The organism is Paenibacillus sp. J45TS6 (genome assembly GCF_018403285.1).
Classification (GTDB): domain Bacteria; phylum Bacillota; class Bacilli; order Paenibacillales; family Paenibacillaceae; genus Paenibacillus.
The window spans coordinates 1-57671 of record NZ_BOSJ01000020.1 but is presented as its reverse complement, the minus strand read 5'-3'; the positions used below and the strand labels follow the sequence as shown (position 1 = coordinate 57671).

At 41.0% G+C, this 57671-nt stretch carries 47 protein-coding genes, 1 pseudogene and 1 riboswitch (1 of these 49 running past the window's edge); of the genes and pseudogenes, 34 read left to right on the top strand and 14 right to left on the bottom strand.

Going from position 1 to position 57671, the window contains the following annotated elements; genetic code table 11:
• The 16 genes from KJS58_RS21320 to KJS58_RS21245 form a co-directional block, all read left to right on the top strand.
• Nucleotides 1–164, top strand: partial view of a bifunctional aldolase/short-chain dehydrogenase gene (locus tag KJS58_RS21320; protein ID WP_213535503.1) — the 3' portion only. The gene continues 1906 nt to the left of window position 1, outside the view; the window shows 164 of its 2070 coding nt (coding positions 1907–2070); its start codon lies beyond the left edge, outside the window; it ends in the stop codon at nt 162–164.
• Nucleotides 165–216: 52 nt separating this feature from the next.
• Nucleotides 217–1437, top strand: a complete 1221-nt coding sequence (rhaI, locus tag KJS58_RS21315) for an L-rhamnose isomerase (protein WP_213535501.1) — start codon at nt 217–219, stop codon at nt 1435–1437.
• Complete coding sequence (locus KJS58_RS21310; protein ID WP_213535500.1) at nt 1434–2912, top strand: rhamnulokinase; 1479 nt, start codon at nt 1434–1436, stop codon at nt 2910–2912. The genes rhaI and KJS58_RS21310 overlap by 4 nt, the downstream gene beginning before the upstream one ends.
• A gap of 45 nt (nt 2913–2957) precedes the next feature.
• Nucleotides 2958–3686, top strand: coding sequence for a (Fe-S)-binding protein (locus tag KJS58_RS21305; protein WP_191804146.1), 729 nt, complete (start codon nt 2958–2960; stop codon nt 3684–3686).
• A complete protein-coding gene (locus KJS58_RS21300; protein WP_213535499.1) occupies nt 3683–5194 on the top strand; it encodes a LutB/LldF family L-lactate oxidation iron-sulfur protein in 1512 nt (503 codons plus the stop codon). The genes KJS58_RS21305 and KJS58_RS21300 overlap by 4 nt, the downstream gene beginning before the upstream one ends.
• Complete coding sequence (locus KJS58_RS21295; protein ID WP_213535498.1) at nt 5187–5912, top strand: LutC/YkgG family protein; 726 nt, start codon at nt 5187–5189, stop codon at nt 5910–5912. The genes KJS58_RS21300 and KJS58_RS21295 overlap by 8 nt, the downstream gene beginning before the upstream one ends.
• Before the next feature lie 408 nt (nt 5913–6320).
• On the top strand, nt 6321–9512 hold the full coding sequence (locus KJS58_RS21290) for a bifunctional cytochrome P450/NADPH--P450 reductase (RefSeq protein WP_213535496.1): 3192 nt from the start codon (nt 6321–6323) through the stop codon (nt 9510–9512).
• A 161-nt stretch (nt 9513–9673) separates the two neighbouring features.
• Entirely contained in the window at nt 9674–10162 is a 489-nt protein-coding gene (locus tag KJS58_RS21285; RefSeq protein WP_213535494.1) for a hypothetical protein, read from the top strand.
• A 321-nt stretch (nt 10163–10483) separates the two neighbouring features.
• A complete protein-coding gene (gene ppdK / locus KJS58_RS21280) occupies nt 10484–13180 on the top strand; it encodes a pyruvate, phosphate dikinase (protein ID WP_213535493.1) in 2697 nt (898 codons plus the stop codon).
• A gap of 27 nt (nt 13181–13207) precedes the next feature.
• Entirely contained in the window at nt 13208–13846 is a 639-nt protein-coding gene (locus KJS58_RS21275; protein WP_249717763.1) for a CBS domain-containing protein, read from the top strand.
• 18 nt (nt 13847–13864) lie between these two features.
• A complete protein-coding gene (locus KJS58_RS21270; protein WP_191804157.1) occupies nt 13865–14653 on the top strand; it encodes a pyruvate, water dikinase regulatory protein in 789 nt (262 codons plus the stop codon).
• A gap of 74 nt (nt 14654–14727) precedes the next feature.
• Nucleotides 14728–15648: a GNAT family N-acetyltransferase gene (locus KJS58_RS21265; protein ID WP_213535492.1), complete on the top strand. Its 921-nt coding sequence runs from the start codon at nt 14728–14730 to the stop codon at nt 15646–15648.
• A 20-nt stretch (nt 15649–15668) separates the two neighbouring features.
• A complete protein-coding gene (locus KJS58_RS21260) occupies nt 15669–16439 on the top strand; it encodes a DUF3891 family protein (protein WP_213535491.1) in 771 nt (256 codons plus the stop codon).
• 176 nt (nt 16440–16615) lie between these two features.
• Entirely contained in the window at nt 16616–18487 is a 1872-nt protein-coding gene (locus KJS58_RS21255) for an LTA synthase family protein (protein WP_213535522.1), read from the top strand.
• A 77-nt stretch (nt 18488–18564) separates the two neighbouring features.
• On the top strand, nt 18565–19035 hold the full coding sequence (gene infC, locus KJS58_RS21250; protein ID WP_213535490.1) for a translation initiation factor IF-3: 471 nt from the start codon (nt 18565–18567) through the stop codon (nt 19033–19035).
• 134 nt (nt 19036–19169) lie between these two features.
• On the top strand, nt 19170–20096 hold the full coding sequence (locus KJS58_RS21245; RefSeq protein ID WP_213535489.1) for a manganese-dependent inorganic pyrophosphatase: 927 nt from the start codon (nt 19170–19172) through the stop codon (nt 20094–20096).
• A gap of 62 nt (nt 20097–20158) precedes the next feature.
• On the opposite strand, the gene KJS58_RS21240 is transcribed toward KJS58_RS21245, so the two are convergent.
• The gene (locus tag KJS58_RS21240; protein ID WP_213535488.1) at nt 20159–21496 is read right to left on the bottom strand and encodes a hemolysin family protein; all 1338 of its coding nucleotides are present in this window, start codon (nt 21494–21496) and stop codon (nt 20159–20161) included.
• Nucleotides 21497–21743: 247 nt separating this feature from the next.
• Between KJS58_RS21240 and KJS58_RS21235 the strand changes: the two genes are divergently transcribed.
• Together KJS58_RS21235 and KJS58_RS21230 are read left to right on the top strand one after the other, a co-directional pair.
• Entirely contained in the window at nt 21744–22478 is a 735-nt protein-coding gene (locus KJS58_RS21235) for a DUF1836 domain-containing protein (RefSeq protein ID WP_213535486.1), read from the top strand.
• A gap of 221 nt (nt 22479–22699) precedes the next feature.
• Complete coding sequence (locus KJS58_RS21230) at nt 22700–24574, top strand: PAS domain-containing protein (RefSeq protein ID WP_213535485.1); 1875 nt, start codon at nt 22700–22702, stop codon at nt 24572–24574.
• A 72-nt stretch (nt 24575–24646) separates the two neighbouring features.
• On the opposite strand, the gene KJS58_RS21225 is transcribed toward KJS58_RS21230, so the two are convergent.
• On the bottom strand, nt 24647–24862 hold the full coding sequence (locus tag KJS58_RS21225; RefSeq protein ID WP_213535484.1) for a cation:proton antiporter regulatory subunit: 216 nt from the start codon (nt 24860–24862) through the stop codon (nt 24647–24649).
• Nucleotides 24863–25298: 436 nt separating this feature from the next.
• Between KJS58_RS21225 and KJS58_RS21220 the strand changes: the two genes are divergently transcribed.
• Nucleotides 25299–26453, top strand: a complete 1155-nt coding sequence (locus KJS58_RS21220) for a glucose-1-phosphate adenylyltransferase (RefSeq protein ID WP_213535483.1) — start codon at nt 25299–25301, stop codon at nt 26451–26453.
• A 25-nt stretch (nt 26454–26478) separates the two neighbouring features.
• On the top strand, nt 26479–27579 hold the full coding sequence (gene glgD / locus KJS58_RS21215; RefSeq protein WP_213535481.1) for a glucose-1-phosphate adenylyltransferase subunit GlgD: 1101 nt from the start codon (nt 26479–26481) through the stop codon (nt 27577–27579).
• 94 nt (nt 27580–27673) lie between these two features.
• Here the strand turns inward: glgD and KJS58_RS21210 are convergent, their stop codons facing one another.
• The 3 genes from KJS58_RS21210 to KJS58_RS21200 all read right to left on the bottom strand — a co-directional run bounded on the left by KJS58_RS21210 (nt 27674) and on the right by KJS58_RS21200 (nt 36993).
• Nucleotides 27674–28135 (bottom strand): C40 family peptidase, encoded by a 462-nt coding sequence (locus KJS58_RS21210; RefSeq protein WP_213535480.1) that lies wholly within the window; start codon nt 28133–28135, stop codon nt 27674–27676.
• Nucleotides 28136–28139: 4 nt separating this feature from the next.
• A riboswitch (cyclic di-AMP (ydaO/yuaA leader) is annotated at nt 28140–28280 on the bottom strand.
• Nucleotides 28281–28567: 287 nt separating this feature from the next.
• Nucleotides 28568–30286: a DUF11 domain-containing protein gene (locus KJS58_RS21205; RefSeq protein WP_213535479.1), complete on the bottom strand. Its 1719-nt coding sequence runs from the start codon at nt 30284–30286 to the stop codon at nt 28568–28570.
• A complete protein-coding gene (locus tag KJS58_RS21200; RefSeq protein WP_213535478.1) occupies nt 30283–36993 on the bottom strand; it encodes a DUF7507 domain-containing protein in 6711 nt (2236 codons plus the stop codon). Before KJS58_RS21200 ends, KJS58_RS21205 begins: the two co-directional genes overlap by 4 nt.
• A 258-nt stretch (nt 36994–37251) precedes the next feature.
• On the opposite strand from KJS58_RS21200, the gene KJS58_RS21195 reads away from it, so the two are divergent.
• Nucleotides 37252–38031, top strand: a complete 780-nt coding sequence (locus tag KJS58_RS21195) for a GTP pyrophosphokinase (protein ID WP_283771319.1) — start codon at nt 37252–37254, stop codon at nt 38029–38031.
• A 99-nt stretch (nt 38032–38130) separates the two neighbouring features.
• Here KJS58_RS21195 and KJS58_RS21190 read toward each other — a convergent pair whose 3' ends face one another.
• Nucleotides 38131–38802 carry a DUF3153 domain-containing protein gene (locus KJS58_RS21190; protein ID WP_213535477.1) on the bottom strand — a complete coding sequence of 224 codons (672 nt, stop codon included), beginning with the start codon at nt 38800–38802 and terminating at the stop codon, nt 38131–38133.
• 193 nt (nt 38803–38995) lie between these two features.
• Here KJS58_RS21190 and KJS58_RS25690 point away from each other — a divergent pair, with 193 nt between their 5' ends.
• Nucleotides 38996–39124 (top strand): hypothetical protein, encoded by a 129-nt coding sequence (locus KJS58_RS25690; RefSeq protein ID WP_283771318.1) that lies wholly within the window; start codon nt 38996–38998, stop codon nt 39122–39124.
• Between the two features lie 95 nt (nt 39125–39219).
• Here the strand turns inward: KJS58_RS25690 and KJS58_RS21185 are convergent, their stop codons facing one another.
• From KJS58_RS21185 to KJS58_RS21160, 6 genes are all read right to left on the bottom strand, one after another.
• Nucleotides 39220–40071 (bottom strand): undecaprenyl-diphosphate phosphatase, encoded by an 852-nt coding sequence (locus tag KJS58_RS21185; RefSeq protein WP_213535476.1) that lies wholly within the window; start codon nt 40069–40071, stop codon nt 39220–39222.
• Nucleotides 40072–40107: 36 nt separating this feature from the next.
• Nucleotides 40108–40719 carry a DedA family protein gene (locus KJS58_RS21180; protein WP_213535475.1) on the bottom strand — a complete coding sequence of 204 codons (612 nt, stop codon included), beginning with the start codon at nt 40717–40719 and terminating at the stop codon, nt 40108–40110.
• 21 nt (nt 40720–40740) lie between these two features.
• Nucleotides 40741–42678 carry an ABC transporter permease gene (locus KJS58_RS21175; protein WP_213535474.1) on the bottom strand — a complete coding sequence of 646 codons (1938 nt, stop codon included), beginning with the start codon at nt 42676–42678 and terminating at the stop codon, nt 40741–40743.
• Complete coding sequence (locus KJS58_RS21170) at nt 42653–43423, bottom strand: ABC transporter ATP-binding protein (protein WP_213535473.1); 771 nt, start codon at nt 43421–43423, stop codon at nt 42653–42655. The genes KJS58_RS21175 and KJS58_RS21170 overlap by 26 nt, the downstream gene beginning before the upstream one ends.
• 100 nt (nt 43424–43523) lie before the next feature.
• On the bottom strand, nt 43524–44507 hold the full coding sequence (locus KJS58_RS21165; protein WP_249717747.1) for a sensor histidine kinase: 984 nt from the start codon (nt 44505–44507) through the stop codon (nt 43524–43526).
• Nucleotides 44504–45205, bottom strand: coding sequence for a response regulator transcription factor (locus KJS58_RS21160; protein ID WP_160036979.1), 702 nt, complete (start codon nt 45203–45205; stop codon nt 44504–44506). Before KJS58_RS21160 ends, KJS58_RS21165 begins: the two co-directional genes overlap by 4 nt.
• A gap of 192 nt (nt 45206–45397) precedes the next feature.
• On the opposite strand from KJS58_RS21160, the gene KJS58_RS21155 reads away from it, so the two are divergent.
• From KJS58_RS21155 to KJS58_RS21125, 7 genes are all read left to right on the top strand, one after another.
• A complete protein-coding gene (locus KJS58_RS21155; RefSeq protein ID WP_213535471.1) occupies nt 45398–47032 on the top strand; it encodes a sensor domain-containing diguanylate cyclase in 1635 nt (544 codons plus the stop codon).
• Between the two features lie 464 nt (nt 47033–47496).
• Nucleotides 47497–47958 carry a hypothetical protein gene (locus KJS58_RS21150; RefSeq protein WP_213535470.1) on the top strand — a complete coding sequence of 154 codons (462 nt, stop codon included), beginning with the start codon at nt 47497–47499 and terminating at the stop codon, nt 47956–47958.
• A gap of 119 nt (nt 47959–48077) precedes the next feature.
• Nucleotides 48078–48713: a hypothetical protein gene (locus tag KJS58_RS21145; RefSeq protein ID WP_213535469.1), complete on the top strand. Its 636-nt coding sequence runs from the start codon at nt 48078–48080 to the stop codon at nt 48711–48713.
• 44 nt (nt 48714–48757) lie between these two features.
• Entirely contained in the window at nt 48758–49456 is a 699-nt protein-coding gene (locus tag KJS58_RS21140; protein WP_213535468.1) for an SAM-dependent methyltransferase, read from the top strand.
• Between the two features lie 44 nt (nt 49457–49500).
• Nucleotides 49501–50475, top strand: coding sequence for a phosphotransferase enzyme family protein (locus tag KJS58_RS21135; RefSeq protein ID WP_213535467.1), 975 nt, complete (start codon nt 49501–49503; stop codon nt 50473–50475).
• A gap of 242 nt (nt 50476–50717) precedes the next feature.
• On the top strand, nt 50718–50987 hold the full coding sequence (locus KJS58_RS21130; protein ID WP_213535466.1) for a GNAT family N-acetyltransferase: 270 nt from the start codon (nt 50718–50720) through the stop codon (nt 50985–50987).
• Nucleotides 50988–51069: 82 nt separating this feature from the next.
• The gene (locus KJS58_RS21125; protein WP_213535465.1) at nt 51070–51951 is read left to right on the top strand and encodes a GNAT family N-acetyltransferase; all 882 of its coding nucleotides are present in this window, start codon (nt 51070–51072) and stop codon (nt 51949–51951) included.
• Between the two features lie 283 nt (nt 51952–52234).
• On the opposite strand, the gene KJS58_RS21120 is transcribed toward KJS58_RS21125, so the two are convergent.
• Nucleotides 52235–52669, bottom strand: a complete 435-nt coding sequence (locus tag KJS58_RS21120; RefSeq protein WP_213535518.1) for a MerR family transcriptional regulator — start codon at nt 52667–52669, stop codon at nt 52235–52237.
• 177 nt (nt 52670–52846) lie between these two features.
• Between KJS58_RS21120 and KJS58_RS21115 the strand changes: the two genes are divergently transcribed.
• The 5 genes from KJS58_RS21115 to KJS58_RS21095 all read left to right on the top strand — a co-directional run bounded on the left by KJS58_RS21115 (nt 52847) and on the right by KJS58_RS21095 (nt 57286).
• Entirely contained in the window at nt 52847–53698 is an 852-nt protein-coding gene (locus KJS58_RS21115; RefSeq protein ID WP_213535464.1) for an aldo/keto reductase, read from the top strand.
• A 331-nt stretch (nt 53699–54029) separates the two neighbouring features.
• Nucleotides 54030–54587 carry a class I SAM-dependent methyltransferase gene (locus tag KJS58_RS21110; RefSeq protein WP_213535463.1) on the top strand — a complete coding sequence of 186 codons (558 nt, stop codon included), beginning with the start codon at nt 54030–54032 and terminating at the stop codon, nt 54585–54587.
• A 49-nt stretch (nt 54588–54636) separates the two neighbouring features.
• On the top strand, nt 54637–55320 hold the full coding sequence (locus KJS58_RS21105) for a response regulator transcription factor (RefSeq protein ID WP_374705843.1): 684 nt from the start codon (nt 54637–54639) through the stop codon (nt 55318–55320).
• A complete protein-coding gene (locus tag KJS58_RS21100; protein ID WP_213535461.1) occupies nt 55313–56398 on the top strand; it encodes a sensor histidine kinase in 1086 nt (361 codons plus the stop codon). Before KJS58_RS21105 ends, KJS58_RS21100 begins: the two co-directional genes overlap by 8 nt.
• Nucleotides 56399–56713: 315 nt before the next feature.
• Nucleotides 56714–57286: a hypothetical protein gene (locus KJS58_RS21095; RefSeq protein ID WP_213535460.1), complete on the top strand. Its 573-nt coding sequence runs from the start codon at nt 56714–56716 to the stop codon at nt 57284–57286.
• Nucleotides 57287–57513: 227 nt separating this feature from the next.
• Here KJS58_RS21095 and KJS58_RS21090 read toward each other — a convergent pair.
• Nucleotides 57514–57671 (bottom strand): annotated as a pseudogene (locus KJS58_RS21090) (IS30 family transposase); the annotation flags it as partial.

Here is a 57671-nt window from a genome sequence, read left to right as displayed (position 1 = left end):
ATCAGCTGGAAGAGCATTACCGGAAGCGGACAACACTGCTCGTTAATATTTATCCAAGAGATATTGCCGAAGGCGTTGCTTTCTTTGCTTCATCCAAAGCTGAAAAAACAACAGGGTGTATGTTGACGATTGATGGCGGAGTACCTGCAGCCTTTACACGTTAAATCCGCAAGTACTCATTTGTTTTGTGCTTCACATTCGAAGGAGGGAACAGATTTGAAGGATAAAGCCTATGTACTATTCGAAGAGCAGCAGTTAGCAAGAGGAATCGATGTTAATCATGTTAAGCAAAAGCTTGCCGAGCTGAAGATTGAAACTCCTTCTTGGGGTTATGGAGATTCCGGTACACGTTTTAAAGTATTTCAGAAAGAAGGAGTTCCGCGCAATCCTTTTGAGAAAATGGAAGATGCTGCTGTCGTCCACCGGCTGACAGGGCTCGCTCCGACTGTGGCAATTCATATCCCTTGGGATCAAGTGGATGACTATAGTAAACTGCGTTCCCATGCGGAAAATCTCGGGCTGCGCATTGGAGCCGTAAATCCGAACTTATTCCAGGCAGACGAGTACATGCTTGGAAGTGTAACGAACAGTGACAGCAGAATTCGGCGCATGGCAACCGATCATCTGCTTGCCTGTGTAGATATCGCGAAAGAGACCGGTTCGAAAGATGTATCTTTATGGTTTGCCGATGGAACCAATTACCCGGGACAAGGCGACATCCGTAAACGCAAAGGCTGGATGCAGGAAGCTTTGCAGGAAATGTACCGTGCTCTGGATCCTGACATGCGGATACTTATTGAGTATAAATGTTTTGAACCTGCTTTTTATCATACCGATTTGGCGGATTGGGGAATGGCGTACAATATGGCGCTGAAGCTTGGAGAACAGGCGCAAGTGCTAGTTGATACGGGACATCATCTCCCTGGAGCGAATATCGAACATATTGTAGCCTACCTGCTGGATGAGAAAAGACTAGGTGGTTTTCATTTTAACAGCCGTAAATACGCCGATGATGATCTTATCGTTGGTACCGTCAACCCTTATGAATTATTCCTTATTTTCTATCAAATTCTGCAAGGAAGTATGGATGAAGATGAAGGAATACGAAGCGGTGTAGATAAAATCGCTTATATGCTTGATCAATCTCATAACATTGAACAGAAGATTCCAGCAATGATTCGTTCCGTACTCAATGTTCAGACGCAATATGCCAAAGCACTGCTTGTAGATCATGAGGAAGTAGCGGCTGCTCAAAAAAATAATGATGTACTTGCTGCAGAACATGCAGTAAGAAGAGCATTTGAGTTCGATGTTACTCCACTACTTCATGCCGTACGTGAGGAGCAAGGCCTTCCAGTGGATCCTATGGAAGCCTATCTAAACAGCCGTTATACTGCTGAAATTGCAGGGCGCGGCAAAGGAGGGGCTAGCTGGTGAGTGTCCTAGCCTTTGATTTGGGAGCCAGCAGCGGGAGAGCAGTCCTTGGACTGCTCCACGACTCCCGCATGGAGATAAGGGAAGTGCATCGATTTAGTAATAATCCGGTTTTTGCTGGGGAACACATGCACTGGGATATATTACGAATTTTGCATGAAATGAAACAAGGTTTGCTGAGAACAAAACAAGCAGGAGAGCGAGTAAGCAGTGTCGGCATTGACTCGTGGGCTGTTGATTTTGGAATCCTTGGCAAAGATGGCGAGCTGCTCGGAAATCCATATCATTACCGTGATACGCAGACAAACGGTGTAATGGAAGAGGTGCTGAATAAGATTCCGGCGGAACGCATTTTTCAAAAAACAGGAATTCAGTTTCTTCCGTTCAACACCATTTATCAACTTGCTGCCTTGAAAAAACGGGACTCTTATCTGCTGAGAGAAGGGGCGCATCTGCTGATGATTCCGGATTTACTCCGTTATTTTCTGACAGGAGAAAAACAGCATGAATTCACAAATGCGACGACGACCCAGTTGTTTAATCCCGTTATGAATGATTGGGACCGAGAATTAATTAAGCAGATCGGCATACCGGAAGAATGGTTTGGCCCCATTGTTTCTCCAGGCACGGAAGTCGGGATGCTTCGTTCCGAAGTGACCAAAGAACTCGGCATACGGCCAGTTCCCTTCATTGCGGTGGCTGAACATGATACGGGCTCAGCAATTGCTGCCGTCCCGGCAACGGATGGCCCTTTTGCTTACTTAAGCTGCGGCACATGGTCTCTCATGGGTACCGAGGTAAAAGCGCCGATTATTAATGAAGCGACGCTTGCGAGTAATTTTACGAATGAAGGCGGTGTAGGTCATACTTATCGTCTCTTGAAAAATATTATGGGATTGTGGATTTTTCAAGAGACGATAAGAGAGTGGGAGCGAGAGGGCCATGATGTGAATTATGATAAACTTCTTCATTTAGCTGAGCAGGCAGTTCCTTTTCAGCATTTTATAGACCCGGATCATTCCATGTTTCTTCCAGCAGGGAACATGACGACTCGAATCCAAGAATATTGTGTAAAGACCAATCAACGTCCGCCGCAAACGCAAGGAGAGATCATTCGGTGCATACTGGAAAGTCTCGCCATGAAATATCGGTATGTATATGAGCTGACAGAGCAGGTGTCTGAACAATCTTTCAGCGGGCTTCATATGGTCGGCGGAGGCATTCATAATCATCTTTTATGTAAGTGGACTGCGAGTGCCCTTGGCAAACCTGTATATGCCGGTCCTGTTGAAGCAAGCGCGATTGGCAATATTATTGTACAATGGATAAATGAAGGTGTTTTCAGTTCTTTGACTGAAGCGAGAAAAGCAGTAAAAGAATCATTTCCAGTACTTACGTATGAACCGGAAAACGCAGAGGCCTGGAAAGAAGCTTATTTCGAGTATGTAAAGTATACAAATTTAGCTGCATATGTATAGACCTAAACAATAAGATGAGTTTCTCTAGATAAGAGGTGTACGCTGATGAAAGTCTCCCTATTTATTACTTGTTTGAGTGATGCCATCTATCCAGCGGTGGGAGAAGCCATGGTTCGTATATTGGCAAAATACGGTGTTACTCTTCAATTTCCAAACGTGCAGACTTGCTGTGGTCAACCGGCTTATAACAGCGGATATTTTGATGAAGCGAGAACAGCTGCCAGAACGATTCTAGAAGCATTTGAAGACAGTGATTTTGTAGTCTCGCCTTCAGGTTCTTGCACTTACATGATCCATCACTATGAGGACTTATTTAAAGATGATCCTGTTCTGGCAGAACAAGCAAGGCGTCTTGAAGCAAAAACCTATGAATTTACACAGTTTTTAGTTCAGGTGATGGGGATCACCGATATAGGTGCTAGATTCCCTCATAAAGTTACGTATCATCCGTCCTGTCATGGCAGTCGTTTATTAGGAGTGAAGGAAGAACCGATGGCTCTTTTAGCAGGAGTCAGGGATATCGAGTTTATTCCACTCCCTTTTGCGGAAGATTGCTGTGGGTTTGGCGGAACCTTTGCTGTGAAGATGGCAGATATTTCAGGTGCGATGGTAACGGAAAAGGCAGAACATATCGTCGAAACAGAAGCTGAAGTTCTGGTTGGTCTAGATATGGCATGTCTGATGAATATTGCCGGCCAGCTTCGCTTCCAAAATAAGCCGGTTCGGGTTATGCATCTTGCTGAGCTGCTATACGAAGGGGTGAAGTCTTCATGAGCATTGGAGCAGGGAAACATGCTGTTAGAGAACGCGCTGAAATTGCGCTGCATGATGAATTCTTACGCAGAGCGGTACGATTTACGACAGAAAGGCTTCGTGGTGGCAAAAAGCTGGCATCGGAAGAGCACGGAAGATGGGAGGAATGGAGAGAGCGCGGAAGACAGATCAGGCTTCATACCATCGCTCATTTGGATTATTATCTAAATCTTTTTACTGAGAATGCGAGAGCGAACGGAGTTCACGTCCATTTTGCCGAAACCGGTGAGGAAGCCGTTAAGATTGCCTTACAGATCGCCAAACACCGGGAAGCTCATTCTGTCGTAAAGTCTAAATCCATGGTAACAGAAGAACTGCATCTGAATCATGCATTGGAAGAAGCGGGAATCGAAGCGATTGAAACTGATCTCGGTGAATATATTATCCAGCTTGCCGGTGAGATGCCTTCTCATATTGTTATCCCGGCTATCCATAAGAATAGATATCAGATTGCAGAGCTATTATCAAAAGTAGCAGGAGAAACGCTGGCTCCTGATACAACCATACTCGCAGGATTTGTGCGTAAAAAATTACGTGAACGGTTTCTCGATGCCGATATCGGTATGACAGGATGTAATTTTGCAATTGCGGAGACAGGTTCCATGGTTCTCTTCGAAAATGAAGGGAATGCACGGATGGTGAGCACACTGCCGCGAACTCAAATTACGCTGATGGGCATGGAGCGTATCATCCCGTCATGGGCTGATCTAGAAGTTATGGCAACCCTGCTGCCAAGATCGGCTACAGGTCAGCGTATGACGATGTATATGTCAGGTATAACGGGTCCTAAAAGGACCGAAGATGCCGATGGACCAGAACAAATGCATATCATTATCGTGGATAACGGACGTTCTTTGCAGCTCGGAGATCCAGAGTTTCAGGAACTGCTCAACTGTATCCGCTGCGGTGCTTGTCTAAACGCTTGCCCCGTCTATCGCCATATTGGAGGTCATGCTTACGGAAGCACGTATAGCGGACCGATTGGGGCGGTCCTAACACCGGCTCTAAATAAGAATGTTGCCGAATGGGACGATATTGCTAGCGCCTCAAGCCTCTGTGGAGCCTGTTATGAAGCTTGTCCTGTGAAAATCCCTTTACATGACATGCTTGTTTCTCTTCGTAGACGTAAAGTGGAGCAAGGGTATGGAAATAAGGTAGAAACCGCAGGGATGAAGGCTTTTGGAACGGTCGTGAAGAAGGCTAGCCGCTTTAGTACAGCGATAAAAATGGGACAAATCGGTCAAAAACTAGTTGTGAAAAATGGCGAAATCACTTTGAAGGCTGGTCCGCTGAAGGGCTGGAACAGTTACAGAGTAACTCCATCACTTGCAAAACAGTCCTTCAGACAGTCATGGAAGACGCTGGAATCTGAGATTCGGGCAGAGCATGTGGAGATGAATACGGATGTTCGCGAACGAATGCAAAATGTACTAGACCGTAGACAACAGGAGGACTCGCGAGATGAGTAAATACGGCGAAACTTGGCTTGCGGAACTTGAACAAGAATCCCGGCGTAAACAGGATGCATTTATGCAGCATATTGCTTCTAAACTGCAACGACCTCGTATAACGGAACGACCCGCGAGACCCTTTCAAGGGTCACCTAGTTTTTGGAATGAAACCGAGTGGGATGACGAAAAGCGGGTTGAACAATTTTCTCATCACTTCGAGAGCGTAGGGGGACATGTCGCCCTAGTTTCTAACGAGCAGGAACTCCGTGCATGGATTGAGGAAAAAGCAGAAGAGCTGGAACCAAAACGAATAATTTGTCAGGATCAAGAAGAGCTAAGGGCGCTCCACTTAGAAGATTCCATCCCCTACGCCAAGATTACTTTTTGGAATACGGAGGAAGGAATTGACAAGAAAGTTTTGGCTGCAGAAGCGGATATTGGGATTGTGGTTGCAGATGGAGCAGCTGCATATACCGGTTCAGTGATGGTGAAGTCTTCCAAGGAAAAGGGAAGATCGGTAAGTTTACTGCCCACGGTATTGTTTCTTATTATTCCTAGAGAACAGATCCGAACGAGAATGGGCGAACTGCTTGTAGAACTCGACGAACAAGGCCGAGAGAAATTACCGGCAGGGGTGCATTTTATATCCGGACCAAGCAGGTCTTCTGATATAGAGAATGATCTGACCATTGGGGTTCACGGTCCTGGAATCGTATATGCGATTATATTAGGTTAAAGTGAAAACAAGTGAAGGCCTCCGAAGCTAAAGGAATGGAGGTTTCTTCACTTTTTTATGTTCAGCAAGCAATGATTTGGGTAATTAATAAAATAGGTGATTACTATTTCATGTGATGAATGATGTAGGTGATTAACGATACAAGTGAAGGATGCTGTGACAAAAGTATCAAGAAAAAGCAGTAAAATTGATATTTTGCGAAATAAATATGAAACTTTTGACGTAATGAATCATGACTTTATACCTGTTGTGCCACAAATTAACAACGTGATAGTGTAGATATGTAGGAGAGATTGAATAATCAAATCCACTTTTTTTTACATCAAAATGACCGGTTTACTGTTATGGTCAGTTGGTTCTAGAGAGCGCGAAATGAATCATAAATGAAGGATAACGGAGGGAAACAAAATGACAGAATCTGTTCACATACCACAACCTAAAACCTATGGTCCACTTGGAAATTTACCAATGATTGAGGGAACGGCTCCGATACAGTCACTATCTAAAGTTGCGAAAGAATATGGTCCGATCTTCCAAATGCAGTATCCTGCTGGACGTAAGGAAGTATATATATCAGGTCATGAATTTGTTAAAGATGCGACAGATGAGAAGCGCTTTGATAAAAGAATATGGGCTCCACTGCAAAATGTTCGGCCGTTTGCGGGTGATGGACTCTTTACGAGTGCAACGAACGAACCTAACTGGAAAAAAGCGCATAACATCCTGTTATCTAGTTTTAGTCAGCGTGCGATGCAAGGGTATCACACCAAAATGCTTGATATTGCTTTTCAGCTCGTTCAGAAATGGGCGAGATTAAACCCTGATGAAACGGTTGATGTCCCGGCTGATATGACCAGACTTACGCTTGATACGATTGGGCTATGTGGATTTGATTACCGTTTCAACAGTTTTTACAGAGAAGATAATCATCCATTTATCGATGCCATGGTTCGTTCATTGGACGAAGGGATGAGTCAGCTTCATAGATTAGGTATTCAAGATATGTTTATGGTGAAAAGAAAGAAACAGTTTCAAGATGATAAGCAGTTTATGTTCAATCTTGTAGATGATCTGATCAAGGAACGAAAAGAGCGGGGCGGCGGAAACAGCGGGGATTTACTTTCCCACATGCTCGAAGGTGTTGATCCGGCAACGGGTGAGAAACTTGACTCTGAAAATATACGTTTCCAGATCATTACTTTCTTGATCGCAGGACATGAGACAACAAGCGGCCTTCTGTCATTTGCCATCTATTACTTAATGAAGAATCCAGACAAAATGAAAAAGATTGTAGAGGAAGTTGATCGAGTCCTCAAAGATCCGGTGCCTACGTACAATCAAGTTAGAGAGCTCAAGTATACTCGCATGGTGTTAAATGAAGCACTGCGTCTATGGCCAACTGCACCGGCATTTTCTCTTTATGCGAAAGAGGATACACAAATCGCTGGTAAATATCCGATCAAGAAAAACGACAGCGTAACAGTACTCATTCCGGCGCTGCATCGAGATACTCGGGTATGGGGAGATGATGTGGAAGAGTTCAAACCGGAACGATTCGCAGATCCAAGCGCAGTACCGCATGACGCTTATAAACCATTTGGTAATGGACAAAGAGCTTGTATTGGACAGCAGTTTGCCCTTCAAGAAGCTACTCTTGTTCTTGGTCTTGTTGTAAAACACTTTGAATTTATAGATGTTAATAATTATGAACTTAAAGTAAAAGAGGCTCTAACTTTGAAACCGGATGATTTTCATGTAAAAGTACGCAGCAGAGGAAACTTATCTGCAGCACTTATGATTCCAGGTGCTTCAGCAGTTACCGCACAAGAACAAACGTCAGAAGCGGCCACAGCTGAATCATTGCCGGAGAATGCGCATCATACTCCAATGCTTGTACTTTATGGTTCGAACCTCGGTACTGCAGAAGGGATTGCTCGTGAGGTAGCCGACCGGGCTAAATATCAGGGGTTTGATAGTAATGTAGCACCAATGGATGATTATGCAGGCGATTTGCCAAAAGAAGGCGTCGTACTTATTATCACCGCTTCTTATAATGGCCAGCCGCCATCCAATGCAAAATCGTTTACGCAGTGGATTGAATCAGCTGGACCAGCCGAGTTCGAAGGTGTTCGTTATGTTGTATTTGGTTGTGGTGACCATAACTGGGCCAGCACGTATCAGCGGATTCCAAGATTGATTGATGAAACCTTAGAAGCAAAAGGAGCGACTCGTCTTCTAGGCAGGGGAGAAAGTGATGCAAGTGGGGATTTTGAAACCGATGTGGATGATTGGTCGGAAGGACTATGGCCTGATCTGATGCAAGCACTGGATCTGAAGCTTGTGGAAAATGGCAAGAAGAAGGGTACTGGCCTGAAAGTGAAATATGTCAGCGGAGTAGCTGCCGTACCACTGGTAGAGACGTACCATGCTGAACTTGGTCACGTAGTGAAAAGTGAGAATTTACAAAATGCAGAAAGCGGCAGAATTACTCAGCATATTGAGATTGCTCTTCCAGAAGGGGTGTCTTATCAAGAAGGAGACCACTTAGGAATACTGCCTGTTAATCCTGAATCGCTCGTACAGCGAGTGTTGAAGCGGTTTGCTCTCCAAGGAAGCAGCCACCTGGTTCTATCCGCGAGCGGAAGAAGCAGTGCGCATTTACCGGTGGGAACTCCCGTACGTCTTGATGATCTGCTTGCACGCAGTGTAGAACTACAGGAGCCGGCAACTCGTGCACAGCTGCGTGAGCTTGCAGCTTATACCGTGTGTCCTCCTCATGCGAAAGAACTGACAGCTATGCTGGATGATGAGATATACCAATCCGAAATTAGAGCGAAACGAATCACCATGCTCGATTTGATTGAGAGATATGAAGCTTGTGAAATTCCATTTGAACGGTTTATGGAACTACTGCCTGCACTGAAACCGAGATACTACTCGATTTCAAGTTCACCTAAGGTGAGCGAAAATATCGTGAGTATTACGGTAAGTGTAGTAAGAGACGCAGCATGGAGTGGTCAAGGGGAGTATAAAGGAATTGCATCCAACTATCTGGAAGGTCTTGATACGGGCACAGAGGTATTCCTATTTGTGCGTACGCCGGAATCAGGATTCCATCTCCCTGAAGACGCGGAATCACCAATTATTATGATTGGTCCAGGTACAGGAGTAGCACCATTCCGTGGTTTTATTCAAGCGAGAAAAGTAATGAAGGAGCAAAATATCAAACTGGGCGAAGCCCATCTATACTTTGGATGTCGGAATCCTGAACATGACTATCTATATAAAGAAGAGTTAGTCGCTGCTCAAGAGGAAGGCCTTGTTACACTTCATACCGCTTTCTCGAGAGTGAACGGACAAGAAAAATGTTATGTACAGCATCTAATGAAACAAGATGCCGAACATCTGCTTAGCCTGCTGGAACAAGGAGCTAAGATGTACATTTGCGGTGATGGTACAAAAATGGCACCGGATGTGGAACAGACCTTGATTGCAGCTTATCAGTCTAAACATGGGGTTAGTGAAGATGAAGCATTAGCTTGGTTGACCGGTCTTGAATCCTCTGGTAAATATGCGAAGGATGTATGGGCGGGAGCTTGATCTAACCTTGAATATAAGGCTAATCTCAGTGGTGTATTCACTGGGGTTAGCCCTTTTTTTATTTATGGCTCATTTGGAAAAACCTGTACATCCTTTACTATAGGCAAGTACAATGTGGATAGAGATTCGAAGACTATTAGCAGCTGCAGGGAGTGGAGTACATGTTATCGTTTCAAATCATCAGTTTGATCGTATATTTAGGTTTGTCTGCTGTCATTCTTTGTCATAGTATATGGCTACGTGGGCGGGTGGGACAAATCAGGTTTGATGGGCAGGGGAAACAGCAATCCTTTCTTACCATAGTCGTGTTTATTTTAGGTGGTGTTTATCTCATTTCAAGTACAGGAATCTTGAGATACGGACTCTTTATTATCGCTTTTATCGTACATTACTTTGTAACCCGGTTCTATGTAGGAACAAAGGGAATAAAGTATGGTACACGTTTTTACTCTTTCGATCAGATCCGTTCCTATCGTGGGTATAACGATACAAATGAGATATCCCTCTACTTACATGGAAAGACGAATGATATTTATTTACGGCCGCGGATGTCTTATCATAGCAGTACCATTCGTCAGATGTTAGACCAAGCAGGAATAGAGAGTGCTAACGATTCGGAAGATACAACCGAACATGGAGCCATGAATTAAGACGTATTATTGCGTACGCTGTTTTGGATGTAAGACGTAATCATGGGCGACAATCGGGCCTTTGCCCGATACTTCATAAATAATAAACACTATAGCGCCTTTTGGCGGCTTCAGACTGTAAGTAAACTAGCTTAAACTAGTTTGCCTGCAGTCTTTTCTGTTTTTTTATATGACGAATTTGTGTGATTTAGGATGAGAGCAAAGGGACCTAAGATTCTTCTCATCGTGACGTATTATATATTGACCAATTGTCCTTCATGACGTATTATATTGGCTGAGTACAACTTGAAAATATTGGAAATTATGACAAGGAGAGATAAAATGAAGAACAAGCGGGTGTTTTTGTTTCATGAAGGAAACGCGTCTATGCGCGAGTTGCTCGGAGGTAAAGGTGCGGACCTCGCCGAAATGACGAAAGCTGGATTACCAGTTCCCTATGGATTCACCATAACTACAGCTTCCTGCAGAGATTATTATACTCACCTTGGTCATATCCCGCTTACCCTCATTGATGAGATTCGAACAGCACTTCGGTCTCTTGAACAAACTTCAAACAAGCGCTTCGGTGATCCGGAGAATCCTCTTTTACTTGCGGTACGTTCAGGAGCGGTTACTTCTATGCCCGGCATGATGGATACCATTCTTAATTTAGGCCTCACGGATGAAACGGTAGAGGGTCTTGCGTTAACTACAGGTGATCGAAGATTTGCACTGGAATGTTATGCAAGATTTATACAGATGTATGGCCATGTCGCCATGGATATCGAAAATAATGCTTTCTCTAAAGTTCTTCAGCAAATAAACCGTGAATCGGAAGCGGAACATATCGGACAGTTACCTATAGAAAAACTGGAAGAGTTGATTAGCAAATTTAAACAAATTATTCTTCATCGTGCCAAAAAGTCGATCCCGCAAAACGTAGAAGACCAGTTAATTGATGCGGTACGGGCTATTTTCCGTTCTTGGTCAAATCCAAGGGCTAAGGTCTATCGCAAGGTTCATAAAATACCAGAAGATCAAGGCACGGCTGTAAGTGTGCAGGAAATGATTTTTGGGAATCGGGATGAAACGAGCGGTACAGGTGTTCTGTTTACGAGGAATCCTTCTACAGGTGGAAATGAGATGCTGGGTGAATACTTGCCTGCTGCCCAAGGAGAAGAAGTTGTATCGGGCACAAGAACACCTTTGGGTATTACCTATCTTAAACAAACCATGCCGTCCGTATATGAACAGCTCCATGAAGCAGCTTCTTTATTAGAAGAGTTATATGGAGATATTCAGGATATTGAATTTACGATTGAGAAAGGTCAGCTATACATATTACAAACAAGAAATGCACGAAGAACAGCGCAAGCTGCCATGAAAGCTGCGGTTGATTATGCGGAAGAAGGGATTATTACCAAAGAAGAGGCACTGATTCGTATAGAGCCTGAACACTTGAATCAACTGCTCCATCAATCGATTAAAGTTAGAGAAGAAGATGAGATTATAGCTAACGGACTACCTGCTTCTCCTGGCGCGGTAAGCGGACAGCTCGTATTTGATGCAGAAACAGCTGAATCCTGGGCATCTCTAGGAAAACGAGTAATTCTGGTGCGCAGAGAAACGACTCCGCAGGATATTCACGGTGTTATTGCAGCAGAAGGGCTTCTTACGCTCCGCGGCGGAATGACAAGTCATGCTGCTGTAGTGGCGAGAGGGATGGGAACACCTTGCGTATGTGGTTGTGAAGAGCTTGAACTGCGAGAAGATACGAAAGAGCTGATCTGTAGGAATCAAATCTTCCGCGAAGGTGATGTAATATCGATTGATGGCGGAACAGGAAAAGTATATGCCGGAGAAATCGAACTGAGAGAGCCTGAAATCTCCGAAGAATTAACACGGATGCTGGATTGGGCAGATGAAGTGAAGCGGATGAAAGTATTTGCAAATAGTGATCATCCTCATGATGTGAGACTCGCTCGTAAATGGGGAGCAGAGGGGATTGGACTATGCCGAACAGAGCATATGTTTTTATCACCATCAAGACTCCCGCTAGTACAGAGAGTCATTGTCGCAGGGAGCAATCAAGAGCGTCAGGAAGCGCTCCAAAGACTATTACCTGTACAGCAATCAGATTTCGCAGAAATTTTCATGGAAATGGATGGACTGCCCGTGACAATCAGGCTGCTTGATCCGCCGCTTCACGAATTTTTGCCTAAGCTTGAAGTGCTCGAAGGAAGAAGAGAACATCTGAAGATGATTACACTCGATGGGGATACAGATGAACTCGAGAAGGTAGATCGTGTAATGGAGAAGGTTAAAGAATTGAAAGAGTCGAATCCCATGTTAAGTCAAAGAGGAGCAAGACTTGGGATCGTCTTCCCGGAAATTTACGATATGCAGATCGAAGCGATATTTAGAGCCGCGCTGCAATGTATTCATCAAGGGATCAAAGTACTGCCCGAGATCATGATTCCACTGATTGGTCACGCAAGTGAGATATCCTTCCTGCGTAAATTAGTAGATGAAGTAGCAGAGCAGGTACTTAGGGAAGAGCGAATCCATTGTCCTTACCGTGTAGGTACGATGATTGAGGTTCCTCGTGCTGCACTTACCGCTTCACAAATAGCGGAGCATGCCGACTTTTTCTCGTTTGGCACGAATGACCTGACTCAGATGACACTGGGATATAGCCGAGATGATGCAGAGCGGAAGTTTTTAAACCATTATGTAGAACAAAAGATTCTTCCTGCTAATCCATTTGAAGTGTTAGATCAAGATGGAGTGGGTGAGCTGATTCGCATTGCGCTTGAACAAGGAAGATCCCTTAAACCGGAACTTGCTGCAGGAATATGCGGAGAACATGCAGGGGAGCGAGATTCGATTTTCTTTTTCCATAACGTAGGACTTGATTATATTAGCTGCTCTCCTTATAGAGTACCGTTTGCACGGATCGCTGCTGCCCAAGCACAGATTCAAGCTTCAAATATGACGAAGTCTTCACAGGGTGAGAATCCTATTTCTACTACAGCATAAGAGATAGTTAACAAATCACGCTGGAGGGTGAATAAAATAGAACTTACCGCACGCCAGCAGCAAATTATTGACATTGTGCAGAAGAAGACGCCGATTATTGGAGATCAGATCGCTGAACAGCTGGGCTTGCCTAAACCGACGATACGCAGCGATCTTTCTCTTCTTGTAATGACACAGTACTTGTCCGCAAAGCCGAAGGTTGGATATTTTCCAGGTGAGCGTCTGACGGCGAAGGAACCGCTTCGAACTGCGCTAGTAAATATGAAAGTAAAAGATATTCAAAGTGTCCCGGTCGTAATCAATGAAAATGCAACGCTTCACGAAGCCGTGGTTGCTCTCTTTTTAGAGGACGTTGGCACCCTGTTTGTTATTAACAAAGAAGGTAGGCTTTCTGGCATCTTATCTCGAAAAGACCTCCTGAAGATGACGCTTGGGAACCAAGATCTATCCGAAGTGCCTGTATGTATGCTGATGACGAGAGCCGTGCAGATCATTGCCGTTACACCAGAAGATCATGTCGTGGAGGCTGCCCAGAAAATGATTAATTATGAAGTGGACAGTCTTCCTGTCATTCGAACGTGGAATCAAGAGGATGGGTATGAAGTCGTTGGCAGAATAACCAAGACTACCATTACCAAGCTTGTTGTTCAGATCGCAGTAGAATAGGCCGCTGGAGGAGAAAATATGCAATTTGTTGCTATATGCTCGGATTCACTTGGGGAAACTGCAGATCTTGTCGTGAGAGCTGCATTACACCAATTTGAATCCTTGCAAATTCAGATTAAACGTTACCCCCAGATTCGCAGTGAGGAAGAGATTCGCGATCTGATGGAAGAAGTTCATCGAATGTCAGGGTTTGTTGCTTATACTCTTGTGCAGCCAGAACTTCGTGAACTGATCAAAGAAGAGTCCATTCGGCTGAGTATCCGTACGGTGGATATAATGGGACCCATGATGCAGGCATTTATCGATACATTTCATGATTCTCCTACGCAAAGACCAGGGGTGCTTCACCGCCTGGATGAAGACTATTTCAGACGGGTAGAAGCAGTTGAGTTTGCGGTAAAATGTGATGACGGCAAAGATACCAGTGCGATTCGAAAAGCGGATATTGTGCTTCTTGGTGTGTCTCGGACTTCGAAAACTCCGCTCAGTATTTTTCTGGCCCATAAAGGGTATAAGGTCGTAAATTATCCTGTTGTGCCTGAGATCAAACCTCCTGATCCGCTTAATGAAGCGATCAAGGGACAAGTCATCGGTCTTACGATGGACGCTGAACATCTGCTCAAAATTCGCACAGAACGATTGAAAGTCATGGGTTTGCCGCACGGTTCTAATTATGCTTCACTCGCTAGAATTGTGGAAGAATTGGAATATGCATACACGCTATTTGATCGGTTAGGCTGCCCGGTTATTAATGTTACAGACAAGGCGATTGAAGAAACAGCTGGAATGATACTTGGTTATATATGAAACCGCCTTCTGGCGGTTTTCTGCTTCTTTTGATACGATAATAGATAAGACAAATGCGAATAGGGGGGAGCCGCTTGTTAACAACAACGGAGTACCAGAATATTACGATAGAACCTTTTGGGGAAGAGCATGAACCTTTTTATATGAAGTTAAAAGAGCTATCAAAAGTAGATGATCAGGAACATATACACCCGGCGAAGTCAGAAATTGCTTTTGTTGCACTTGCTGATGGAGTTCCAGCTGGCTTGATCTTTACATACCATCGTCCGTTTCATCCCTATTGTACCTATATCTCACTTCTCGTCTTACCTTCAAGTGACCGAATGCTGATTGCATCGAGACTGCTGATGTCTTTATCAGCGCAGCGAATGGTATACCCGCTCCAAATCTCGGTTTGGGAAACCGACTTTGCGATGAAGCAGGCACTAGTTAAGCAAGGTTTTTATGAAATTAGAAATACATATAACGTACATATTGCGACCTCACAGCGTGGATTTATCAGAGATGAGGAATACTTTATGAACCACCACTCGGATTATGAGCTGTTATCACTGTCTGAATTTCTGGAGAGGGAACAAGGGGAAGAAGAACTAGTACGTCTTGTGAAAAAAACCTATGAACATACACACCGTGCAAACCCACCGGGCGTGTTCGATCTATCTCGCTGGAAAGCATTCCTGCATGAACAAGATTTGGAGTCACGAGGTTCTTATGTTGTTCTTAATTCTACGAACGGTCATTGTGCCGGATTTGCCTTGCTTCATTCGACTTCAGAGGACGGTGTGGCGGAGCTGGGATGGAGAGGTGTGGCATCTTCTGAGCCATTAGATCTGATACTGCTGCTTACAAGAGAACAAATGAATTACGCCGCTGATAACGGAATCAAGCAGCTTACTTGCGAAGTAGACAGTACAGATCCTTACCAAATGGAGATGCTGCATGTGTATCCGTTTGAACCTGCTCCCGCATGGGTTACTTATCATAAACAAAGATAATGACAGGAGTTGAATTTCTCATGGTGATAAGAGAACAAGCAGAACATTTTATTATGATTGAGCAACATGAACATGCTAGATTAAGCGGAGAGATTGCCAAGCATTTGAAATCTGAATACTTCATACATGAGAAAGATAGACAAGATGTCATTTATGCAATCACACAGCACGATCGTGGCTGGATTCGGCTTGATGCGCATCCCATCTGGAATGAAGTCACAAACGCTCCCTATTATTTCGTCGATTACCCTTATGCGGTTAAGCTTAAAATGTACCAAGTTGGAATTCAGGAAGTAGAATCCGTGAATCCTTATGCGGGTTACTTAGTAAGTCACCATTTTTCCACCTTTCCTGATATTAAGAATGGAACCGATCCATTCAGTATTTCTTTTAATCAGGAAGAGAAGCAGAGACAGGACCAGCTGGAACAACAACTGGGCTCGATTCAAGAGACCGAAATGAAACAACATTATCACTTACTTCAATTATGTGATGATCTCTCTCTCTATGTATGTATGAATGAACCTGGGGTAAGTAAAGAGAAGGAACATCCATGGTTCCAGAAGGGGCTAGGATCAGCTGCGGTTCTTTTTCAAGAAGGAACAGAATCCGTTCAAGCATGTTGGAAAGATGAAGATACGGTGGAAGTGCAGCCTGCTCCATTTAGTAAGTCTTTTGAGGCGGAGTTATCGTACCGAAAAGTAGCCAAAAAGGACATTCAAGATAAAGGATTGAACAAAGCTTATCACGAAACAAAGCCGGCAGTTCAAAAAATCACGTACACATCGTAAAAAAATATATATCTCAAATAAAAGAAATGGCCTTCATCGGTCGTTTCTTTTTTGTTTGTTCATTCTTTTTCTTTCTTTGAAATGGAAGGCAGATCAAAACAGTGTTATAATGAATCAAGATTTTTGTAAAATAGAAATCAATTTTGATAAATGGGGTCATAATTTTGAAAAAAACGATGAAGGGGCTTCAGGGGTCCTTATTTATTGTTGTATTTGTTTTGCTTTTGGCAAAGTTTGCCTTATTCCGTTTCTTCGTTTTTAGAGACTTATCACTGGACCGTTTAGGTGCAGATGCCCTAGCGATTCTCGTTATTCTTAGCCTATGGGAACTCATTATTCCGCGTAAATGGAAAGGCAGTGCTTATTTTGTACTAAATACACTCTTTTCTCTCATTTTGTTCGCAGCAACGCTGTATAACGTGCAGTTTGGTTCTATACCTACTTACACAACGCTGCTCAGCTTGAATCAGATTCCGCAAGTCGCAGGAAGTATTGGTATGCTTATTAAACCGATGCATTTCTTATTTTTCGCTGATGTAATCTTAATGGCCATTTGGTGGTTCTACCAACGTATGCAAGGCAAACGCCGCTTGTATACAAAACAGCTTTCCCGGATCTCCATCGTCGGGGTCGGGGCCATCTGTGTTATTCTCTCGGGACTAACGATTGCGAAAGATGGTACGATCGAGAATGAAACCGTTCGTGCAGATGAGCTGGGCTTTCTGAATTATCAAATCGCTGCTGCCATTCATGCGAAAGCAGAGAATAAGGCGATCGCCGCTGGGAATCTAGAAGAGACCATTAAGAAAGTAAATGATCTGAAGTCATCCTATCCTTATCAGACCTCCGAGAAGGACCCTGATGCGAAACCAGAAGGATATGGAGCGATGAAAGGTAAAAATGTCATTGTCGTACAGCTTGAATCTTTTCAGCGTTTCCCAATCGGGCAGACGGTAGAAGGTCAAGAAGTTACTCCGGTTCTGAATGAACTTGTAAAAGATAGTCTTTATTTCACAAATGTATTCCAGCAAATTGGTCAGGGAAATACTTCGGATGCTGAATTTATCTCTAATACATCGATTTATCCGCTTGGCACGATTGCCATGTCTACCGGGTATAGCGATCGTGTTCTTCCGAGTCTGCCAAGACTTTTGCAAAATGAAGGATACACAGCAGAGACGTTTCATGTGAACACGGTTAGCTTCTGGGATCGAATCAAGATGTATCCTGCACTGCATTTTGATCAATATTTTGATAAGCCTTATTACAATAATGATGATTATAATGAAATGGGAGCTTCCGATGAAGAACTATTCCGTGTTGGAGTTGAAAAACTGGCAGAGTTAAAAGCGCAGAACAAACCTTTTTATGCTCAGTTTGTAACGGCATCGAGCCATTCTCCATTCAAAGTGAAACCGGAATTTGTGAAGTGGGATACTCCTGCTTCTATTGAAGGAACCGCGCTTGGGGAATATTTGACTTCACTGAATTATGCTGATTATGCGCTTGGAACATTAATTGATGGTCTAAAAGAGCAAGGATTATGGGATGAAACTGTGCTTGTTGTATATGGTGACCATTTTGGATTACAGAATCAAAGTACTTCTCCAGAAGAGGTCGAAGCAGCGCTCGGTATTCCGTATCATGAACAGGTCAGCAGGTTTAATATTCCTCTAGTTATTCATGTACCGGGGATGGAAGGACAAGAAATTGAGACGGTTGGCGGTCAGATGGATATTTTGCCTACGGTCAGCAATCTGCTCGGTATTTCACTTGAGGACACGAAATTTACCGCATTCGGCCAGGATCTGCTGAATGTGGATCAAAATGTGATTGGAATGCGATATTACTTGCCAACGGGTTCTTTCTTTAATAATGATATTATGTTTATTCCAGGTACTGGGTTTGAGGACGGAACCGCAATTTCCCTTGAAACCCTGACTCCTGTGGAAGACTTTGAAAAATATAAGTCAGACTATGATTACATTATGCAACTGATGAAGTTGTCTGATGAATATGTGAAGCTGCTTCCGAAACGCGGATTATAAAAATAGAATCGCAAAGGCACCGTATAATAGGTACGGTGCCTTTTGCAGGAGAAATAAAGAAATGAGGAGAACAACGGATGATTAAAAATGAGAAGATAAAAGCATCGGAAGTGCAAGTAACGGGTCTTCATGGTGAAGATCTCGGTCTAATGTCTACAAAAGAAGCGTTGAAGCTAGCAAAGGAGTTAAAAGTGGACTTAGTATGCACCTCACTCATGACAAGTCCGCCGCCTTGTAAACTGATTGGGGCCGGAGCAGCGAAACAGGAAGCACTGGCTGAGAAACGTAAAGACAGAGCGCCGAAGACGAAGGAGATCAGGCTGACACCTCATATTGAAGAGCATGATTATGATACCAAAAGAACACAAATGGAACGGATTCTAAAGACCGGTGATATTGTAAAGCTGGTTGTTAAGATTCAAGGAAAGCAAGGAGAGGCAGCTAAGAAATTACTTGAAGACTTCATTCGGGATTTAAAACCACTCGGGAAACCAAGTACGGGAATCCAGCTTAGCGGTAAACAGGCAGTTGTGGAATTACATCCTTAAAAAAATGTTGTTAAATACAAGGTAGAGTTATTGGAATACAGATGATTTAACGCTATAATCTTAAAAGGACTTACATCCTTAACGGATGATCTAAAATTTGAACTTACTCTAACAATTATCGGAGGTTACTTTGCATGGAGAAAACTTTAATCTTTGGCCACAAAAATCCTGACACGGATACGATTTGCTCTGCACTCGCATATGCTGATCTAAAAAACAAACTGGGCTTAGAAGCAGAGGCAGTACGTCTTGGCGAGGTGAACGGCGAAACTCAGTATGCTCTTGATTACTTTGGCGTTGTTGCACCGCGTCTAGTAGAGACCGTTGCGAATGAAGTAAACAAAGTTATTTTGGTAGACCATAATGAACGTCAGCAAAGTGTAAGTGATATTGATCAAGTACAAGTTACTGAAGTTATTGACCATCATCGTATTGCAAATTTTGAGACAAGCCAGCCGTTATACTATCGTGCGGAACCTGTGGGCTGCACAGCAACCATACTTAATAAATTGTATAAAGAAAATAATGTAGAGATTTCTAAACCGATTGCTGGTTTGATGTTGTCTGCTATTATTTCGGATTCACTCTTGTTTAAATCCCCTACATGCACAGAGCAAGATGTAGCTGCTGCAGAAGAACTCGCTGCCATTGCTGGCGTAGACGCTAAAGTATATGGCCTGGACATGTTAAAAGCAGGTGCTGATCTGAGCAAAAAATCAATTCCTCAACTGCTGACACTCGATGCAAAAGAGTTCCAAATGGGCAACTCCAAAGTGGAAATTGCACAAGTGAATACAGTGGATGTTAATGATGTGCTTGCAAAACAAGAGGAACTTGAAGCAGCCATTTCGGCCAATGTTCAGGTGAAAAACTTGGATCTATTCCTTTTCGTAATTACAGATATTCTAAATAATGATTCTGTTGCTCTTGCCATTGGTGATAAAGCAGAAGCGGTAGAACGTGCTTACGGTGTACAACTTATTGAGAATAAGGCACTGCTCAAAGGTGTAGTATCTCGTAAATCTCAGATTGTTCCTGTTCTTACAGAAGCATTAGCATAACACTTAAAAACACACAAAAACCCTCTGACTGTTGTCAGAGGGTTTTGTTATATCTTTTCTATTTAGAACGAAACCGTAGGTTCAGGTTCCATACTATTCTCCATAACTTCTGGTGCTTTCTTAAATTCGACTTTCTTCACTCGGTTGCGTCCTACTTCTTTGACTGTAAAGAGGAGACCTTGATGAAGATGTGTTTGACCAGGTTTCGGGTTAAGCAAGATGGTATACAACCATCCACCAATCGTATCCGCTGTTTCCAGATCAAAATGTATTCCCGTCATATCTGCGATTTGATCAAGCTGAATTTTTCCATCTACGATGTAGTGAAGTTCCCCAAGTTGTTCAATTTCCTTGCGTTCTTCCGTGTCAAATTCATCTCGAATTTCGCCAACGATTTCTTCCAAAATATCTTCAATAGTGACAAGCCCGGCTGTGCCACCGAATTCGTCTACTAATACGGCTAGATGAACTTGTTCTTTCTGCATGCGTTTTAACAAATCATTAACCGCTGTTGCTTCAGATACGGTAAGAACGGGGTGCATGAATTGTTTGAGATCAACACTTTTACCTTCCTCATAATTAAGGAACATTTGTTTTGTATTAATCATTCCTATAATCTGATCTTTCCCTTGATGGGCAACAGGAAAGCGTGTGTACTGTTCACGGCGGATAATTTCCATGTTCTGATCAAACGTATTATTTGTATAAAGACAAACCATATCCGTACGAGGGATCATAATTTCTTTCGCTAATAAGTCGTCAAAAGCAAAAATACGATTTACATATCCGTATTCTGTATTATTTATTTTTCCGCTCTGATAGCTCTCAGATAAAATAATCTGTATCTCTTCTTCAGAGTGAGCATCTTCATGTTCACTTGCTGGTTTTAATCCGAAAATTCGAACCAAACCATTGGCAGATCCGTTTAAAAGCCATATAAAAGGATACATGATTTTATAGAACAACATAATGGGTCTTGCAACCAGGAAGGTCACAGTTTCTGCTTTCTGAATAGCCATTGTTTTCGGAGCGAGTTCACCCACAACGACGTGCAAGAAGGTAACGATAGCAAAGGCAGTAATGAAAGAAACGATATGGCCAATTTCTGCAGCAATGCCGAATCGTTCAAGCAACGGTTCAATCAATATTGCTACAGTAGGCTCACCGAGCCATCCAAGTCCTAGAGCTGTTATCGTAATACCAAGCTGACACGCAGACAAGTATCCATCCAGATTGGATGTCACTTTCTGTACGGCAAGTGCACCTCTGCGTCCTTCCAGTACTAATTGATCAATACGGCTTGGTCGTAACTTAATAATGGCAAATTCAGTAGCTACGAAGAAAGCCGTAAGCCCAATTAATACAACAAACAAAAACAATTTCAGTCCTATGTCATCCATTAGACATCTTCACAATCCTTTATAATAAATTTTAGGTTCATATGAACTAGTATACAGAACTTAAGATAGGGTGAGCAATGGTCAATATCGTCTTGATTAGCTGATTTATAGCGTTTTAGGCCAAAATTGTTTAACAATATACACTTTTGCGCTCTCTTGCACACCTTTACAAGGAATAGCGGGTCACGTAATATTAGTCCATATGATTTAATAGGATGAGTTTACAAAAATATAGGAGGTCCATGAGATGACAGAGTTATTCACCCTTACTCGTAGCGAAATGGCACAACTGCTGCTGTCCATCGAAGGACATCATAAGATAACACCGCTCGAACTGCTGCAGAAAGCGTGGACTAAGCACCATAAATCTGACGTAGATCAGGGAACCACATATGCAGCCTTCTTATCCACTTCGCTTCCTCCCATCTTAGAGAAATTAATTAAAGGCAATCGAACGGCTGGTTTCTCTCTTCAAGAGATTGCGTCCCTCGCACAAATGATTGAGTATTCAAATACATCCCTTACTTCGATGCAAAATTGGGTGAAGCGGGATTTCAAAGAATATTTTTCTTCACCGAAGATCGGGAAAAAATATTCCATTCATCAAGCTGCACTTCTCTTTATTATAGATGATTTAAAAGCACTCCTAGACTTTGATTCCATTCGTAATCTGTTCAAAGGGATTTTTATGGATCCGGTGCGTGATGACGATGATTTATTAAATCCGCTGATATTATACAATACGTATGCAGACCTGTTTGAACAGTTAGACTGTGAGAAGGAGCGTCTTATTCATACGGATAGGGGGGCAGAGTCGCAGGTGCTGTCAGCGGTGGACAAGATGGTGCAATCTTTCTCCTATTTAACGGAAAGACAACACCTTATTGTGAGAAATATTATTTTTATTGCTACCTTATCGGTACAAACGACGTATCTGCATTCCCTTTCAAAACGATATTTAAACGCAACATTATTTCTATAATGATATGAATGATGAACAATAAAAAGCCAGGTGTTTTTAAAACCTGAACTGCACCCCAGTTGTTAGGCACAATCTTACAACTGGAGGTGCAGTTTTATTTATGCAAAATGAGTGGAAAAGGATAAATAAAAAGATGAATCTTTTGTAACCTTAGTTTGGAGTAAGGTAAAAAGAGGTAACTATTAAAGTAGATACAATTGGTAGGTGAAGGAGGCGGCCACATGTCAGGGCCTTTAACAGACAGTAAAGTCTGGAAGAGCATCTTTCAGAATGCACCCATTCCGATGGCCATGGTTGTTGGTGATAAGGGAATCATATGTAAAGTGAATAAAGCGTTTGAGAAATGGACTGAACGGTGTTCAGATGAACTGCTCTCTAAATCTTTTATACATATATTAGGTTTACAAGACGTGGGATATATTAATTTTAATCAGATCGCTTATGAACTGGAGACAGGCAGCGAAGATGCAGTTCATTACAAAGTTCTACTAAACAAGGAGCGTATCCAATCACAAGAAGTACAGCTTCACTTCTCGCTATTGGAGGATTCAGAACAGGAAGACCATTGTTTTATTGTTCAGGCAGTTACTCCAATTAAAGACTTAGCAGCGGAAAGAGAATGGGAAGAATCAAAATCTTTGTTTAAATATAATCCATTAGGAGTAGCTTCTATGGATCTGAGCGGCCATTTACTACGGGTAAATGAAGGGCAGTGTAAGATAACAGGTCATACGGAAGAAGAGCTTCTTGCAGGCCGATACACTCCTCTGATTCATCCGGATTCTATAGAGAAGACCAATTATCACTTTTCTATGGCTTCCAAAGGGATCCCGCAATCGTACCATATACGTATGCTTCATAAAGAAGGTCATTCCATTGAGGCAAATGTAATCAATGTTCCTACGATTTTAAACGGTAAGGTGGTAGGTGTTTACGGGATTACTAGCGACATAACAGAAAGTAGACGGCATCTTCAGGAAATCGAGAATCTCAGCAACCAACTTGAACTTATTTTTAATGCAGTAGATGAATGTATATTTGGCGTAGATCATGAGGGGCATCTGACTTATTTGAATAAAAAAGGAGCCGAACTGCTCGGCATATATCAAGAGGAAGCGATCGGTCTTAAACTGACGAATCAATTTTTGCAATTCAATGAAAACCATTATCCATACGCACCAGAAAAGATGCCAATATATCAAAGCATTCTGTCCGGGGAGAGTCACTGCGTGAAAGAAGAGGTCTTTGGACGCAAAGACGGAAGTACGTTTATTGCCGAGTATCAAGTTACTCCTTTAATCGATCGGGGTGAACGTAAAGGTGCAGTCGTTGTGATTAGAGATATTACTTCGATTAAAGAGATTATGAAGGCAAAAGAAGAAGCGATTCATGCAGACCGGGCCAAATCAGAATTTCTTGCGATGATGAGTCACGAACTGCGGACGCCGATGAACGGGATCGTGGGGATGACTTCATTATTAATGGATACAGATCTCGATGAGGAGCAAAAGTCATATACAGAGATTATTGCGAACAGCAGCAACACACTCATGCAAATGTTTGGGGAACTGCTTGATTTTAGTAAGATCGAAGCCGGAAAAATAGAAGTGGTTCACGAGCCATTCTCCTTAATTGAAGCACTTCATGAGGTGCATGATTTATTTATCGCTTCAGCAGAAGAAAAAGGGATTCGACTTATACAAAATTATGATGAGAATATCCCAGAAACCTTTTTAGGTGATGAAACGAAGATCAAGCAAATCTTAATTAACTTAATTAGTAATGGAATTAAATTTACGAATGATGGAGAAGTGGTTATACAAATTGAACAGATGAACACGCATCTGGCGAATCGAAAACTCCTCGTATTTCAAATTCAAGATACTGGTATCGGAATTCCACTTCATAAACAGAATGAATTGTTTCAATCATTCTCACAGTTAGATACTTCAATTAATCGAAAATACGGTGGAACCGGTCTTGGACTGGCCATTTCAAAACGGTTGGTTGAAGTTATGGGAGGCACGATCAGCGTCAGTAGTGATGAAGGGAAGGGAGCTACCTTTCAATTTTTACTGGAGCTGGATGCTTTATGAACAAATTAAAAAGGACAGTCTTGATCTTGTTCTCGGGTAGAGAAAAGATGGGACTGTCCATTTCTTTTTTTATTATTCGTTCCAACCGCCTATAATACTAGAGAGCAACATACACTCCTCATCCTCTAACTCAGCGATGCATCGGATGTTCTCCTGATCTTCTGGATCTGTACAGTAAATTTCACGACGTCCATCTTCATGGTGAACAATGATGAAATTAGAACCTGATTTGGTTTCCAGTTGATACTTCATACCTACACCGGGCAAAGTGGATTTGAGAAGTTCCATGGGAATAATCCCCTTTCTAAGCTATAATTCGTTTTGCTACACTCAAAGCCGTATTGTACTATCAGGTGCCTCTGAATGCAAGACGAAAAAAGAAGGAATAGGTATAAAATTGTAGACTTTCCTAGACCGTGTTTCAGGTTTTTAATGAAAATTATGATAACACTGCTTTTTAGGAAGGAATTTTGATGATTATAATGAAATAGAACTGTGTATACATAAATTAACAACATAGAGAATTTTTTCTTATGAAACACCCTTTATAAGTTTTCACCTCCCTAATAACCATCTTCTAAGACCAACCTCCATGGTGTTACCTCTACTATACAGGCGTTTAACCTTCTAATGTCCAGTCACAGGCATCTTCAATTTGTTATTTGCTTATTTCTACTCACTTAAGCAGCTGTTATACAATTCTACATCTTGAGGAGGCTTTTTTATGAACAAAAAAGAAGTGGTAGCTATGTTACTGGCCGGAGGTCAGGGTAAACGATTGAAAGGGCTGACGAAGACTTTAGCTAAGCCTGCTGTTTATTTTGGGGGTACTTACCGCATTATTGATTTCCCGCTGAGTAATTGTGCGAATTCGGGAATTGATACGGTAGGCGTACTAACACAGTTTGAGCCTTTGGTGCTCCATTCGTATGTAGGGATCGGCAGTGATTGGGATTTAAATCGCCGAAATGGAGGCGTGTTTGTTCTTCCACCTCATGAGAGAGAGGGGAGTAATAACTGGTACAGAGGTACGGCAGATGCGATTTATCGGAATTTAAATTTTGTTGATCAATTTGAACCAGAGCATGTACTGATCTTATCAGGTGACCATATCTATAAGATGAATTATGATGCCATGCTTCAATATCACAAAAACCAAAATTCGGATTGCACGATTTCGGTCATTGATGTTCCTTTACATGAAGCAAGCCGGTTTGGCATTTTGAATACAAAAAACAATTATGAGATTTATGAGTTTGAAGAGAAGCCTGAACATCCGAAGAGTACGCTGGCATCTATGGGAGTATATATGTTCAGATGGTCTGTCCTGAGACAACATCTTCTTGAGAGTGAACAAGATCCGGATTCTACCTATGACTTCGGTCATGATATTATTCCACTTCTTCTCAAGAATGAGAAGAAGCTGTATGCTTATCCATTCAGCGGTTACTGGAAAGATGTAGGGACGGTTAAGAGCTTATGGGAGGCGAATATGGATCTGTTAAGCGACGATCCTCCCTTGAATTTAAATGATCCGCAGTGGCGTATCTATTCACGTAATCCAAATGAACCGGCGGGCTATATTGGTACAAAAGGAAAGGTTCGTAACAGTATCGTAAATGAAGGCTGCATTGTCGAAGGGGAAGTCAGCAAATCGGTATTATTTTATGGGGTCGAGATCGGGGAAGGAAGTGTGGTTACGGATTCAGTGATTATGCCTAAAGTGAAAATAGGAAAGAATGTTAGACTTCATCGGGCGATTGTAAGCGAAGGAACGATGATTGAAGATTACTCTGTTGTTGGGGGTAATGGAGACCAGGAAGATGAAATTTTACTAATTGATCAGACATATCGACAACATACGTATGGACTTAGCTAAATATGAGTGAGGACGGTGACCTAGTATGCAACATCTCATGGGTGTAGTGAACCTGGATCAAGAGCTCGAGTTAATGAATGAATTAACATATTTTCGTTGTGGTGCTGCCGTTCCTTTTGCGGGTAGGTATCGTTTGATCGATTTTGTTTTGTCCAATTTAATGCATTCTAACATTCATCATACCGCGCTGTTTGTACGCCGAAAGTATCGGTCGCTGCTGGATCATTTGGGGCAGGGGGCTCCATGGGACCTAGATCGCAAACACGGGGGTCTCTTTATACTTCCGCCAGACTGGAATGATCCTACGGACCGTTCCAAAGGCGATCTGCAACATTTTCATAATAATCGTGATTATTTTCTTCGAGCCAAAGGTACCCATATTATTCATACCGGCAGTCAGCATATTTACTCCATGGATTACCGGGAAATGTATCAGTTTCATATCTCTCAGCAAGCCGATGTCACTCTTCTTTATAAAAAAGTAGATGAGATCCTTCCTGAACATGAGTCCTGTGTACGGGTCGATGTGGACGGTGTAAAAGTTACGGGAATTCATCAAGAAGGTGATCATCCTAATATATATCTCGGTGCTTTTATTATGGAAAAACAATTGTTTCTGAAATTAGTAGATCATTGTATTGCGCATGGTCAAGATTACTTCTTCCGTGATGGAATCCAAGATAATTTGCATAACTTAAACATTGCTGGTTTTGCTTTTGATGGATACCATACCGTTATTAACTCGGTAGAAAGTTATTATCGCAATAGTATGGATCTACTTAATCAAGAACAATATCAACGTTTGTTCAAACAATATGAGATCCATACCAAAATCAAATATGAACCACCGACTAGGTTTCTCGAGAATGCGGAAGTAAGCAACTCTTTGATTGCGAATGGTTGTATTATTGGAGGGCAGGTCGAGAACAGTATTATTTTTAGAGGAGTCAAAGTTCACAAAGGGGCTCAAATTCGAAATTCGATCATCATGCAGAAATGTGTAATTGAGGAGAATACAGTGCTGGAGAATGTAATCCTTGATAAAGATGTACATTTAACGGCAGATTGCACACTGATCGGTGATGCCAAGCAGCCTTATGTCATTGCCAAAAGCAGCCAAATTTAAATCAGGAAAAAAGGTCAGAGGAGTAATTCTCTGACCTTTCTTCATATGTTCAAATTCTGAAGTTTCATAATCGTGGTGGCAGTTTATATGTATACTATAAGTCGGCCTTTTTCGCTGCTGATGAACTAAGTACACGCTTAGCACCATAATATTTTGAACTCCAATAACCCTTATTAATGGGTGTAATGGCGATACCTTTAGAGGAGGTAGCGGAGACAAAATTGTTATCGCTTAGGTATATTCCAACATGCGAAATGCCTTTACCGCTTGTATTAAAGAATACAAGATCGCCTTTGGTTAGAGCGGATTTCTTAACTGATGTGCCTTTTTTGTATTGTTGTTTCGAACTGTGAGGTAAAGTTACACCTAATTTTTTGTATACATAACGAGTAAACCCAGAGCAATCAAACCCTGTGAGTGTAGTACCGCCGTATTTATAAGGAACACCAACTGTGTTATTTACTGTGGTAGAAAGTACAGAAGCGGAAGCTTGCCCGAGTCCTGCGGTGAATAGTAATGATAGTCCTAATGCTGCTGATGCGAGTTTCTTTTTCAAAATGTAATACTCCTTCCAATGCCTGCGAGGTTAGCTAAGGATTCGGTTGAAGGTACCCTATGATCACTCTGTTTCGAGATCAATTCACCCATGGTAGGCGGGTCCCCCGCTTCTTAGGTGCGTAAGAATTCGGCGGTTATCGTGATTGCACCTTGTATATTCATGTTAATGATAACAATTAGTTACAACAATGATTACGAAAATGTTACTTTCTCTACAACGAATTTTAACATTGGGCGAATGAATTATCAACCTGATTTTACTAATTTCGTTATCTTTTTCTCGAATTTATTTCACCTTTGTGAACATGAGTGTTGTTTATCCCTTATTAACAGAAATATGATAGATATATGAATACTGACTAATTTACTAAAAAAGACGATAAAAGAGGCCCAGCTGCTTAAAATAATGCAGCTGGGCCTTTCGATTTTTTTATTCATCGTGCTCAGTAAAGACAATTTCATAGACATTAGATACCACTTCAAAGGAGTGTATACGGTCATTAAAGTTATAAGTGCAAAGGGCCTGGATCGTGTCAGAAAACACATATTCATCCCGTTCCCGCGCAGGTCTAAAGAGTGGAAACACTTGCACATGAAGTGTGTAGATTATTTGGACTAATTCCCCAGGCTGAATATCTGTAATTTGCACGGTCTGCTGCTCCATCTCAAGCACGGTTAGCTCACGTTTATGATCAGACCACTGAATAGAGCCATTTAGAATGGTAGACACACCTGGAGCAGGTAAGGGCAGCAACAAATCTGCTTTCGTATTTCCTGAATTCCGAATAGTTATCTCAAATAGAATATCGTCACCTGGCTCCACATATTTCGGTGATGTGAGAACATGAAGCAGTATGCGCGGAGCATAGAAAAAAACAGGAGTAAGAGCTAGCGTTGTCAGTTGAACCGACCTTCCATCATTGATTCGAAATGTGTATGTCAGCCGTGAACGGTTAACCCATTCTTCAGCAGGAACAATGGAGTTAGGGATCACAGAAACTTTCGATTCAAAAGTGATATATATGCTGGAGTGTGGAATTAAAGTGCCTAAAGGAAGTCCCGTCGCTAAAGAAACCTCAGGTCGTAGAATCCCGTTTACTTTTACTGTACCCGGAACCAGGTTGAGCTCTGGGGCTTGAAGTAAGTCATAGACTGCCTCTACGGGAATCTCTCCTTCATTTTGGATAAGTACTTCATAAGTAACTGTATCCTCATAGGTTACTTGAACAGGCGTTATCTTTACGGAAATTGTTAATACCGGTAACAAATAAGAGATAGACACCGGGTTTGAACGAATTGTAATTTCTTCTCCCTGATTGAGATAAAGTAACGTTGCAACACTCGTAAGAGGAGTCGAAGTTGTCCTTTTCTCTATTCTCACCTGATACGATATTTGGGTCGTTGAGTTTGCAGCAACAACAGGTATTGTAATACCTGCGAATGGATCAAGATCAGGAGCGAGGAGACCATCAATCACCACACTGCCCGGAACAAATGCCACCTCGTCATCCGACAATAAGGTGCTAACTACGGCATTTCTGATATCTTCTCTTCCTGTATTCGTGATTTGTATAAAAAAAGTAATGATATCTCCCTCAAAAGTCTGATTCGTATTGGCATAATAGTAAATGGATAATTGAGAGGGAGATACGAATAAGGTGACAGGATTAGAGATGAGCTCTTTTGTAATGAGACGACCATCCATCGCTTGGAATGTAAAGCTTGCTGTGGCCACGTTGGTAAGAGTTAAAGAATCAGGAATGCTGCTTATAATGATCTGGAACTGAATCGTAACTTTCTGGTTGATCGGCAAGATCCCAATTTGCAGACCCTCTTGCGGATTGGCGCCTGGTACAGGAACACCATCTTTCAAGAGGCTGTTGGGAATAAAGGAGGTGCCCTCCGGAAGTGTATCGATTAGCGTAACTTCCGCAGGGGCATTCCCTGTATTCTCTATTTCAAGCTGATACATAACGATGCTGTCGAGTGTCACTTGTTCCATAGAGGCACTTTTTTTGAGTGTGAGAATAGCACCTGTTAGCGGTATAGATACCATATTGGAATAAGACACACCTTCAAAACGGCCTGATGCAAAACGGACAGAAGATTGATTGTTTACTACATAATTCCTTCTATTCTGCGAATTCATATCGTAACGACCTGTACTTGGAATGTAATTGTTGAGAAAGCTCCCTCCTGAATGGTCCCAACCGTAACTCCAGTATTTGGATTGGCGTTAGGTCTAACGTTTCCATCCACAATTACACTTTCAGGAACAAATTCAGTACCGGCAGGTACGGGGTCTACCATAACGACATTCTCCACTTCTACGATTCCGTTATTGGTAATAACTACGGTATAAGTGATGGTATCGCCAACAACAGCATCTCCTGTGGAGGTCGTCTTTACAACCGTTACATTTGGTGATGAGACAGGAATCACGAGCGGGTTAGAACTAAAATTGCCGCCGAGCAATCGACCATCAGGGGGTGCGTAAGTAAATGTTCCAAATGCTTGATTGATCAGTTGTTGTAATTCTGGAAGCGTGTCAACGATGATCTGTAAAGTTACGGTGATATTGATATTCGATCCGGGAGCTACACTACCAACAGGAATCCCTGTTTCCGGATTCACCCCGGGCTGAGGAACTCCATTGATGAGTACACTATTTGGAACCAAAACGGCTCCATCAGGTAAGTCATCCGTTAAAGTTACAATTCCCGGTAAATTGCCTGTGTTCGTCAAATTTAAGAAATAGGTTACGGTATCGCCTACGGTCACGTTTGACGAGTCGGCTGTTTTGAGTAATTGAAAAATGGGCTGGTAGATCGGGATGCTCACTGTGTTGGAATAGGAAGCACCTGTAAAAGCACCGGAGGTAAAACTGACGGATGAACGGTTTTGAATGGTGTAAGGAGCACTTGGCAGCGTATTCACTCTCACGTCAAAAGTTACGGTCATTGCATTCCCTGGTGCAATCGTGCCTAGATTAATCCCGCCCGCTGGGTTTGCGTCTATTCGGGAATTTCCATCAACGGTAACACTTCCGGGTACAAAAGTACTTTCAGCTGCTAAAATATCGGACAATACAGCATTATTCACATTCGCAATTCCGTTATTCGTAACAATGACACGATACGTATAGGTGTCACCAACGACTGCGGTTGCTACAGAGGCTGATTTCACGAGTGTAATATTTGGGGAGGAAACAGGTATTTGCAATAAATTACTGGCAAAAGAACCATTCAGTGTTCTACCATCAGGCAACGTATAAGTGAAGGTTGAAGTCGCTTGATTACTTAATTGTTGACTGACCGGTAACGTATTAATGACGACGGAGAACAAAACGGTGGCTGTAGATGATATAACACCGACGGACATACCTGTTGCAGGATTTGCTCCGGGAACTGGAGCGCCATTCACAATGACACTGTTCGGAATAAGTGTTGTACCTTCAGGAATGAGATCGGTTAGAACGACGCTGCCGCCATAATTACCTGTATTCGTATACGTAATCGAATAAACTACGGTATCTCCGACCGTTGCATTAATGGTATTTGCTGTTTTAACAGCTGACAAAATAGGGCTGTATACCGGCGTGCTCACGGTATTTGAGAATGTACTGCCTGAAAATGTACCCGAAGTAAAGGTTACGATTGCGCGATTTTCAATTTGCGACAAAGAGGTCGTAGGTATTGAGTTGATACGATATTGAAAAGTAACGTTGACCGTAGACCCTGGAGTTATACTTCCGATTGTCACTCCTGTAGAAGGATTGGCGGTGGGGCGCTGGGTTCCGTCTACATATACGCTTCCGCTGACAAAGGAGGTTGCTGCGGGAAGCGCATCGGTAATGATCACATTATTCACGGTCTCGATTCCACTGTTTCCAATGGTTACGGTATACGTATTGACGTCCCCAACAGTAAGTGCCGTTAATGAAGATATTTTAACTGCTGTCACATTAGGAGCAGAAACAGTAACTATAGACACGTTAGAAGACACATTTCCGCCGAGCGTTCTACCTGATGGCAATGTATAAGAGTAACTGACAAAGGATTGATTACTCAAGAACTGCGGACTCGGAAGCGTATCGATGACGACAGAAAAGGTAATTGTACTGGAGGTCCCTGGGGTAATACTACTCGATACAATGCCTAGAGAAGGGTCGGATCCAGGTGATGGAAGTCCGTTGATTAATACACTATTTGGAACAAAAGAGGTGCCAGCAGGGATCGTATCTGTTAGATTGATGCTTGCACCAAAATTACCTGTGTTACTTACCGTAATACTGTAAGTGAGTGTATCACCAACAGTAGCATTGATTTTGCTTGCAGATTTGACAGCTGTAAGAACGGGGTTATATACAGGAATGATTGGTGCATTAGAGAAGGTTGTACCTGCAAACACTCCAGATGTAAAACTCACAGATGCGGAACTACTGATTTCAGGTGGAGTTGGTACGGAATCAACCCTTACATTATATGTGACTGTAGCAGAAGCTGAGGCTGCAATTCCGCCTAAACTAATCCCACCCGTTGGATTAGCAGTTGGATTCGGACCGCCATTAATTGTGACGCTACCAGGAATGAATGACGTCCCTGTTATTGGATCTGACAAAAGCACATTTTGCACATCTTCAATACCAAGATTAGTAACCGTTACGGTAAACGTGATAATATCACCTACGGAAACATCAGCAAGTGAACTTGTTTTGGTAACGAGTACATTTGGTGAGGATACAGGGAAACTAACCGTGTTGGATAAAGCGGTTCCTGTTAATGTCCGATTATCAGGAGTGGTAAACGTAAAGGTAGACGAAGCTTGATTCGTAATGAACTGTGGTGATGGAAGCGATGTAATCGTAACGGAAAAAGAGAGGACTGAAGTTGCACCGGCTGCAATTATTCCTGTACTGACTCCATCAATGATGGAAACGCCAGGTATGGAAATTCCATTAACAAGAACACTGTTTGGAGTAAAGGTAGTTCCTGCAGGGATGGTATCTGAAACGATAAGTGCAGCGGGTAGATTTCCAGAGTTTGCAGCCGTTATTGTATATACCACAGTATCGCCTACGGTTGCATTGTTTGTATCCGCTGTTTTGGTGAGTGAAATTTGCGGTTGAGTGATTGGAATCTGTGTTTGATTTGATGTTGATGTGCCTGAAAAAACACCTGATGTAAAACTAACCGTTGATTGGTTATTAATCTGTGAAGGTACAGCCATGGTTACATTCACCTCAAATGTAACGACAGCACTTGCCCCTGGGGCTAGACTGCCGATTGGAATGCCGGTTAGAGGCGATCGATTTGGAGCAAGGACTCCACCGATCAGCACACTCCCGGGTACAAAAGAAACGTTCTGCGGTAATCCATCGCTGAGTATGACATTGGTGATCGAAGAGGGACCACGATTAGTAATCGTGGTAGTGTAGGTAACTCTATCACCTACTACAGCTAAAGCGGTAGAAGTGGTTGTGACCACCGATACATTTGGAGCAGATACCTGAATTACAACACTGTTAGATGTAGTGCTTCCAGACAGTACACGGCCAGAAGGAGTTTGATAATAGTACAAAGCAGTTGCCTGATTCAGGATTTTCTGCGAGGCAGGCAGTGAATTTATCGTTACGAGGAAAGTAACAACGGTCATTCCACCTGCAGGTACATCCGAAATCAAAAAACCACTCACTGGGTTGGCGCCTGGAGCAGGCACACCTCCAATTACCACACTATTGGTCACAAAGCTGACTTCGGGAGGTAATACATCACTCAATGTTAGAGAGCTAACTGTATTACCCGAATTGCTGATTTGAATCGTATAAGTCAGTGTGTCTCCAGCTGTAGCCAGCGTTGTATTCGTACTTTTCACAAGGGAAATCGCAGCGTTATAGACAGGAATCGTCACTGTATTTGATGTGGAGGAGCCCGTGAATGATCCGCTTGTAAATGCAGCAGTAGCTTGATTTGCAATCGCTCCAGAAGCAGGTAAAGAAATGACTTTTAGCTGATAAGTTATCAAGGCAGAGGATTGAGCCCCAAGTGGACCAATCGCAATCCCGCTAGAGGGTACTGCGGTACTTGCAGCAACTCCATTAATACGAACTGAACCGGTTACAAAGGAGGTGCCTTCGGGCGTGAGATCAGCTAAAATAATGGAGCTGACGGTTCCAGATCCGGTGTTACTTACTGTAATACTGTAAGTGATGATATCATTTATCGCGGCTTCAGTCGTATTTGCTATTTTAACCAAGCTAATATTGGGGGCTGACACAGGAATGGATACGGTATTAGAAGTAAGAGCACCACTTTGTGTGCGGCCGCTAGGTAATGTATATGCGTAATTGATCGTTGCCGTATTCGTGATGGTTTGCGGCGTTGGCAGAGAAATGACCTTAAGCTGGAAAGTGACCGTGCTTGTGACATTCACACCAAGCGTGCCAACGGAGAATCCAAGTGCAGGATTTGCTGTAGGAATTGGCACCCCATTTAGCGCCACACTTCCTGTAACAAAGTTTGTTCCAGGCGGTATGTTGTCTGTAATTTGAACTTGAGCTCCTATGTTTCCTGTATTCGTAAGCTGTAGTGTAACTTCAAGTAGATTACCAATGGCAGTACTTGTAGCGTTAAAGCTTTTTAGGGCGGAAATATTAGGTACGTATATAGGCGTAGAAACAATATTAGATACAACGTTTCCTGTAAAACTGCCTGAACCATATGAGATACTCGATTGATTCGAAATCTGACTTGTCGAAGGGACTGAAGTTACAAGTGCTTGAAAAGATACCGTTGTTGATCGGCCGCTCTGTAAGCTTCCTATGGAAATACTATTCGCGGGATTTGCACTTGGTCGAACCACACCATCCACAGTAAAACTTCCCGCAATAAAGTTAGTGCCTGCGGGGCTGGCATCTGTGAAAACGATATTTTGTAGAGTGGTCAGACCATTATTCGAAATTACTGAAGTATATGTGATCGTTTCTCCTACGGATGTATCTGTTACATTTGCTGTTTTTATAACGCTCACATTCGGCGTGGTTACTGGGATCGATAAGGTGTTAGATAAGGCAGACCCACTGATTGTTCTTCCATCAGGTGGCTGAAACGTATAAGAAATACTTCCTTGATTAACTAGAGTGGGCGGTGCAGGGAGTGAGTTAACAAGAACTTGGAAAGTAACGTTTGTTGTACTGCCGAGAGCTAGAGTACCTATATTCACACCAGTAGCAGGATTTGCTCCGGAAATCACTGTTCCATTCACTCGAAAGCTGCCAGGGACAAATGTTGTACCCGCAGGAATGACATCGCGATAATTTACAGCGCCTCCTATATTTCCCGTGTTAGCTATGGTTGCCGTATAAGTCACCGTATCTCCTACCGTGGCATTTGTTGTGTCTGCTGACTTAACTATAGTGAATAGTGGATCATAAACTGGTATCGATAAGTTATTGGAGGGGATGACACCTGATATCGTCGCGCCTCCGGCAACACTCTGGAAAGTAAATGCAGTATTAGCGGAACTAGAGAGGGTCTGGTTGATTGGAATAGAGCTGACTGTGGCTCTGTATGTAATGGTTACTGAACTGCCCAAGTTCAACGTTCCGATGGGTACACCGCTAAGTATATCGTAGGTTGGTCTTGATGTTCCTCCAACAACCACACTTCCAGGTACGAAGGTAGCGCCAGAAGGTAGGACATCCGTTAATACGACACTCGCAGCATTAGCCGTTCCGGTATTGGATACAACAACGGTGTAGGTATAGGTGTCTCCTAAGATTAACCCTGTTGCAGAAGCACTTTTGACGACATTAATAGAAGGGGAATTGATATTGATCTGAATGGCATTCGCGTTAATAATGTACACATCACCGGAAGTGGTGAGGTTCAGTACTGCAGAAGACTGATTATTGATTAGTCTTGCCGAAATATCAACATTTGTAATATCCCAGCCCTGTCTGCCGCCTATGATATTCGTTCCAGGTGCACCATTTGTTTGATTTAATGTTCCGAATGTCCCTGTTGTATTAATAAGTCCAGCATCATTGTTAATTTGGGATGCGAAGAAATTATTAGCAAAGTTATTTGGCCCTGATAGAGAAACAAGTGTAGCAGAAGTCGGTCCAAACTGGGCAGAGTCTCCCGTCCGGTTGGCATCTCCTTCCTGTGCACTGAATAAAGCGCGACCCCCAAGCGGTCCTGAAGTTGGAGTTGCAAATCCAGTTATCGTTGTAGCATTGGATGCACTTACTAGAATACCGCCTGCTCTTAGCGACATGTTCCGGAATGGGAGTGAGGAGTTGTTATATATGACGGCTAGGGTCCAGCCTGCATGGTTAGCTGTACTGTCTCCGGTGATAATGATCGTTCCTACCACACTTCCCGTAGTATATGTCCCGGCACCCGCTTGCTGTACAAGCGGCGTTACATTGGCAGATCTAACATAGGCCTGCGCACCATTTCCGAGATCAAATGCATTGTATGTGGTGGGATCGGGAATAACGCTGTTTGTTCCCGTTGGTGTAATAAAAGTCACCGGATTATTAATTGCGCTCGACAAATTAACCGAACCATTAATATAAGAACCGCCCCAGATGAGTTCCGCATAGAGAACCGTACTCCCCGAAGGCATCACTAGATTGGCAGAAGAGCTATTGTTTACATAATTATTCGTGGTTCCCAGGGGGAAAGTCCCAAATCTTGAAGTTGTGTTTGTTGTTATAAAAGCACCGATGCTGTCTAAATCTCCTGGAACACCTTGGACAGCAGATCGGCTTAAGCCTAGTGTATTCCCTGTAAATGTGATCCCGCCGGTAGCGTTAAAGGTTGCCCTTAGAACCAGAGGAATGAGAGACACCCCCTTGGAGTAGAAATATAAGGTTATGATATGAAATAGAATCCATTTCATAATACCTTTCAATAACAATAACGAAAAAAATGCTGTTACACTTAAGGTATGTTAGGTATACAAAAATATTGTCAGTTTTGTACCATCATTATCCAGTTTTGAATTTTAACCTTCACTTCATGTACAATGGAATAGAGTTAGAAGTTTTATGAAAAGCCATATGATGAAGTATAATTGCCCTGAGAGTAAGGAAGGATGAGTTAGCTTATGAACGAGTTAGTCAATCATCAGAATCAAATGGAACAAGTGAAGAGAATTAAAAATGAAATCACCCGATTTATTATGGTTTATAAATTTGCACTTGATGAGATCGAGACCAAAATTGATATTCTGAAAGAGGAATTTGAATCTTTTCATGATTACAGTCCGATTGAACATACGAAGTCTAGATTGAAATCTCCGGAAAGTATTTTGAAAAAATTACACCGTAAGGGACTTCCCATTTCAGTGAAGAATGTGAAAGAACATATTAAAGACATTGCGGGTCTCCGAATTACCTGCTCTTTTATTTCAGATATATACAAAGTTAGTGAGATGCTGCAAAAACAAAGCGATCTTAAAGTGCTTGGCGTGAAAGACTACATTGAACATCCCAAACCAAATGGATATAAAAGTTTGCATTTGATCGTGGAAGTACCTGTGTTTCTATCGGATGGGGTAGAGCATGTATGTGTAGAGATTCAGATTCGGACGATTGCGATGGACTTTTGGGCCAGTCTGGAACATAAGATTTTTTACAAGTACAAAAAAGATGTTCCAGAGTCTCTGCTCAAAGAACTCAAAAGCGCTGCTGACACGGCGAACAGCCTGGATCTGAAAATGGAGCGATTACACCACGATATTAAAGAGATTAAAGATGCAGAAGAACAAAGCAATCAGGAAGATCTTCGTAAAATTGTCATTCGTGATCAACAGTTTATGCTTCCTTCCGCATTTCTTGAAATTATTGATCAGGCAACGGATTCTTTCCGTAAAGATCAAAAGTAACTTAGAGAATTAGTAAATGCACTATTTATTCTTATACTAAAAAGGCTGTCCCTGTAGAGTTAACTACAATAGGGCAGCCTTCTTTATTTATTTCTTATTTCATTTATTTTTCCGGACTTTTCTAATGACAACAAAGAGCATAACACCAAGGAGGAGAAGACTAGCAACGGCAGTGATGATGATATTCTGAATATTAGGTGTGTTCACTGAGAGTTCTAGATGGTTAGCGGATAAAGGTTCTACATGCCAGGTCATTGTTTTGCCGTCCGCAGTCACTGTATCTGCATTACTTGATTCTGGTTTGATCGGCAAAGTTAACTTGAAATCCAGTTCAACATCTTTTAATAATAAATTGCGCACGAAGTTAGGGATCGCTGTTAAATGTTCAGTCCATGTATTGTCAGGAATCGCAGACATGAGATCTGCATCGACAGTAATCTTGTGTTTTGTGAAAAAGAAACCTTGCTCTGTGACGGTAGAGTAAGAGATGCTTTCAGGAAGTTCTTGTTGGCTGTCCTCTCCACTGATCTTCACTTCCTTAGAAGCAGAAATCTCACTTGTACCTTCGAATTGCCCGTTCTTAGTCACAAAACCATTGTCTTCAAAAGCTTTCTCAATGGACTGAACAAGCTCCTTTTGTCCTATAAATTTTACATTGCGATTCTGAACCTGCAGGTTGAAATTTACGTCTGCCGTACCATCTGTATGGACGGTTACATGCGCTTCTCCCTTGGCACAGGCGGAGAGAAGGACTAGGAGCAGCAGGGACATGATAAGGGTAAGTAAACACTTGTTTTTTCGGTTCTTCATGGTTAGTTAGATCAGCCTTTCTACTATGTAATGAGAGTGAAATAGGGACAGCTTATAAAATTAGATCACAAAATATAAATCATATGATGAAAGACCCAGTCATATACATATAACGGGAAACGTAAATGCAAGCCATCAACATAAGGCCAAGCGAATGGGAGAGGATCTGGTACTGAAGGAGCATCCTTATGTGCAGGAGGCGAATCGCATGAGTGCAGAATTGCTCATCCAACTGCTAGTGCTCATCTTGATGATTATTCAGCTCAGTTCCCGTAAGTCGTAAGGCAAACTTAAAAAGAAAAGAAGAGAGGAGGACCGGTATCCGGTCGCTCCTCTCTTCTTTGTACCCTCTATTTAGAGGGTACAAACGATGATTAACTACATAATAAATACGAGATAGATAACTGCTGCAAGAATAATGCGATAAATCGCAAATGGAACCAATTTCACTCGATTAATCAGTTTCAGGAAGAAACGGATCGAGATGAGGGCAAAGATAAATGCAGAAATGAACCCTGCAATAAAATAAGGAAGTGCATCCATTGTGAAATACTCCCAGTTTTTTAGGAGAGACAAGAAACTTGCACCACACATAACGGGAACGGCCATAATGAAAGTAAAGTCAGCCGCTGCCCGGTGACTCATGCCAAGAAGGACACCGCCAGAAATCGTAGAGCCGGAGCGTGAGAATCCAGGCCACAAAGATAAACACTGTATAAGTCCGATCGAAAATGCTTGGCGATAGGTCATTTGGTCCACGGTTTCTACCTTCGGTTGTTTGGGAGCAAAGTAGTCAGCAGCAATCATAAAGAAAGCACCAATGACTAGTCCGATGAGTACCGTGTTAATGGAGAATAGATGCTCATCAATATAATCTTCAAAAAGCACGCCGAGGACAGCGGCAGGAATGAGCCCTACAATAACCTGGGACAATTTCAGTCGATTATGACCAGGTCCTTCTGGAATCGCAGGTTTCTTCTTACCGAACAGTCGATCGAGTCCGAGCAAGTTAATAAAACGATCTTTGAATACCACGACCACAGCAAGAATGGAACCTAATTGAATGACTACCTTAAAAGTGTTTGCCACATATTGAGTTAGAAATTCTTTTGAATTCAGCCACATGTCATCAACAATGATCATATGTCCCGTAGATGAAACCGGGGCAAACTCGGTTAATCCTTCCACCATTCCAAGAATAATGGTTTTTAGTAAATCTATAAAATTCATGTTGATGTCACTTCTCCTTTATAAAGGGTGCTTCTATTATTTAGCTTTTTTGTTGCGTCTGAAAAACCAGATCAGGAAGGCAATACCTGCTATTGCGATAATCGCATAAGCGAAATTAGAGTATACACCGATGAAATCAGTGATTTCATGCCAGTTGCTGCCGAGGGTAGCTCCGACCAGAACCAGAATTGTATTCCAGATTAAGGTACCGATTGTGGTATACACCAGGAATAATCCGAATTTCATATTGGACATACCAGCTGGAATAGAGATCAGACTTCGTACCAGCGGGATCATACGACAAAAGAGCACGGTCCAATATCCGTATTTATCAAACCAGGCATCTGCTTTGCGGATATCTTCTTTCTTGATACGCAGAATATGTCCCCAACGATCTACGATCTTCTCCAAGCGCTCCACATCAAGTAAGAGACCTACACCGTAAAGAATAACTGCACCAACGACAGAACCAATCGTAGCAGCAACGATAACCCAAAATACGGTGAGGGACGTGTAGGTGGTCATAAATCCGCCAAAGGGGAGTACGATCTCTGATGGAATCGGCGGAAAGACGTTCTCAAGTGCAATAATGAGAGCAATACCAATGTAACCAAACTGCTCCATAAAACTAGTAATCCAGTTCTCCAAGGTCTACCTCCTAAAATCTTGTTAAAGTGATTTTTTTAAATTTCGTAAGTAATGAAAACGAATAAAAAAGAAATACAGCACCTGGGCAAGTACAAAACACAAAAGCACAACTCCCATTTTAGATGCTATGGATAAGTAGAACAAGCTTTGCAGTGCAATAAATGCAAAAATGCTGTGGATGACTGCCACCACGGTAGGCACAAAAAACAAAAATGCAAGCTGGCCGGTTACACAGTTTCGAAATTCTCTGGGAGTGAGGCCCATTTTCATCAATGTTAAATACTGTCTTCGATCATAATCCAGATCAGCATAGAGCCGGAAGTATAAGAAACTTCCTGCAGCAATGAAGAAAATAGCGGCAAGCAGCATCGCGATAAATAGAAGAATACGATACATACTTTCTCTGAGAATAAACAGCGTACCGCTGACCGACATCGCATAGGTTTCTCCTGCGTCATAACGTGTTCGTCCATGATCAACAAGCACATCTGCTAAAAAAGCGGTCTGCTCAAAATGCTCTACATAAAAACCGGTGTACACATCGACTCGAACAGGGTTGACAATCTGCGCGAATAACTCATCGTGAATAACGAGCGCTTCAAAGCTATCATCGAAGTCTGCGAGCAGATTATCAGGGATAATCACGTGCTTGGTGTAGCCTGTTTCTCGAATCGTTACTTCAGGCTCAAGCAGAGTATACTCTTTGCGCTCTTTCAGTCTGATTTTGCTCTTGTCATTCTGTGAACTGATGAGAACGTAAGCTTCATTATAGCCCGGAGACTCCTCTGACCATTCATACCCGGCGAGCTGAACTACCTGTTTATAATCTGAAAAAGAGATCAGGGGCAGTTCGAAAGAGAATACCTGGTTGTCCTCATCCGGATGAATCGCCGCGTATTTTATCGGAATTCGATCCTTTTTGTAGGGGATATTACGGTCTTTGAGCTCTGATGTAATACGTGATAAATGGGCGTCTTCTGATGAATTACCTTCTTTGGATACATAGCCGACAGCAGCAGGATAATCCTCCAGAAAAAGCTCAGTTACCACATTAATAGAAGCAAATACACCCAGCGAACAAAAAGAGATCGTTGAAACCATCGTCACCATAAAGAATAGTTTTGCGTGTTCTTTCATCCGCAAGGAAAGCCCAGAGAACATGATTAAATGGGTTCGTCTGAGAGAAAGCTTTTGGTTTCTTTTTATCCATTGAAGAATGATCACACTAAAATGAGAGTAGAACAGATACGTTCCAACCATCGTAATCATCACTACCGGAATTACCCGGTTATATATGCTGTTCGTATCCGACCCGGCTGCTAGTGTATATCCTGTACCGAGTAAAATCAAGCTTAGTAAAGCAAGCCCCCGTGAACCTTCCGGTTTTGTTTTATTTTTAGCCGCTGCTTGAAAAAGATCAATGAGTTTCGCTATACGTACGATTCTCGAAGTATAAGCAGAAATCAGCAGAAATAAGAACACAAAAGCAAAAAGGGTCAGCATGAGTGGTTGCCATGATAAATAGAACGGAAGAGAGCTAATCTCAAGTGCCCTGGCACTGGCGAGAAAAAACAATTTGGCAAACAGTGCCCCAGCTGCTGTACCCGCCATGGTTGCAGACAAACCGATGATCATATTTTCGAGGAATATGACTTTTCCGAGCTGAGCAAGGGTCATCCCATGCATTAACAGGATTCCGAACTCTTTTTTGCGAGAAGTTAAAAAAGAGCGTACAGAATACAGTACAAACAAGAAGGAAAACAGAAACACCATACATTCTGCCAAAACGAAAGCCTGTACGGCAAGTTCTGAACTTAATCCGCGCCTGATATCAGGATGGTAAATCAGCAATGCATTAATAAAAAATACCATTACTGAGAAAGCACTGCTTAAAAAATAAGCAGCATAGGTTCGTTTATTACGAACCACATTCTTAAAGGCGAGCTGTCGTAAGGTCATATCGATCTCCACCTAGTAAAGCTAACATATCCACGATTTTTTGGAAGAAAGCTTGTCTGTTTTCGCCTCGGTATATTTCATTGTATAACTTTCCGTCCTTGATGAAAATCACTCGCTGACAATAGCTGGCAGCCATTACATCATGGGTAACCATTAGAATCGTGGCATGCTCTTGTTCATTCATTTGCTGCAGCATCATCATGACATCTTTAGACGACTTGGAATCGAGGTTCCCGGTCGGCTCGTCAGCCAGGACAATGGACGGGTTATGAATCATCGCTCTCGCAATCGCGGTACGCTGTCTTTGTCCACCTGAAATTTCATGAATCATGCGGTGACGGATGGGCTCAATTCCCAGGGTCTGAATAACCTCCTCTAGCCGAGAATTCATTGTAGAGAGCGGAATGTTATCAAGGGTTAATGGCAAGACGACATTCTCTTCCACGGTAAGGGAGTCCAGCAGGTTGAAATCTTGAAAAACAAAGCCGAGTTCACGCCTGCGGAAAAGCGCCATTTCTTTTGCATTCATCAGATACGGATTGTTACCTCTAATCTTAATGTCTCCGGAAGAAGGAGGGTCGATCGTAGCAATGGCATTCAGTAATGTTGTTTTTCCACTCCCCGATGGCCCCATAATGCCTACGAAATCACCGTCTTTTACCTGGAATCGAATGTTGTCGAGCACTTTATTCTCGATGGAACCTTCATATATTTTGGATACATTTCTTACTTCAAGAAGCGACACTTCACTTTTGCCACCCTTCTCCTGACCGTATTTATTATAATAAGTTCTGCTATGAACTTACCAGCCTGCATTCTTACAGTTAACTTACAGATTTGTAAGACTAGAAAATTAGACGGATACAAGTGCCTTCGCCTTGTACGGATTCAATCTCAATTTTGTGACCCAGTTTCTCACAGACCTCTTTTACAAGATAGAGACCCATGCCCGTCGATTCAGGTACGGTTCGTCCGTTCTCCCCCGTAAAAAAAGGATCAAAAACTCGCTCTATATCGTGTTTTGGAATGCCAATCCCTTGGTCTTTCACCTCAAGAATGGTGTGCTGGTCACGCTCATAACTATCAAAGTATACTTTTCCATTCGTTCGGCGGCTGTATTTCACACTATTCGTAAGCAGCTGAGTGATGATAAATGTCAGCCATTTTTCATCAGATACAATCTTGAAGTCACTCGGTATTTGAATCACAGGAAATACATGATTTCGTATGAAGAGTCTCTTCTGATCGGAGGTAATGGTTCTTACGATAGACCGTAGAGATATCGTTTCAATATGCAGATCATGTTCAAAAGAATCCAGCCTTGCCGCATACAGCACCATATCAAGACCTTTTCGCATCCGATCTAACTCATCCTCCATGCCATGTGACAACTCATCATCTCGTTCTTGATTTAATAGATGCATCACAGATAGAGGGGTCTTCATCTGATGAACCCATTGATTGATGAAATAGATATGCTGGTCCAGCTGTTCCTTTACGCTTAACAGCTCCGTTTTTTGTTTTCGTTCTTGGTGAAGTAACAGCTTATGAAGGCTTTCAGCCAGCGGTGCATGTTCAGACCTATAGGTTAATTCATCAGGGACTGCCTTAGGTCTTGCAAGTCGTTCGTAAAAATGCCGATGCGTATAGTAACGATAGATCAAATAAGTGATCAGTAGACTTGTACTAAGCAGGATCGCATAAAGGGAAAGGGAAGAATCACGCATCCCGCCAAGCCAGTAGACGAAAGAAATGAGCGCAAGCTGGAGCATATAAATAAATAGTAATGGCACTTGTTCTCTTAAAAACAGCAAGATCCCTTTTTTCATATCTTCTCTTCCAGTTCTGAACGCAGTCTATAGCCCAAGCCGCGAATCGTCTCTACGGCATCCGTCAGCCCTAAAGAACTCAGCTTCTTTCGAACGCGGGTAATGTAGACATTGAGCGTATTATCATCAACAAAGGTATGTTCATCCCAAATCTTTTCAAGCAACCGGTCCCTGGATACCACTTGGCCCGGTTTTTTCATGAATTCGTCCATAATCTTTGCCTCCGTATGACTAAGATCGAGCCGCTCCTCTTGATAAAATAAAGCGAGTCGTTCCATATTCAGCGTAAGACCAGCCACTGTTATTGACCGATCTTGTTCACGGGATGAATACGAGCCGAATGCCCGGCGAAGGTGGCTGTTTACCTTGGCAATGACAATATCATAGTCAAAAGGTTTGGTTAGATAGTCATCCGCCCCATTTTCAAGAGCCATAACTTGGTCCATTTTACTTTCTCTCGCGGATATAAATACAATCGGGCAAGTGGAGCGATTCCGAATTTGTCTGCACCAGTAGTATCCATCATAACGAGGGAGATTCACATCCAGCAGGACAAGATGGGGCTGAAAAGCTTCAAAATCTTCCATAACGGTATCAAAGCGGGAGACGGCAAAAGTATCAAAACCAAATTTATGTAATCGTTTCTCAAGCAAGGTGACTAACGTTCTGTCATCCTCCACGATGAATATTTTAAACATGCTTATTCTCCTTCAGAGCAATGTAATCTACTTGATTGTATCAAATTTTGTGGAATGAAGAAAAAATATAGGTGAATCTTGAATATACTCGCTGTGCCCGCGGATAACATGATTGCTAATATGTGGCAGTGTAATAGTTGTTATTTATACACTATTATTAATATTGATATATTACATTATCGTCACTGGCCTATGCTGAATCAACCAAGGGTCATTGGTAATCGGGCAGATGTCCTGAGCGGCATAATATCAAATAGCATTGGCAATCTTAGGGAGAACAACGATTCATGGTTTATTTCTGGTGTATGCGAGGTGAATATGGAGAAAATCATACTTAAAAAATTAGGATTCACTTTTGTGGTTTTATCTATGTTCATATTCATATTGTTTGCGGGAATTATATTTTTCACAGAAAGTAAGACCACATTTCAGGAACTGGATGAGACGATTCAACAAATCGAAGTGTCATATAAGAAAAGCCAGATAAAGAATATACCGACTTTATATGAGCAAACCGTATTTGTTATCGATGGGAATACAGGCAAGATCATGGATATAAGTCAAAATAATGAGCAAGAAATAAATATAGATGATGTGGAATCTACAGAAGAATATGTATCGATCCTGAGAAACAGTAACAACGGAAAACTCATTAAAATCAACGGAACGAAGAAGTTTCTTAAAACGAAAAATACAGATAATTTGACCCTTGGCGCTTATGTGGAGGCAGCCCCGGTATTCAGGACGATGCGGATACAAATTACTTACTTTTTGGCAGGTATGTTGGCTGTCCTTATCAGTGTCATTATGATTGTGAGGTATTATCTTAGACGATATGTCTTACAAGATATTTCATCCATTGAATCGAGTATTAAAGAGTTAATGGCTGGAAATACGGATATTACATTTGAAACAAAATACAATACAGAGTTTCGGCATATAACAGCGGTACTAAATGACTTGAAAGATAGTTACAAAACGAAAAAAGAAAGAATGTCGAGAATGATTTCTTCGATTGACGGTCATATGGCCGTATTTGAGTGTCTATATTCCATAAACCAGAATTTCTTTTCTGATAATACACCTTCTATCTTAGGGATGGATGATAAAGAGTGGGAAGAGATAACAAAGACACCTAAAGGGTTTGAAAAATATCTTACTTCATTGATATCTGAGTCAGAAGAAGACATTTTAAAGCTAGAAAATGATCGATATATCAGAATTATATCCTTTCATAAGGAAAATGAGTTTTACGGGATGATCATGGATAAAACCGAGGATATGAAAATGAAAATGAAAATAGAGCAAGAACTTCATGCTGCACAAGAAGGTGCTGAAATGGATCCTTTAACTCTGCTTAGCAACAGGGCAGGATTAGAAAAGAAAGTGAAAACATCATTAGAAAATGAACCAGGACAAGGAACGATGCTTATTTTTGATCTGGATAACTTTAAACTGGTGAATGATCAGCTAGGACATCCGGAAGGAGATATCGTATTAAAGAAATTTGCAGGTTGTTTGAAAGCATATTTTAGAAAAAACGACATTGTCGCGAGAATGGGCGGAGATGAATTTGTTGTTTTTATTCATTCGAATATCGCTGCAGATATTTTATCAGATAAACTTGAGGCTCTATTAGTTACGATCAGGCAGGAATTAAGCAGCTATTATGATCGTTATGGGTTTTCAACGAGTATCGGAGTTGCCTATGTAGATCAGAGTATAAATAGTTATGATGATCTTTATAAATGTGCAGATGCTGGACTATATATCGCAAAAAGGCTGGGTAAAAACAGATTTTATATTAACGAAGATCATAGTCAATAGGATGAATTCTAATAAAACGTGAGGACTTCATGATATATGAATGTGAAAAAGGTCACAGTAAGAATTTGTCACCTAATTTATAATAATTTACAAATCATTAACTTAGAAAGTAAAAGAAGAATAACTTAAGTACTACGAATAGATTTATACGAAAAGTAATTAGATGTTATAGAGGGAGCAGATCTCTCAGAGCTCGAAAAAAGTTTAACTAGCAGGATGATATCATACACCTAGAGTGCTGATCTCTTAAGGGAAGAGCTCAGCACAGATCTAATGATTAACTTACCTTTACATGGATTTTGAAATTTATAATAAGTGAAATGTGGAGATTGCGGGAGGCTGAAGAGCCTCTTTTTTATTTTCTCTAATTTTTGCCATAAATCATGTTTGTGTGGTATTCACTTCATCATAGCTGTAGTAGAATGAGATGAGAATATAACGAACAAAAGGGAGAGAAAAGCAGATTGAAGCAGGATATAGAACAATTATGGAGTAATCAATCTGCGGAGCAGTGGAAGAGACGTAAGAGGGAACTTGCCGCTTGGATTGAACGTCCTAAACCTCAGATTTGGCAAAAAAAACTACTGTTTTTTGATGATATAGAAGTCGATGCTTCCATCTATCCCGCTCTCATGGCTCTAAAAGAGCTTCATTTCAAAACAGAGTATTCATGTGCGGGCGTGAGTATTTTGGATGAACCAGAGGACCATTCTTTATATGCGTATGTTACTTTAATGGAAGGTCCGAATACGGATCAATTTGTGGAGTATGCAATGCAGCGGATGGGATATCGTTTGTTAGTTACTTATGAAGGTCTCAAACATCGTTATGACCTATCCTCATTTTATATTTCACAAAATCGTTCTTTTTGTTATGGGCTTGAACTTTGCGCAAAAAAATTCATGGCTGTGAAGTTAGCACAATAGATAGTGGAAGAAATTGTTTGAGTAATAGAGCATTACATCAGGCTTTTTGTTTACAAAAACGTTATTCGTATAACCTTTTTTGTGCAATTGCGTTCCTACTATAGAGAGGAAGTGATGGAATGCGTAAACGTTCTGCATGGATCGCCATAGTAACGGTTGCAGTTTCTATTGTTTTTACGGGATGTGCGAGGGAAGAACAGTCCACACAGGCTACAATCGCTAATAGAGTACAGCCTGCATATGAAAAAACGTTTAAGGATCTGCATCTTGGAGAGGCGCATTTTTATAGAGCATTCATCCCGAATGGAGCAGAGAAATGGGTTCATTTTGGAATTGATACCTATATTGGTGGAGAGCTACAAGAAGAGACTCAAGAATTATCTACGGGTAATTTTATTGAAAGAGAAGATGACAAGTATGATCTTGGGCTGGTATTAATGAATCATGGAGAAATGATACTTGCTCAACTTAATGTAGATGGAACAAGTACAAATATGTATGAACTACCTAAAGCAAAATTGGAGGATGGTCAGGGACTCTCAACTTCGTGGGCAGAGGCATTGCCAGAAGATGAGGATGTTCCGCTGATGGAAGGGGAAAAACGAATCTTAGGAGCTTATATAATGAATACAAATGGGCGGATCATTTACCATGATTTATCTGATGCTGGGCAGCTTAAGCAGGCGATTCGGGAGAATCATATCATGCACATTTTGTATATGACATTAGAGACTGTGGATAAAATACCGCAATAGCAATGGAAAAAGTGGAAAGACAATAAACAGTTGAGAAAGGTGAGATGAGTAGAGCAGAGGTTAAATTGGATTTAAGTCGTGTTGTTTTTATTGGAAGAACATTTGAGGAGTATATGTTAATGTTCAACCTATCTAAAGAGGAATTACGTGGACGAAAGATTCTTGACTGTCCTGCAGGTGCTTGTTCTTTTACTGCAATGGCAAATACAACAGGTGCAGAAGTTACGGCAACAGATATTGCTTATTATCATCCTTTTGAACAACTTGCCCAAAAAGGATTCGATGATATCGAGCATGCGATGTTAAACATGGAAAAGGCACAGCGTAATTATGTATGGGATTATTTTAAGTCAGTAGAAGGATTGAAAAAACATAGAATACAGGCATTAACTGATTGTTCAAGTGATATGAAAGAATCCCCTAATCGTTATATTCCTGCTAATTTACCTGTATTGCCATTCAAAGATAATGAATTTGAATTAACTCTCTCCGCACATTTCTTGTTCATGTACGCCGATCGGTTTGATTATGAATTCCATTTGCAATCCATACAGGAGTTATTGCGTGTTACTAGTGAGGAAGTACGTATATTCCCCTTAATTGACCTATCTAGCAATAGATACGAACATTTAGAAAAGCTAGTGGAAGTCATACAAAGCCAAGGTTATGTTACAAAAGAAATCAAGGTGCCATATAAATTTCAGAAGGGCGCGAGTAGTATGTTAGTAATTAGGAAGGTTTAAAGGTCATTTTGAATACGTAAAATAATTAAGAAAGAAGGAATGATATGTACAAACCGGCTGTTAACTATTCCGTTATTTCTTCTTCTGACTTACATTCGATGATTAATGAACTTTATAACCTTGGAAATATAGTAGAGTGTAGATTTCTTTGTAATGGATTAAATGATACGTATTTAATAACCACCCACGAAAGCAAATATATATTACGTATTTACAAGACGAATTGGCGAAATAAGAGCGATATTGATTTTGAAATTGAACTATTAGGATACTTGATATCAAAAGGAATTCCCGTATCTTATTCGTTACCAAAGAAGGACGGTAATTTTATTACTGAGATTGAGGCGCCTGAGGGACAACGTTTCGCTGTTCTCTTTACATATGCGGAAGGTGATTTCTTGGATAATAAGGAAAGCGCGTTGTTATATGGAGAACAAGTAGCTAAGATGCATTTGGCAATGGATACTTTTGAGTGTAATCATAATCGATTTTCTATTGATTTAGATCATTTGCTGACCAATCCCATTCATTCAATAAAGTCCGTTTTTTCAGACAGAGCCGAAGACATAGCGTATCTGGAATCATTGGCATTGCTTTTACAAAAACGGGTAGAAAATATTTCACATGGTTTAGAGTGGGGAGTATGTCACGGGGATCTTCATGGGTGGAATGTACATTTTTATAATGATACTTTAACTCATTTTGATTTTGACTGCGGGGGTTATGGATGGAGGGCATACGATCTTTCCGTTTTTCTTTGGTCAAGAGTACGAGGGCGTACGAAAGAACGCTTTAAGAACGAATCATGGAGCATTTTTTTGGAATCGTATCTTAAAATCAAACCGTTATCGGATGTCGACCTAGCATCGATTTCGACCTTCGTAGCAATTAGGGAAATATGGTTAATGGGACTTCATACAGGGAATTCAGAAGTTTGGGGAGCAAACAATTACGGTGACCACATTAGTGGTAATTTAAAATTCTTGAAAGAATGGTGTGAAGAGAACGATATAAACTAGTAAATACTTCTTCTATGGTTTTAGTTATAAAAAGTCTGATAGGAGAATGATGGATGCGATTATAAAACCGGACACGATAGCTTAATTAAAATTAGAAGGCAGCTGATCCTCGTGATCTGCTGCCTTTGTTAGACTAGCGGGCAGGATAGCTTAATGATTTCTTGAATACTTACATATGGAATTATATAAACTTCGTCGTTATACATAACAATTCCCTAATATCTATATTAGGAGGAAAAATAATGATAGAGTTAAGAAAAATTACATTTGATAACTTCAATGAATGTATCAGTCTTAGGGTGGAAGAATATCAACAAAATGGATATGGTAAAGAAGCAATAGTAAGGGCAATTGAATTGATTAAGACTTTCCCGCATGGGGATGCTTCGAAAATAGTAATTGTCTATGGAGAGGAAAACAAGATAGCAAAGAAACTTTATACGTCACTTGGTTTTATAGAAAATGGTGAGAGAGACGAAGATGGGGATATCCTTGCGGAGTATATCCTTTGAATATTAATTAATAACAATAAGGAACTTGCGTTGGCAGACATAAATTGAAGTTTATTCTACTTAGAAAGGACAACACTTTTCGATGATAATACATAGTAATGACTACAGAAACCATGATGGGTACCGAGGAAGCTTCAATCGACTTTCCAAGCTAGTATTTGGTATTGAGTTCGAAGCATGGTACCAAAAAGGAGCCTGGGACGACCGTTATATTTGCCATTCATTTGTTGCCGATGATGAGGTAATTGCGAATGTTTCAGTAAGCAAAATGAACTTGGTCATTAATGGTGAATGCACACGGGCTCTTCAGATCGGAACTGTAATGACTCATCCTGAGCATCGGGGTAAGGGATTGTCAAAACAACTAATGGAGCATGTATTGGATACATACGAAGACACATGCGACTTGTTTTTCTTATTTGCGAACAGAACCGTACTCGAGTTTTATCCCAAGTTTGGATTTGCTACCTTCCCTGAACACCAATTTCACTTAAATACACCTGATGAACCCCAAGCTAATCTAATATCACTGGATAAACTGGATGTTTCCACGAAAGAGCATTGGAATTTAATTAAACAGAAGCTTAGTTCTCGTAGACCAATTTCAAAACATTTTGGTGTTACTAACACCGAAGGGTTATTTCAATTTTACGCTTTAAACGTTTTTCAAGAATGCCTTTATTATTCGCACCCTGACGATGCCATCATAGTTTTTGAACATGAAGGCGATTTGATGCATTTGTATGATATTGTTAGCGACAAAGAGGTAGACATTGAAGCGTTGGTTTCACGGATTACAACGGAACAAACAAGGCAGATTCGGTTCCACTTCACCCCAGACCAAATTATTGATAAAGTATATACAGAACCCTTCGGCAAGCATGAGGATGTCTTGTTTATAAAATCGCTTTCTGATTTAGGAAAGCTACCTGCTTTTTGTATACCTAAATTGGCTCATGCGTAGTGCTAAACTAACGTAGAAACGATAGTTCAAAATAAGAGGAAGCAGTTTGCCCGTTGGCAGCTGCTTTCTGTTCGTTATGTTAATGAGTAGGATAGTTGAAGAAGAACTCAGTACAATATTTGTTAAAACTGATTTTTGACAGAAGAATCAACAAGAGAAACTATGTATTTGTTAAAAATATTAGTGGATATCATTCCAGATAAGGGCTATATTGGAGCAACACCTTTTATAACATTGGATTTTGAAGTGAAATTTTAGAACAAGTTGATTTTCTAAAAGAAAATCAACTTGTTCTTTTTTTTAACGGGGTATTCGCATTAATTGACTCCCAATCTCTAGGATTCATGTCATCTGGGACCACACCGTTGATAATATCAAGGTAGTGATTCGCTTTTTCTTCCATATATTTAGCTCTTCGTTTAGCTTCCTCCAACTGAGCTAGAGCAATGGCTTTTTGTTTGATAATGATTTCATAGCGCTCTTGCATGGTAGAATGGCCTTCCAAACACAGATCTACATAGGATTTAATGTCTTCCACTGACATACCGCATTGTTTTAAATGTTTTACGCCAATTAGCCAGTTGATGGATTCTTCATCAAAAAGTCGGTTATTGTTTTTGTCACGCTTGACACTAGGAACTAATCCCTTATCCGTATAGTAGCGAACGGTATGTTCTGTCAATTCCAGCAGCTTTGAGACTTCCTTCACTGTATAGATTTTAACCACTCCTCAAATTTTTTTGATTTACATACCTCAAAACTCTTGCCTTCGGGTTACACGAAGGTGGTAGGCTAAACATAGTTCAAGTTGCTGAAATTGTAAAGCTCATTAATTGATGGGGCAATATGAAAATAGGCAGCTTTGATTAAATAAAAAATGGTAGGAGGAACATTTATGAAGAAAGTAATTTTGAACAATGGCGTAGAGATGCCAATACTAGGATTTGGTGTTTATCAAATTGAAGATCCAAACCAATGTGAACAGGCTGTTTACGATGCCCTTGTGGCAGGTTATCGCTTAATTGATACAGCAGCAGCTTATATGAATGAAGAAGCAGTAGGCAGAGCAATCAAGCGGAGTGGTGTTCCAAGAGAAGAAATATTTATTACAACAAAACTTTGGATTCAAGATTCTGGTTATGAGAGTGCCAAGAAAGCATTTGCAAAATCTTTGGAACGGTTACAGGTAGACTATTTAGATTTGTATTTAATCCATCAGCCTTTTGGTGATGTATATGGTTCTTGGCGTGCGATGGAGGAATTGTATCGCGAAGGAAAGATAAGAGCTATCGGAGTAAGTAACTTCCATATGGATCGTCTAGTAGACTTGATGAATCATAATGAAGTAGCTCCAGCAGTAAACCAAATCGAAACACATCCTTTCTGCCAGCAAATCGAAAGTGCTAACTTCATGAAAGAGAATAATGTCCAAATCGAGTCTTGGGGACCTTTTGCTGAAGGGAAAAATAACATATTCCAGAACGAAACCTTGGTAGCGATAGCTGAGAAATATAATAAAACCGTTGCTCAAGTGATTTTACGTTGGTTGACACAAAGGGGAGTCGTGGCGATTCCTAAATCTGTTCATAAAGAAAGAATCATCGAAAATTTTAATATCTTTGACTTCGAAATAAATCAAGAGGATATGGACAAGATTACTGAGTTAGATACAAAAGACAGTGTGTTCTTTTCACATACAGATCCCGAATTTGTAAAATGGCTCGGTAATGTTAAATTTAATATTTAATATTTTGTGATCAGTTAGATGATTTTGCACCAAAATTTGATGAGATTAACGCTGATGTTTTATTCCGTGCGTAGATATTTAGAGTTAGAAGAGGAATATTAAATTACTACTAATGTGATAATTATGACCAATTATGGGTCATTCGCAGGATCAGAAGTCGCCAAACAGGCGGCTTTTTATTTTATAATCTTATAATCTTTAGAGCTTCTTAAGAATTTCCCCTGCAAATTCCTTAGATTTTAGCGCTACTATACAGGATAGTATTTGTTCAAATCCTTTAGGAATACGTAAATTTTAATCAGTCATAATACATTGATAAGGGGAAAGTAAGATGAACACAAATGAATGGTTCTTGTTTTTAAGAGGGTTTCTTAGGAATCCGCTACGAGTAGGAAGTGTAATGCCTAGCTCTCGTTTTCTTGCTGCCAAAATGGTTGAACCTTTGAAGTGGAGCGAAGTCCAGGCCATTGCAGAACTCGGGTCAGGTACAGGAGCTATTACGCATTTCATACAGGAGCAGTTAACGGGTCAAACAAAAGTTGTACTATTTGAAATGGATAAGAGAATGAGAAATAATCTAACCGCTCAATACCCAGATTTTAAATGCTATTCAAATGCTTATCAATTAATTAAAAGAATGAATGAAAATAACATCGATCAGTTTGACTGCATTCTTAGCGGCTTACCATTTTTTAATTTTACAAGTGAAATGCGAAATAAGCTGTTGAATCAAATAACTGAGGCGCTGAAACCAGGGGGGATTTTTATAGCCTTCCAGTATTCTCTTCAAATGAAAAGACAATTGGAGGAATCTTTTACGATTGAGAAAATTGACTTTGTACCCTTTAATTTTCCTCCTGCTTTTGTATATACTTGCCGGAAAAAATAAACACTAACACCATAGAATCTCGGACTTTCATTAGAGAGGAGCTACACAAATGATGAACACCGTACTTGTCGTTGATGACGATCCAGAGATACGAGATGTTATTCATATATATTTACGAAATGAAGGATATCACGTCATTGAAGCTTCAGATGGTATAGATGCATTAAATGTAGTTAGAACAACCCCCGTCCATTTGGTCATCTTGGATGTTATGATGCCGCGAATGGATGGTTTTCAAGCTTGTATGAAAATTAGAGAAATATCAAATATTCCGATTATTATGTTATCCGTCAAAGAAGAAGATATTGATAAAATTACCGGTCTTACCACCGGAGCAGATGATTATATGATAAAACCGTTTAATCCTTTAGAATTGATTGCACGAGTAAAAGCGCAACTTCGTCGTCAAGTCTTATCAGGGAGAGCAGATCATAATTCTCTTATTATAATAAAAGATCTTGTTATTGATAAGAATAGACATTCTGTAACTCTAAGCGGGAACAACATTGCTTTGACTCCTCTTGAGTTTTCAATACTTGAATTGCTGGCAAGCCATCCTGGGCAGGTATTTAGCTCTGATAAGATTTATGAAACGGTATGGAAAGAGCCATACGGAAGATCGGATAATACAGTTATGGTTCATATACGAAACTTGAGGGAAAAAATAGAGGATTCTCCGAGAGAGCCCCGTTATATTAAAACAGTATGGGGAGTGGGCTATAAAATTGACTGATCATTCGAAAGAGTCAAAAAGAAAGAAAAAAATTCAGTTCAACATATTAATCAGAATCTTATTAAGTGCAGTCATTGCTATGTTTATAAATAACATACCCATTTTATTTTTTGTGAAAATAAGCGAGGAGATGAATTGGAATTGGTTTCTCGGTTTCTTTCCTTACCTCAGTTCTCTTACGTATTTTTTCGTTTTTATCATTGTTTTCTTGATTTTAACTCGGCGGATTGTTAAAGACTTAATCGAACTGGAGCGAGGACTCCAGATTATTTCTGAGGGTGATTTAAATTATCGTGTTCCTGTGAATCGACAGGATGAAATTGGCCGAGTCGCATTCAACATCAATCAAATGACAGAAAGATTGCAGCATCAGATTGAAAAGGAACGCGAAATTGAAAATTCTAAGATGGACATGATCACTGGGTTATCGCATGACCTACGCACACCACTTACGAGTATTATTGGATATATTGATCTATTAAGAACAGACTCATTTCGAGATAAGGATGAATACTCCAGATTTGTTCAAAACACATATAACAAAGCAATTCATTTGAAAAATATGCTTGACGACTTGTTTGAGTATACACGTCTTACATCATTTGAAACCCATTTAGACTTAAAGGAAATCGATTTATTTCAACTGCTCGATCAATTACTTTTTGAATTTGAACCGATCGCACAAGAAAAGGGGATCAAGATTATAAAAGAGCTTGGAAACTCATCTGCAATGGTTGTCATCGACAGTGATAAAATGGCGAGAGCAATAGATAATTTGTTGATGAATGCTCTTAAATACTCTGTAAAGCCTGGAACAATTCGTATTCTAATGAATACAGTTAATGAGAAAATAATGATTACGATCGAAAATAAAGGAAGAAATTTAACTAAAGAACAAGAATTAAAACTCTTCGATCGATTTTATAAAGTCGACCATTCTCGAAGTAACGAAGGAAACCAGACGGGAACAGGTCTTGGTCTTTCCATTGCTAGAAACATTGTTGAATTGCATGGTGGAACTTTAACACTAAATTATGCAGATCGTATTTTTAAATTTATTATTACTTTGCCTTTTTAACTAGAGATTATAAAAGTTTAACTTTTGTCAACTCTGGAATACAGTATATAATTACTGATTTTACAGGAAGGCCCCTTAATGATCAGGAAATCGAGAGGGTAGCAAACTCAATGCTGTAATCTGAATTTCTAATCAACTAACGTAGAAACATTAATTGAATAACACAAGTAGCAGCCGATCAATGTTTTCGGCTGCTTTTTCATTAAGTTAACGAGCAGGATAACGCAACCATTCTTTCATTAAAAACGTCTAAAAGCTAATCAGAAATTTGCCGCTTTTTTCAGTGAGGTGATAAAAATGTGAAAAAGAGTAGCTATGAACTCACTCATTTTTTTGTTCGTGTTCAGTACGTGGTTTGTGGTCGCACCTGTAAATGTTCATGCATGCTCTTGTGCTGAACCTCCAAGCATAGAAGATCAGATGAATCGAAAAACTGCAATTTTTACGGGCAAATTATTAAGTTTGACAAAACCTGATAAGATTTGGTCTTCGGCAGATCCTGTAAAAGCTCAGTTCGAAGTGAAGCAGGTTTGGAAAGGAGAATTGGATTCTCAAACGACTGTTTACACAGCTTTGAGTTCGGAAAGTTGTGGATATGAGGGATTTGAAGTGAATGAAGAATTTATCGTTTTTGCCTATGGTAAACCAGATCGACTTCAAACAGGTCTTTGTGAGGGAACTAAGAATCTTAAATCCGCCCAAGAAGAACTTAAAATATTGGGAGCAGGATATGAACCATCTAAGATAACAAGCCATCAAGAAAATCCATTAGAATTATCTTATTTCAATAAGGAAACCAATAACCGATTCTTAATTGTTTTAGTTTTTTTAATTTCTCTAACATTGTTTATCTTACTTGTCATATTCTTAAGAAGGCGACGCTGGTGAAGCAATTGTTCTGTTCCACCTTTTGCTTACTACAATTACATTTTTAGGTTTGGTTGAACTAAAGTAGAAAAATTAGTTGAATAACACAAAAAGCAGCCAATCAATACGATCGGCTGCTTTTTCTTTGAACTAACCCGCAGGATAGTTCAATCATGTGAAGGAAATATGATAATATAAATTAGAGTCATTCAGTTATGTTTCTAGAAAGGAATATAAGCGACGGATTGTCAATCCAAGTGCGACACTTCATACTCAAATGATTCGTGGGCTGTTTTCCATCCTAAACATTTTCTTGGTCTGTTGTTAATGAGATGGAGGGCATGTTCCAATTCTTCATCACATACCTCTGCGAAGTCTTTTCCTTTTGGAAAGAACTCTCGTAACA

Excerpts from the sequence above, each read along its gene's own strand:
- KJS58_RS21305 (WP_191804146.1), top strand. The coding sequence starts at position 2,958 with ATGAAAGTCTCCCTATTTATTACTTGTTTGAGTGATGCCATCTATCCA.
- KJS58_RS21300 (WP_213535499.1), top strand. The coding sequence starts at position 3,683 with ATGAGCATTGGAGCAGGGAAACATGCTGTTAGAGAACGCGCTGAAATT.
- KJS58_RS21295 (WP_213535498.1), top strand. The coding sequence starts at position 5,187 with ATGAGTAAATACGGCGAAACTTGGCTTGCGGAACTTGAACAAGAATCC.
- KJS58_RS21290 (WP_213535496.1), top strand. The coding sequence starts at position 6,321 with ATGACAGAATCTGTTCACATACCACAACCTAAAACCTATGGTCCACTT.
- KJS58_RS21285 (WP_213535494.1), top strand. The coding sequence starts at position 9,674 with ATGTTATCGTTTCAAATCATCAGTTTGATCGTATATTTAGGTTTGTCT.
- ppdK (WP_213535493.1), top strand. The coding sequence starts at position 10,484 with ATGAAGAACAAGCGGGTGTTTTTGTTTCATGAAGGAAACGCGTCTATG.
- KJS58_RS21270 (WP_191804157.1), top strand. The coding sequence starts at position 13,865 with ATGCAATTTGTTGCTATATGCTCGGATTCACTTGGGGAAACTGCAGAT.
- KJS58_RS21260 (WP_213535491.1), top strand. The coding sequence starts at position 15,669 with ATGGTGATAAGAGAACAAGCAGAACATTTTATTATGATTGAGCAACAT.
- KJS58_RS21255 (WP_213535522.1), top strand. The coding sequence starts at position 16,616 with ATGAAGGGGCTTCAGGGGTCCTTATTTATTGTTGTATTTGTTTTGCTT.
- infC (WP_213535490.1), top strand. The coding sequence starts at position 18,565 with ATGATTAAAAATGAGAAGATAAAAGCATCGGAAGTGCAAGTAACGGGT.
- KJS58_RS21245 (WP_213535489.1), top strand. The coding sequence starts at position 19,170 with ATGGAGAAAACTTTAATCTTTGGCCACAAAAATCCTGACACGGATACG.
- KJS58_RS21240 (WP_213535488.1), bottom strand. The coding sequence starts at position 21,496 with ATGGATGACATAGGACTGAAATTGTTTTTGTTTGTTGTATTAATTGGG.
- KJS58_RS21235 (WP_213535486.1), top strand. The coding sequence starts at position 21,744 with ATGACAGAGTTATTCACCCTTACTCGTAGCGAAATGGCACAACTGCTG.
- KJS58_RS21230 (WP_213535485.1), top strand. The coding sequence starts at position 22,700 with ATGTCAGGGCCTTTAACAGACAGTAAAGTCTGGAAGAGCATCTTTCAG.
- KJS58_RS21225 (WP_213535484.1), bottom strand. The coding sequence starts at position 24,862 with ATGGAACTTCTCAAATCCACTTTGCCCGGTGTAGGTATGAAGTATCAA.
- KJS58_RS21220 (WP_213535483.1), top strand. The coding sequence starts at position 25,299 with ATGAACAAAAAAGAAGTGGTAGCTATGTTACTGGCCGGAGGTCAGGGT.
- glgD (WP_213535481.1), top strand. The coding sequence starts at position 26,479 with ATGCAACATCTCATGGGTGTAGTGAACCTGGATCAAGAGCTCGAGTTA.
- KJS58_RS21205 (WP_213535479.1), bottom strand. The coding sequence starts at position 30,286 with ATGAATTCGCAGAATAGAAGGAATTATGTAGTAAACAATCAATCTTCT.
- KJS58_RS21195 (WP_283771319.1), top strand. The coding sequence starts at position 37,252 with ATGAACGAGTTAGTCAATCATCAGAATCAAATGGAACAAGTGAAGAGA.
- KJS58_RS21190 (WP_213535477.1), bottom strand. The coding sequence starts at position 38,802 with ATGTCCCTGCTGCTCCTAGTCCTTCTCTCCGCCTGTGCCAAGGGAGAA.
- KJS58_RS25690 (WP_283771318.1), top strand. The coding sequence starts at position 38,996 with ATGGGAGAGGATCTGGTACTGAAGGAGCATCCTTATGTGCAGGAGGCG.
- KJS58_RS21185 (WP_213535476.1), bottom strand. The coding sequence starts at position 40,071 with ATGAATTTTATAGATTTACTAAAAACCATTATTCTTGGAATGGTGGAA.
- KJS58_RS21175 (WP_213535474.1), bottom strand. The coding sequence starts at position 42,678 with ATGACCTTACGACAGCTCGCCTTTAAGAATGTGGTTCGTAATAAACGA.
- KJS58_RS21165 (WP_249717747.1), bottom strand. The coding sequence starts at position 44,507 with ATGAAAAAAGGGATCTTGCTGTTTTTAAGAGAACAAGTGCCATTACTA.
- KJS58_RS21160 (WP_160036979.1), bottom strand. The coding sequence starts at position 45,205 with ATGTTTAAAATATTCATCGTGGAGGATGACAGAACGTTAGTCACCTTG.
- KJS58_RS21155 (WP_213535471.1), top strand. The coding sequence starts at position 45,398 with ATGCTGAATCAACCAAGGGTCATTGGTAATCGGGCAGATGTCCTGAGC.
- KJS58_RS21145 (WP_213535469.1), top strand. The coding sequence starts at position 48,078 with ATGCGTAAACGTTCTGCATGGATCGCCATAGTAACGGTTGCAGTTTCT.
- KJS58_RS21140 (WP_213535468.1), top strand. The coding sequence starts at position 48,758 with ATGAGTAGAGCAGAGGTTAAATTGGATTTAAGTCGTGTTGTTTTTATT.
- KJS58_RS21135 (WP_213535467.1), top strand. The coding sequence starts at position 49,501 with ATGTACAAACCGGCTGTTAACTATTCCGTTATTTCTTCTTCTGACTTA.
- KJS58_RS21130 (WP_213535466.1), top strand. The coding sequence starts at position 50,718 with ATGATAGAGTTAAGAAAAATTACATTTGATAACTTCAATGAATGTATC.
- KJS58_RS21125 (WP_213535465.1), top strand. The coding sequence starts at position 51,070 with ATGATAATACATAGTAATGACTACAGAAACCATGATGGGTACCGAGGA.
- KJS58_RS21115 (WP_213535464.1), top strand. The coding sequence starts at position 52,847 with ATGAAGAAAGTAATTTTGAACAATGGCGTAGAGATGCCAATACTAGGA.
- KJS58_RS21110 (WP_213535463.1), top strand. The coding sequence starts at position 54,030 with ATGAACACAAATGAATGGTTCTTGTTTTTAAGAGGGTTTCTTAGGAAT.
- KJS58_RS21105 (WP_374705843.1), top strand. The coding sequence starts at position 54,637 with ATGATGAACACCGTACTTGTCGTTGATGACGATCCAGAGATACGAGAT.
- KJS58_RS21095 (WP_213535460.1), top strand. The coding sequence starts at position 56,714 with ATGAACTCACTCATTTTTTTGTTCGTGTTCAGTACGTGGTTTGTGGTC.